General features: G+C 53.1%; 28 protein-coding genes and 4 pseudogenes. 19 read left to right on the forward strand and 13 right to left on the reverse strand.

The window, feature by feature from the left end; genetic code table 11:
- Positions 1-838: 838 nt before the first annotated feature.
- From MXE41_RS09120 to MXE41_RS09140, 5 genes are all read right to left on the reverse strand, one after another.
- On the reverse strand, positions 839-2,053 hold the full coding sequence (locus MXE41_RS09120; protein WP_247100275.1) for a pyridoxal phosphate-dependent aminotransferase: 1,215 nt from the start codon (positions 2,051-2,053) through the stop codon (positions 839-841).
- Positions 2,054-2,826: 773 nt separating this feature from the next.
- Positions 2,827-6,972, reverse strand: coding sequence for a S6 family peptidase (locus MXE41_RS09125; RefSeq protein WP_247100276.1), 4,146 nt, complete (start codon positions 6,970-6,972; stop codon positions 2,827-2,829).
- A 1,008-nt stretch (positions 6,973-7,980) separates the two neighbouring features.
- Entirely contained in the window at positions 7,981-10,665 is a 2,685-nt protein-coding gene (locus MXE41_RS09130; RefSeq protein WP_247100277.1) for an autotransporter domain-containing protein, read from the reverse strand.
- Between the two features lie 1,453 nt (positions 10,666-12,118).
- Positions 12,119-13,624, reverse strand: coding sequence for a D-alanyl-D-alanine carboxypeptidase/D-alanyl-D-alanine-endopeptidase (dacB, locus tag MXE41_RS09135; RefSeq protein ID WP_247100278.1), 1,506 nt, complete (start codon positions 13,622-13,624; stop codon positions 12,119-12,121).
- A gap of 440 nt (positions 13,625-14,064) precedes the next feature.
- A complete protein-coding gene (locus MXE41_RS09140; protein WP_247100279.1) occupies positions 14,065-14,325 on the reverse strand; it encodes a hypothetical protein in 261 nt (86 codons plus the stop codon).
- Between the two features lie 692 nt (positions 14,326-15,017).
- On the opposite strand from MXE41_RS09140, the gene fabV reads away from it, so the two are divergent.
- The 3 genes from fabV to MXE41_RS09155 all read left to right on the forward strand — a co-directional run bounded on the left by fabV (position 15,018) and on the right by MXE41_RS09155 (position 21,684).
- On the forward strand, positions 15,018-16,217 hold the full coding sequence (gene fabV, locus MXE41_RS09145) for an enoyl-ACP reductase FabV (RefSeq protein WP_246977552.1): 1,200 nt from the start codon (positions 15,018-15,020) through the stop codon (positions 16,215-16,217).
- Between the two features lie 356 nt (positions 16,218-16,573).
- Positions 16,574-17,431, forward strand: coding sequence for a bifunctional methylenetetrahydrofolate dehydrogenase/methenyltetrahydrofolate cyclohydrolase FolD (gene folD, locus MXE41_RS09150; RefSeq protein WP_247100280.1), 858 nt, complete (start codon positions 16,574-16,576; stop codon positions 17,429-17,431).
- 2,012 nt (positions 17,432-19,443) lie between these two features.
- Entirely contained in the window at positions 19,444-21,684 is a 2,241-nt protein-coding gene (locus MXE41_RS09155) for a hypothetical protein (protein ID WP_247100281.1), read from the forward strand.
- Positions 21,685-22,845: 1,161 nt separating this feature from the next.
- Here MXE41_RS09155 and accC read toward each other — a convergent pair.
- The 3 genes and pseudogenes from accC to aroQ all read right to left on the reverse strand — a co-directional run.
- Positions 22,846-24,180, reverse strand: a pseudogene (gene accC, locus MXE41_RS09160) (acetyl-CoA carboxylase biotin carboxylase subunit); the annotation flags it as partial.
- Positions 24,181-24,649: 469 nt separating this feature from the next.
- Positions 24,650-25,132 (reverse strand): acetyl-CoA carboxylase biotin carboxyl carrier protein, encoded by a 483-nt coding sequence (gene accB / locus MXE41_RS09165; protein WP_246977591.1) that lies wholly within the window; start codon positions 25,130-25,132, stop codon positions 24,650-24,652.
- A 1,216-nt stretch (positions 25,133-26,348) separates the two neighbouring features.
- Entirely contained in the window at positions 26,349-26,801 is a 453-nt protein-coding gene (gene aroQ, locus MXE41_RS09170; protein ID WP_247100282.1) for a type II 3-dehydroquinate dehydratase, read from the reverse strand.
- Between the two features lie 1,449 nt (positions 26,802-28,250).
- On the opposite strand from aroQ, the gene glyA reads away from it, so the two are divergent.
- From glyA to MXE41_RS09205, 7 genes are all read left to right on the forward strand, one after another.
- On the forward strand, positions 28,251-29,507 hold the full coding sequence (gene glyA / locus MXE41_RS09175; RefSeq protein ID WP_247100291.1) for a serine hydroxymethyltransferase: 1,257 nt from the start codon (positions 28,251-28,253) through the stop codon (positions 29,505-29,507).
- Between the two features lie 292 nt (positions 29,508-29,799).
- Positions 29,800-31,701: a bifunctional diaminohydroxyphosphoribosylaminopyrimidine deaminase/5-amino-6-(5-phosphoribosylamino)uracil reductase RibD gene (gene ribD / locus MXE41_RS09180; protein WP_247100283.1), complete on the forward strand. Its 1,902-nt coding sequence runs from the start codon at positions 29,800-29,802 to the stop codon at positions 31,699-31,701.
- Between the two features lie 257 nt (positions 31,702-31,958).
- Positions 31,959-32,618 (forward strand): riboflavin synthase, encoded by a 660-nt coding sequence (locus tag MXE41_RS09185; protein WP_246977547.1) that lies wholly within the window; start codon positions 31,959-31,961, stop codon positions 32,616-32,618.
- Positions 32,619-33,045: 427 nt separating this feature from the next.
- On the forward strand, positions 33,046-33,522 hold the full coding sequence (gene ribE, locus MXE41_RS09190; protein ID WP_247100284.1) for a 6,7-dimethyl-8-ribityllumazine synthase: 477 nt from the start codon (positions 33,046-33,048) through the stop codon (positions 33,520-33,522).
- A 421-nt stretch (positions 33,523-33,943) separates the two neighbouring features.
- Entirely contained in the window at positions 33,944-34,381 is a 438-nt protein-coding gene (nusB, locus tag MXE41_RS09195; RefSeq protein ID WP_246977545.1) for a transcription antitermination factor NusB, read from the forward strand.
- 581 nt (positions 34,382-34,962) lie between these two features.
- Positions 34,963-36,075 (forward strand): thiamine-phosphate kinase, encoded by a 1,113-nt coding sequence (gene thiL / locus MXE41_RS09200; RefSeq protein ID WP_246977544.1) that lies wholly within the window; start codon positions 34,963-34,965, stop codon positions 36,073-36,075.
- A 664-nt stretch (positions 36,076-36,739) separates the two neighbouring features.
- Positions 36,740-37,498: an FKBP-type peptidyl-prolyl cis-trans isomerase gene (locus MXE41_RS09205; protein ID WP_246977543.1), complete on the forward strand. Its 759-nt coding sequence runs from the start codon at positions 36,740-36,742 to the stop codon at positions 37,496-37,498.
- Between the two features lie 788 nt (positions 37,499-38,286).
- Here the strand turns inward: MXE41_RS09205 and pseI are convergent.
- Positions 38,287-39,333: a pseudaminic acid synthase gene (gene pseI / locus MXE41_RS09210; protein ID WP_247100285.1), complete on the reverse strand. Its 1,047-nt coding sequence runs from the start codon at positions 39,331-39,333 to the stop codon at positions 38,287-38,289.
- Positions 39,334-39,657: 324 nt separating this feature from the next.
- Complete coding sequence (locus MXE41_RS09215) at positions 39,658-41,850, reverse strand: cytochrome c biogenesis protein CcdA (RefSeq protein WP_247100286.1); 2,193 nt, start codon at positions 41,848-41,850, stop codon at positions 39,658-39,660.
- Positions 41,851-43,069: 1,219 nt separating this feature from the next.
- On the opposite strand from MXE41_RS09215, the gene MXE41_RS09220 reads away from it, so the two are divergent.
- Both MXE41_RS09220 and MXE41_RS09225 read left to right on the forward strand, forming a co-directional pair.
- On the forward strand, positions 43,070-43,756 hold the full coding sequence (locus tag MXE41_RS09220) for an FxsA family protein (RefSeq protein ID WP_247100287.1): 687 nt from the start codon (positions 43,070-43,072) through the stop codon (positions 43,754-43,756).
- A 538-nt stretch (positions 43,757-44,294) separates the two neighbouring features.
- Complete coding sequence (locus MXE41_RS09225) at positions 44,295-45,548, forward strand: DMT family transporter (RefSeq protein WP_247100288.1); 1,254 nt, start codon at positions 44,295-44,297, stop codon at positions 45,546-45,548.
- Between the two features lies 1 nt (position 45,549).
- Here MXE41_RS09225 and MXE41_RS09230 read toward each other — a convergent pair whose 3' ends face one another.
- Positions 45,550-46,023, reverse strand: a complete 474-nt coding sequence (locus MXE41_RS09230) for a hypothetical protein (RefSeq protein ID WP_247100289.1) — start codon at positions 46,021-46,023, stop codon at positions 45,550-45,552.
- A gap of 241 nt (positions 46,024-46,264) precedes the next feature.
- Here MXE41_RS09230 and MXE41_RS09235 point away from each other — a divergent pair, with 241 nt between their 5' ends.
- The 4 genes and pseudogenes from MXE41_RS09235 to MXE41_RS09250 all read left to right on the forward strand — a co-directional run.
- Positions 46,265-46,555, forward strand: coding sequence for a co-chaperone GroES (locus MXE41_RS09235; protein WP_246977538.1), 291 nt, complete (start codon positions 46,265-46,267; stop codon positions 46,553-46,555).
- A gap of 28 nt (positions 46,556-46,583) precedes the next feature.
- Positions 46,584-48,236, forward strand: coding sequence for a chaperonin GroEL (gene groL / locus MXE41_RS09240; protein WP_246977537.1), 1,653 nt, complete (start codon positions 46,584-46,586; stop codon positions 48,234-48,236).
- Positions 48,237-48,750: 514 nt separating this feature from the next.
- The gene (locus tag MXE41_RS09245; RefSeq protein WP_000018326.1) at positions 48,751-49,566 is read left to right on the forward strand and encodes an aminoglycoside O-phosphotransferase APH(3')-Ia; all 816 of its coding nucleotides are present in this window, start codon (positions 48,751-48,753) and stop codon (positions 49,564-49,566) included.
- Between the two features lie 316 nt (positions 49,567-49,882).
- Positions 49,883-50,200: pseudogene (locus MXE41_RS09250) on the forward strand (IS6-like element IS26 family transposase); the annotation flags it as partial.
- 11 nt (positions 50,201-50,211) lie between these two features.
- Here the strand turns inward: MXE41_RS09250 and MXE41_RS09255 are convergent.
- Positions 50,212-50,916: an IS6-like element IS26 family transposase gene (locus tag MXE41_RS09255; RefSeq protein WP_001067855.1), complete on the reverse strand. Its 705-nt coding sequence runs from the start codon at positions 50,914-50,916 to the stop codon at positions 50,212-50,214.
- Positions 50,917-51,022: 106 nt separating this feature from the next.
- Between MXE41_RS09255 and aac(3)-IIe the strand changes: the two genes are divergently transcribed.
- From aac(3)-IIe to MXE41_RS09270, 3 genes and pseudogenes are all read left to right on the forward strand, one after another.
- Positions 51,023-51,883, forward strand: a complete 861-nt coding sequence (aac(3)-IIe, locus tag MXE41_RS09260) for an aminoglycoside N-acetyltransferase AAC(3)-IIe (RefSeq protein ID WP_000557452.1) — start codon at positions 51,023-51,025, stop codon at positions 51,881-51,883.
- Between the two features lie 12 nt (positions 51,884-51,895).
- Positions 51,896-52,438 carry an AAA family ATPase gene (locus MXE41_RS09265; RefSeq protein WP_247100290.1) on the forward strand — a complete coding sequence of 181 codons (543 nt, stop codon included), beginning with the start codon at positions 51,896-51,898 and terminating at the stop codon, positions 52,436-52,438.
- 91 nt (positions 52,439-52,529) lie between these two features.
- Positions 52,530-53,578 (forward strand): annotated as a pseudogene (locus tag MXE41_RS09270) (IS3 family transposase); the annotation flags it as partial.
- A 53-nt stretch (positions 53,579-53,631) separates the two neighbouring features.
- Here MXE41_RS09270 and MXE41_RS09275 read toward each other — a convergent pair.
- Positions 53,632-53,796, reverse strand: a pseudogene (locus MXE41_RS09275) (IS6 family transposase); the annotation flags it as partial.

Here is a 53,796-nt window from a genome sequence, read left to right on the forward strand (position 1 = left end):
CTCCCACCCTCCCTGTCCATGTCTCAATTGCAGATTAGCCCGATGTTCTGCACAGTCAGAGTAAATTGCAGCAATGGGCCTGTCAGCCTGGACATCTCTGGGCCTGCCAATTTTCATACTAATGCGGAGGTGCCAGTGCAGCGCCTGTGGCAGCGCCTGCGCAAGAGCTTGCGCCTGCTCATGCTCCATTGTCAGAGCCGCCGGCTTCATCTGCTCCAGTGCCTGTGACTTCACATGGGTCGCTGTTGTACCGACACCTGCGTCTGCGCTGCGCCGGGAGCGGCTCCTGTTTGTGCAGCTGAGCCTGGGGCTGTGCCCGTGCTGGTGTCAGTTGCTGTTCAAATGCTACTTTCAGTAGTTGTGAGCTTATACATAAGCAAAGGGCTGATGTTGTCAGAGCGGAGGACTGCAGCCGAGGATTGGGGGGATGGTCAGATTACGGCAGCGAGGGATGGGGCGATGGTCAGATGCGTTGTTGATGGCAGGTTCTGGATGTGAAAAAGCCCTGCTGGGGCAGGGCTTTTTAAATGACTGTAAGCTTTGCTCTGCCCGTGAAGCTCAAAAGCATGGGATTTGGGGTAAAGCAATGCACTTATTTAGTGAAATTAATAGGAAATGACTACTTGTATGACTGGTTTTTGATCATTCAGTGATCGCTGTCTATTGGAACACATAAGTAAATGCTTTCAACACCCCCTGAGTGACAGAGCCAACATAACCAGTGCCTGGCAGGGCAGCTCAATGCCATAGCATGCATAGAGCCAGTGCTTTTACAGACTGTTGCATGTGCTGACTCGGAGTTTCTGGCTGGGTGAAAGCTGGGTTTTGCTTACTGTGCTTACTGGTGGTAGGTCTTGAGGAAGTGCTCCAGACGGTTGCAGGCATCATCAATGATGTCTACGTCCGGCAGGAAGACCACACGGAAATGATCGGGGGCTATCCAGTTAAAGCCAGTGCCCTGGACCACGAGCAGCTTTTCCTGACGCAGCAGGTCAAGGCAGAACTTCTGATCGTCCTTGATGTTGTAGCGCTTGATGTCAATCTTAGGGAACATGTACAGAGCGCCATAAGGCTTTTTGACTGAAATGCCCGGAATGGCACTCAGGCGCTCATACATGGCCTCGCGTTGCCGGTGCAGTCGGCCGCCTGGCACAATGAGCTCATTAATACTCTGATAGCCGCCCAGAGAGGTCTGAATGGCATGCTGCAGAGGGACATTGGCGCACAGACGCATGGCCATCATCATGCGAATGCCTTCGATATAGCCACGCATCTTGGCCTTGGGACCGGTGAGGATCATCCAGCCCTGACGAAAGCCGCAGGCACGGTAGGTCTTAGACAGTCCATTGTAGGTAACGACAGGCACATCATCACACAGGGTACAGATACTGCGATGAGCATAGTCATCGTAGAGAATCTTGTCGTAGATCTCGTCTGAGAAAATCATGAGCTCATGCTCACGGCACAGCTCAATAAGAGCCTGCAGGAACTCAGTTGAGTAGACAGAGCCGGTAGGATTGTTAGGGTTGATGATTACAATGCCACGGGTACGTGGGGTAATCTTGCGGCGGATGTCATCAAGGTCAGGGAACCAGTCAGACTCTTCATCGCACACATAGTGCACGGCATGACCGCCGGCCAGGGTAATGGCGGCAGTCCACAGCGGGTAGTCAGGGGCCGGGACAAGAATCTCGTCGCCATTGTTGAGCAGAGCGTTCATTGAGGTGGTAATAAGCTCAGAAACGCCATTGCCAATATAGACGTCCTCAACGTCGGCGTTCTTCAGACCCTTTTGCTGATAGTACTGAGCAATGGCCTTTCTTGCCGAGAAAATACCGTTGGACTCACAGTATCCCTGAGAGTTGGACAGGTTGCGGACCACGTCGCGTACCACCTCTTCAGGCGCCTCAAAGCCAAAGGTGGCCAGATTGCCTATATTGAGTTTGAGTATGCGTACGCCTTCCTCTTCCATCTGGCAGGCTTCCTGATGGATACGGCCTCGTATGTCGTAGCACACATGGTCCAGTTTGTGTGATTTTTCAATCGGTTTCATTGAATTTCCCAGCTGCTGCCCTGATGCTGCCAGCACGTGCTCCTGGTGCTGTTGCTGCAGCCTGCAGGCTGGCACAGTGCACAGGCGGTGAACTGACAGATACAGGCAGGCTCTCTCGGGCCTCCCGTTAAAGGTAAAAACACGAAGTCTCAGATTCTGTCCTGTACAGGTACCGGGCATTGTGCCTCAGGCTGCCTGAAATGCCGTGAAACATCACTTTCAGAATCACTGACAGCAGCGGCGTCCGTAAGCTGCGGGCGCCATCAGCAAAACAAAATTACTGCGGCTCCAGTCACGGTGATTGTAGCACGCACAGATCATGTCAAATCAGATAAATCCCTTAAGTGTCAGCACATGCCAATTTTGTCCTTAATCGATGCACCTCAGTCTGAGCACATTGCCGCATGAGGAGTTGCAGCTCCTCGTAGACCGCCTTTCATCACAGATGGAAGCTGATTTCAACATTTGGTGCCTGTGATTACGGGAGGAGGCTGCTTTCCACATTCGGAGGCATGTGATTACAGGTGGAGGCTGCTTTCCACTGTCATGAGCTAACTTGTCAGGAGATCGCTTCAGGTGGGAATCTTTCATCACAGCAGGGGCATACCAACTTCAGGTGGGGGACTTTATCAAGAAATAAACTTAAAGGTTTTAGAAAGTAAAAAAAAGCCTGCAGGCACAGACCGGCAGGCTTTAGTCGGAGTATTTAGGGACAGGAGCTTATGCTTTTGCTTGAGCTTGTGCCCCTGTCCTTAAATTCTTAAGTCAGGCAATTAGAAGTGCCAGCGCAGACGGACATTACCGTTGACGCCCATGGCACCGCTGGTGTTGGCTGAGGCACCCAGACCCAGATCAAGAGTCATATCTGGTCTGATGCGCTTGCTCAGATTGCCGTTGAGGTTGAAGGTAGTGTCGTCATTCTCAGGAATGTCGTAGGTGATGTAACCGTCGGCATTTCTCAGGTTCACGCCTACAGTCTCATCAGAGGTGTAGACATTGTGACGGGCAGTAGCCTGAATGAGGTAGCCAAAGGACTCGTGGTAACCCTCAAACTCGACACCCACACCGAGATCTACAGTGGTCTGATTGAGGCCGTCACGCTTGAGGTAATCAGACTCGGAGCTGCCTACGTGGTTCCAGCCGAAGTCAGCCAGAATCATAGGACGGATGCTGTATTCACCGCTCTTGATGTGGTACTTGAAGTAGTTGGAGCTCATCAGCATGAAGCTGTCTTCGTTGAACTTCTGCTCACCAAGATTAATCTCAGGGATGTAGCTGCGGTCATTATCAAGGAAACCGGCAGTCAGGTAGCTCTGCATCTCAAAGCCTTCCTTCTGCTCATAGGAGAAGTAGCCGGTAAGAGAGTACATAAGACCGTCATCCTTGGCGCCGGTGTCGGTGTTATCCACCTTAGTAAGGCTCATGGCACCACCCAGAACATAGCGGCTCTGATCCTGACGGAATACGCGGTCATAACCAAGGTTGGTGCTGATGGTCTGGTCCTTACGGGTGCCATCCTTCTGATAGCTGCCGCTTACGTCAACAAAGACGCTGTTGTTGAGAACCTGATCCTGGCTGGCACGGGCCATCTCCTGCAGGGAGCTTGCAGCGCCAATGGCAGCTACTGGAGTGTATGAGGCAGTAGCGGCACGGGCAGAGCGGCGCAGGGAGGCCAGACGTGAGTCAATGGCGGTACGGACTGGAGCTACCAGAGTGCTCTGAGACAGAGTACGGGCAGTAGCGCTCTTCATGTCCTCGGTACGCTCAACAATGGACTCAAGTGCTGCAGCACCCTGATCGGCATCTTCCATGCTCAGTGCGTCGACAATAGCAACTTCCTGGAAGCTCTTACCACCGGACTCATTGTGAGAGATGATGGACTTGATCTCCTCAGCAGCCTCAGGGTCTTTGGTGGTCTCCATGAAGCGGGCCATTACCGGGCTGTCAGCCATACGGAATGAGCTCATGGTTGGCGCGCCAGGACCTGCCATACGGAAGGCAAAGCCTCTGTAGGTGCGAGCCTGTGGCTGGCTGGCAGCCTGAGCCTGATCAGCACGGGCAAAGGAGAAAGTAATCCTGTTGTCGCCAACATTGCTGCTGACGCTTACACCCTTACCCTGAGTGTTGAACTCAATGTTCTTGTTGTTACGCTGGTCAACCAGGTGGGTGGATCTGACCAGAGTGTTCTCCTTGTCAAACTTGATGTTGTTCAGGGAGAGGTAGTCGTTGGAGAAGTCAGCCTTAATGGTTGCAGTCTTCTGCAGGGTCAGGCCGCCTACATCAAGACCAATCCACTCGCTGGCACCGGCACCAAGACGGTTAGGGTTGAGGTCAGTCATGTTTAACTCATTGGCGATGGAAATATTGGCAGCTGCCTTTTGAGTGCCGGATGAGTTAAGGTTCTTGATGGTAATAAGACTTGAGTTGTCGGTTACCAGATTGTTATTAAGATTCCAGTTGTCGACATAAATGAAGCCATGTCTGGCTGCAGTCAGGGTGCCTTTTGCTACGTCATCAGGAAGGTACAGAAGACCTTCAGCTACATTTACGTTCTGAACAGAAAGCTTTGAGTCGCTGCTAACCTGAATGAGGTCTTTACGGTCATTACCCTCAACAACAATGTCTCCAAGAATAAGAGAAGAGTTGTTCTTCAGGTTAATGCCCTTGTCGAGCAGAACAGTTGTGCTCTTTAAGTCCTTGCTCTCGAAGGTAGAGTTGTTAAAGTCAAAGCTGGCAGAGAAGTTCTTCATGTAGCTGGTGAAATGGGAGTTCTCAGCCTTTATGTTACCCTCGAAGTGAATGGTCTCATCAGCAACTGAGCTGCCGCCTACCAGACTTTGCTGGAAATCAAAGTTGTTACCGCCTGTAGTAACGTTATTGCCGGAGTGCTCATCTCTGAAAACAGTTAATGGGCCACCGAACTGTACATTTGAGCCTTTGGCGTCAATATCGCCGACTACCCAGCTGTTTCTACCTACACCTACAGAAGCGTTGTCAAGCTTGAGAGTTGCAAACTTGTAGGTACGTGTAGCCCAGTCATTCTGTGCCAGATCACTAACCTGATTGTTATTGCGGTACTGGGTACCAAACTTTTCGTTAGCAGCTTTTTCACTTTCCTGGATATATGGAATCCAGTAAGGGTCACACAGGTTTCCTGGGAATGGACAGGACTTACGTCCCAGCACAGCGTGGTTCTCAGGCATGCCCTGCATGGTCAGCTGAGCGTTCTTAACTGATACATCGCCCTTGATGTCCATACCACCGTCGAGAACGAGGTGACGCTTGTTGAACTTGTCATCATCGCTGGCAGCAGTGTCATACTCAACCTTGACATTGAGATTGTCCTTGAACTGGCCATGGTAAGCGTACTTCCACTCAGGGAGGGCAAAGGAAAGACTGGCTCGATTTGAAGCCCTGTTGCTTACTACAGCACCAAAATCAGAGGCAGCAATACGCTGGAAAGTCTGATCATTACCGTTAATGTCCAGTTCGCCACCACGGCTGGTAAAGTAGACGCCATTGAACCTGTCGTCTTTGTTGAGGCCGTCTTTGTTGCTAAGTTTTACCTTAGAGGCGCCACTTGCCAGATATATCTGGTTAAAGGCTTTAGGTGTGTTGAGTTCTACAGTACCGTTGCCGGTCTTGAGGTTATTGCCCTGAGCTACATTAACACGCAGGGTACCCTCACCAATCTTGTGAAGGACATCATCTGGATGTCCCTTAATATTCCAGTCAACAACAGAGCCCTTGCCAATATCGACACCTGCCCCACGGAACTTGAACTCTTCACCAGTTACCTTGTAGTTGTGGTTTTCATCGAAAATCAGGCCGGCAATACCCATATTAAGATCACTGGTAAGGGTAACTGTACCGCCGTTCTTAAATGAGAGGTCCTTCTTTTCGCCAAACTCCACTGTATTGCCATTAAGGCTGTATGCCTTGTTGGAGGTAAGGCTGAGGTTTCCCTGACTAAGGTCTACAGAGTGGGTGAACTTCTCTTTAATAGCATTGACCTTGTCCTGATTCCACTTGCTGTAGATAAAGTAAGTTCTGCCACTGGAACCGCCACCGATTCCTAAAAGAGTGCCCAGCGCAACCCACTTTTTATCATAGTTATCCCAGACAAGTGCTACCGATCCACTGTCACCAGCAGTGGTCTCGTTATGAAAACTCATAAGGTTAGTGAACATTGTACGGTTGTTGCCTGGTGCCCAGTCATACAGGGTGTAGATTGAGCCGCCTCGGAGTTCTGGCTTGTATGCAACGTCCTTGAATGACTTCTTTCCTTTGCCATCGGTGATCTCAAGGTAGCCTGAACCTGTGCGGTATACCAGAACCTGCTTCTTGCCGTTGTAATTGATGCCGTAGCGATCCAGGAACTGCTGATTGTTCAGACTGGTATCAACACCTGAGCTTACGCCCTGGGTTTCAACAACAAACTTGTTGAGACGGGTTACGGCAAAGTCATCATGGGACATGTAGTCCTGAAGATAATACTTGCTCTTTCCCCACTCAGGCTCCAGCGCATTCTTCTGCCAGTGACCGTTTTTTCTGTTGTGAGCAGCTGTAATCATGTACGCACCGCCAATAGAAGTGGCAGATCCGTGATTGGTCACAACATCAAAATCAGGAAATGGAACATAAGGTAAAGGTGTCTGGTTACCTTCCTTGTCTGTAAGAGTAAGGCCTAAAGCGCCAGGAGCAAAGATACCTTTGTTCTGACCAAAATCGAGGTAGTCACGGAACCAGTGCTTTGAGGTGTTGACGTGCATGGCCATTGCATCGCCGGCAAGGCACATTAACAGTGGAGGAAGAACTGCGGGAAGCAGGGAAGGCAGGAGGGACTTTCGGCTGGATCTATTGAACTTGTTACTGTTACTTAAACGGGCATCGCCGCTGGTGTTTTTTGTCGATTTCATTGTGTATTTTTTTCCTGTGGTGTATTGGTTTGGCCACAGCAATCAAAGGCCCGCAAATCGATATAAGCATGTGAGACTGATTTGCGCCTGGCCTAAGGCCATACTGTATAAATTTAAACTATTGTAGCGTAAATTTTTTATGCTTTGTTTATGCGGGAATAGTAATTAAGTCAAACGGTAAAATAAATCATAGATACTACTAATATCTAGAATGCACGGTTTTATGTGCGTTGTAGCAATGAATGGCACATGTAAATAATGTGTAAATAATTCCCTTGAAAATGCTGTTCTTGCCAGGCACTCATCACTTCTCATGGCGGTGTGCACACACGACTAAATATTGAGCTAGATGATGTCTTCAAAAATATCAAAAAATTTTGAACTTTTTTGGTGCATAACTTTGGCATGGATACATCAGTCAGGTGAAGTTCAGTTGATGTGAGAAGGCCGCTCTTTGATAAACAAGCAGTGCAGCATGAGCAGGTCGTGCCTTGAGAGCGTGATCCTGGGGATGTGAAATAAAGTGGCAGGCGGGCGCCGCAAGTGACGGAGTATGTGGGGTGGGCGCCGCAAGTGATGGAGTATGTGAGACGGGCGCCGTAAGTGACAGAGTATGTGGGGCGGGCGCCGCAAGTGACAGAGTATGTGGGGCGGGCGCCGCAAGTGATGGAGTGTGTGGGGCGGGCGCCGCAAGTGATGGGGTATGTGGGTCGGGCGCCGCAAGTGATGGAGTATGTGGGGCGGGCGCCGCAAGTGATGGAGTGTGTGGGGCTGGCGCCGCAAGTGATGGAGTATGTAGGGCGGGCACCGCAAGTTATGCAGTGATTTGTTGCGTGCGTATCTGACGATGCGATGTTATAAGAGGTGCTTGCGCCGTCCGGGACTGTGGTATTCGCTTGTGTGCGCGGGGGAGGGTAGTGCGTGAGGCGGGGTGCAGCGGCAGCTGCAAAGCGCAAGCCCCGCAGGGGCGGGGCTTGTGGCGGCTGCGCCCAGGTGGCGCAGGCGGGGTTAAAAGTGCCAGCGGATGCGGCCGTTGCCGTGGACGCCAAGGGCGCCCTCAGAGGTGATGGAGCCACCAATGCCCAGGTCGAGGGTGACATCAGGCAGCAGGCGCTTGCTCAGCGCACCGTTGACGGAGAAGATGGCGTCATGATCCTCTGGAATGTCATATGACATGTAGCCGTTGGCGTTAATGAGATTAATGCCTACGGTGTTATCTGAGGTCCAGACGTTGGTCTTGGCAGTTGCCTGGAGCATATAGCCTACAGATTCGTAGCTGCCCTCCAGTTCAATACCCACACCAAGATCCAGTACAGCCTGAGAGAGGCTGTCTCTTTTAAGCCAGGTGGACTCGCTCTTGCCTATACGGTGCCATCCTAAATCAGCAAGCAGCATAGGGCGGATGCTGTATTTGCCCTTTTGGAAATGATATTTGAGGTAGTTACTGCTCATAAACAGTACGCTGCGTTCATCAAACCTCTGTTCACCAATAGCCACTTTTGGGGTAAAACTGCGATCGTTGAACAGGTAGCCTGCAGTCAGATAAGTCTGATACTCAAAGCCACGGTTCTGTTCAAGTGACAGGTATCCGGTGATGCCATACATCATGGCGTCATCAGAAGACAGTTCCTCGGAATTGTCGATTTTGGTTAAGTTAACTGCAGCACCTGTAACCACACGTCCGCCATCGACCTTCCAGACGCGGTCATAACCGATATTGGAGCTGAAAGTCTGTTCCTTGCGATCATCATCCTTGAGCAGACTGCCGCTGACATCAACAAAGATACTCTGATTGAGGATGTTATCAGTGCTGACACGGGACAGTTCAGTGACAGCCTCGCCACGTCCCGAAGCTGCAACTGGTGTATAGGAGGCTGTTGAGGAGCGGGCGCTGCGACGCAGGGAAGCAAGTCTGGTATCGATAGCACGACGTACCGGCGCAACTATTTTGCTCTGATTGAGAGTACGGGCTGCTTCAAGCTTTATCTGCTCAGTACGCTGGGCGATTGCGTGCAGAGCCTCAGCACCGGCATGAGAGTCATTCATGGTCAGGGCGTCCTGAATGGCCACCTCCTGGAATAACAGATCGCCGTTCTTGTTATGCTCAATGACGGACTGCAGCTCATTGCGGTCAGCAGTAGCATTGCCCTGTTCAAAGAAGTCCTCAATTACATCTTCCTTATTCTCCTGAATTTCCTGCTGTGTAGGCACATCATCAGGGCCGCTGTCAGGGTGGTCTGGGGTACCGGCATCAGGGCTGTCAGGCGTGCCGCTGTCAGGGGGAGTGACGCCGCTGTCAGGGGGAGTGATGCCGCTGTCAGGGGGAGTGACGCCACCGTCAGGCTGATCCGGAGCTGGATCAGGCTTTGGAGGCGGAGCAGGCATGACCATGTTGGTAAAGGTCAGAATAACTCTGTTGTCTTTAATCTCAGTTTCAATGTCGACGGCGATGCCGTGAGTGTCGTACTCCACGTCCTTGATGGCGCGCTTGTCAATGAGCTTTCCGGCACGAATGAGAGTGCCTGGTCTGTTGAATTTGACATTGTTTACTGACAGGAAGTCATTGGAGAAGTGCGCCTTTACATGTACGTCTTTTTCCAGGGTCAAAGTGCCGGTGACATCAAGACCTACCCACTTGCCGGCGATAGGGACAATGGTATTGGGGTCCAGGTCATTCATGGAAAGCGAGTTATTGACTGTGATATTGCCAATAGCGCGCTGAGCTCCCGAGGTGGTCAGGTTATTAACTATGATGTTGCCGTTGCTGGCAGTGACCAGGTTGGTGTTCTTGAGATTCCAGTTGTTTACAGTGATAGTACTCCAGCGATCGGCATGCAGGGTACCATGGGCCACATTATCAGGCACATGAAGACGGCCAAAGACCACATGAACGTCCTGAACGCTCAGGCGGGAGTCATTGCTGATGCTGATAAGTCCCGGATCCCGGTTGCCAACTACTTTGATATTGCCCAGCTTAGCATTGGAGTGGTCTTTGAGCTTGATACCCTCTTGCAGAACAACGGTCCAACCTGTCTTGTCATGATTGATAAAAATGGAGTTTTTCAGGTCAAAACTGGCCTGAAAGGAGCTCATATAGCTTTCGACAGTGGAGTCTTCTGCCTTGATATGGCCCTTGAAGTGAACTTCCTCGTCAAAGCGTGAATTGCCCTGAACCAGATGCTGCTTACGGTCAGGATGAGGCTTGTCGTGAAAAACAGGCACATCACCGCCAAATCTGACGTGAGAGTTTTTGATATCGAGTGTGCCCTCAAGCCATGCATTACGTCCCACGCTGAGATTTGCATTGCGCAGGGTCATCTTTTCAAAGCGAAAGCCACGCTCGGTCCACAGAGCATCGTCAAAGTCGCCATTGAAATGATCTGCCCAGCCCTGCATGGTTACCTGGGCATTCTTAACGAAGATCTCACCCTCGGCAGCATGCATGCCGCCGTCCATGATGAGATGACGGTTGTTGAATTTCTCTAAGTCTGTCGCCTCAGTGTCATACTCAAGTCTGAAGCCGGTTTTGCCTGTGTAGTCATCATGAATCATTAACTTCGAGTCAATATGACTGAAGTTGTACTCAGGCTTACCATTGGGACTGGTAGAGAAGGAAGGGCCGGCAGGGGCACTGAAACGGTATGAGGACAGAGCTGTTGCTTCTGATGTTACAGCCATAGCTTCGCCAGCCATGCACATAAACAGAGGCGCAAGGGCGGCTGAAAGGAGTGTCGGCACAGGTGAGCAGGATGCTCTGTGTTTATTATCGCGCCGGTCCGACTGGGCAGTTTGCTTTTTAGAATTCGTTTGCATGGCTGTGTCCTTATGGTTGCGGCAATAAGGGCACGACTGACAAAGGCAGATATTATTTGTGCAGTCGGTATATTGCAGATCGCAATGCACGGATTCTGCGGTCAGAAGTTACTTTAATACATTGTATCTAACTAACGGAATATTTCCGCATATATTTAGGAAAAACTGAGTAAGATCAGGGCGATGCGGATGCACTTTTGCGGTATCTAGTGTGCTTAAAGTTTCAGTTGCAAAGTTACAGCGCAAAGCACTAAGTGCACGGATGCACATGCGATTATTACAGTAAGGAACCCGGTAACATGTGCCATGGCACAAAAGTTCAGTCCACCAGGGACTTATTGAGCTATGTGCACAATTTTATGTATGAGAAAAAATTGCACTGTTTATGGTTAAGGCTTGATTTGATCCCATATAAATCAGTCTTGCATAGTGATTAAATTTACATATTTGAGTGTATAAAGATTGTTGTAAGTGAATCTGGGATTCTGAAAAACACTGACACCATCACTTTTGCACATTACAGGCCAGATCATCAATGTAATAAATGCAGTAGATAAATTTGTGGCGCTAATGCACGCGGGAACCGCACCTGGTGCAGCCTTTTGATTATTTTGGTGCAAGGGAAATTACGCAAATAACGCGGTTTTTTGACAAAAAACAGCGAATTTTCAGCGATTTTTGTACTTTTGCACCCTTTTTCGACATTTTTCCGGAAAAGACAAAACTTTTGACAGGTCGGCGCAATGCTATTGGAGCATAGTGTGAGCAGCCGGGTGAGGCATAAAAGTACTGTGGTCAGCTGACAGGGCTATGAGCTGTGTGAAGCACATGCTATGGGACATGAATTTATCTGAGTGCATGGAGCATGATGCTCATGACAACAATGACAGGACGTATCAGGAGCTGCCATGCACGTGACGACAGACAGGCACAGTGTTTTGCCTGGTTTGGCCAGGTGGTGATGGCTGGTGCTCTTTGCAGAAGGATTAAGGTGAGTTGCCCGGGACAGGTATTTGCTCAATAGAGACTATTGGGCTGGAGTAACGGGCGGGACGTCAGCCGGGTTCAGTAGCTTGCAGCCTTGCTCTGAGACATGCAGCCTTGCAGCTGATGAGGAGGGATATGCAGGGAGGCAGAAATGAAAAAGCTCCCTGCAGTGAGGGAGCCTGGAGAATACTTCACATCGTGGTCATGAAACTTTGATGTGGATTAAGGTGAATATATAGAAGTTGAGGTTAACTGGTGTAAGAGCGGCTGGCCAGGCCCGGTGGCCTGCGGCACAGGCCTGGCTGGCGCGGGGCTGCGCTGGCGCTGGGGCGCATTGCGCCTTGCGTCAGCGGAAGTCGCGGCCCATCACGTCCTCATCGTAAATGTGCTCAATGATGTAGCGCTCGTATGAGTAGTGAGGTGAAGGACTGCGGCGGTATTTAACCAGGTCGCGGGTACGCTCTGAATAGGTGATGGAATTGGTGAACATCACGAAAGGTACACGGTTACCGCTCTTGGTAATTACGAAGCCTGCCAGGTTGGATACATTCTGCAGGGTGCCGGTCTTGGCTATTACATGGCCCTTTAACGGAGCGTTAAAGGTTGAGGCACGCCACTGCAGTGTTCCTGACTTGCCTGAAACAGGCATCAGCTCGATGATACCGAGCTTGTCATTGTGCTTGTTGATGTAATCGAGGATCTCAAGCATGGTGGCCGGGCTCATCAGATTGTGAGGAGACAGACCGGAGCCGTCAACGATGTAGGAGTGGCCCAGATCGATTTTGGCGTACTGATTGAGAATGGAGCGCATGGCGCGATTGGCGCGGTAGTAGGTAGCAGGCAGATTGAAGTATTCGGCAGCTACATTCTTGGCAATGGTATCAGCGTACAGATTGTTGGACTTCTGCAGCATGTACTCAACCAGCTCACGCATCTTTGGCGAGTTGCGCTGAGCAATGGTCACCATGTTGGCAACAGGGGTACGGGTAATCTCAATACCGTCACGCACCTTGATATTCAGGCGGCGCATGATGGTGGCAGTCCAGTCCTTGCCCCAGCGCTCGGCATCGGAAATGGCCAGAGAAAGAGGCCATGGTCTGAGCTTGCGTGGATCGGAGCTGGCCGGAATACAGCCGGTCAGATGGTACTTGTTGTCGATAAAGAGATTGGCCTCAAGAATACAGTCGCCGCCGTAATGCCCCTCTTCTACTGCTACTACATCAGATTGCAGCTCAATAGGGACGCCTGATGGTACCAGTGGTGAGGCATGGGTGCCAGGACCATCGGACTTGAGCTGAGCGAAGGTACAGTTGCGGTTGATGATAATAGGGGCTGATGGGGCGGTAAAACATGAAGGCAGGTCGTCCCAGGACCAGCCATTGGCACGCGATGGACCACCAAAGCGGCTGACATCAAGCAGTACCTTGCCATTGATACGGCGTACGCCATGCTTTTGCAAAATGGAGAGCAGGCTCTGGTAGTGATCAACGCGCATGGTCGGATCGCCGGTAAAGCGTACAACCACGTCGGAATTAAGGGTGCCTGAGCTGTCTACGACCAGCTTGTCATTGTTCATGACATTGCGGTTGACCTCAAGACGGGTAATCAGCTCGTAATCACCGCCCAGAAAAATCATGGCTGCCAGAGCTGTGACCATTTTCTGGGTAGAGGCAGGATGGAAGAAGAGTTCCTGATTTATGCCGTGGATCTTGCCTTGAGGGCTAAAGCGGTAGGCAATTCCAATCTGGGATCCTTCAAGCGGGGTTGATGTGGCCGGGATGGCCTGGGCTGTCTGAGTGCCGACTGAAAGGGTAAGGGCACAGAGGCATGAAATCAAAAACTTGCGCAACATAAGAATCTCTTCAGCATAAAAGCAGGAGGGGCCATAAATGATATGGAAAAACCATGAACTGGCAGGGGCAGGCAGCTGGATAATCTGTCTGACAAAATCTCAATTATAGCGGTAAAAACGGCACTGTTAGCTTTTGCTCACTAAAAACACCGTAATGAAACCGGGTGGGAAAAACTCATTGCTGACCGGTTAAATACACGCTGCCTGAGGGCAGATTCAGGGGGACACACAGCATACCATTTGCACCACATAAGCAGATAAATACTCCGTAACTGATACTCCATCAGTTCTGTTTACGCACTGCCTGAAAAAGGGTCAGAGCACGTAATCCATGCCCATACTTATGCCCTGATCCTGGCGTGAGGTCAATAGCTGACCAGCCAGACTGAACAAATTATCCGTAAACAGCAAGGTTATGACCCGGCAATGCCCTGCAAAGTTCACTGCCAGGGCAGACTTTGTACTTTTATTTTCACCATGGTGCAAAACCCCGGCTCCAGCACATTCATACTCCCATCAAACGTCAGTAAATTTTTCATCCACCAGTCAGGGGCTGCTGGCCAGGTCTCCACAGCAGCCTTGCTGCCTTGCTGCTTTGCAGCCATGGCAGCCAGGAGAGCGAGGACAGCCAGGGAAGCAAGGAGAGCGAGGACAGCCATGGCTGCATGGACAGCCAAGGTCACCATGATGACGCCGGTCATCCTGGTGCGTCCCGGCATGACCTGGCATGGTGGCCATGCATGACATGGCCCGAACCATGACTGTCAGCAAGGTGCTTAGTCATGCCTGAGGGGCATGATTCGCCATGATGTGGCGAGCCATGCCATGGCAAGCAGTGTCTTGCCTGGTCATATCACAGGCCATCACGTAAGGGCTTCAGGCTCAGCCAGTGGGGTGAGGTGCATTCACAGGGGGCCGATTGCAGATGTCTGATTGCAGGTGCCTGATTGCAGATGTCTGATTGCAGTTGCCTGACTGCAGATGTCTGATTGCAGTTGCCTGACTGCAGATGTCAGATTGCAGATGCCTGATATATGCGCTTTGGTGGCGGTGAGGGAGCAAAAATATTCTTTATCGTCAGTGGTGCTTGTCTTATAATTGATCGTTTCAGGGTTTCGGCGTAGACATTTGTCTTCGCTCTGACGGGACAGCGGCCGTTGCGGTCGTATCAGTCCTGAAAGGTACCGGTGCTGACAATTGTGCGACCTTTTGATGTCTGCCTTTTCTTTCAGCCACTGATGCGGTCATCAGACCGTGGAGAGTACCTGGGCCCGCCGTGCCTTAGGGCACCAGAATTTTGTGATCAGCAACAGTATGGCCTGCTTTTGATATTGGAAAGCGACTCAGACCGGCATGATGGCTGGCGGCCCTGCTGAAAAGCTTTGAGGTATTTATGGTTATTGAGCCAAAAGTTCGTGGTTTTATTTGTGTAACTACTCATCCTGAGGGCTGTAAGGCCAACGTCAAGCAGCAGATTGACTACGTCAAGTCCCAGCCTAAGGTAGAGAACGGCCCTAAGAAGGTACTGGTTATCGGTGCTTCCACCGGTTACGGTCTGGCTTCACGTATTAATGCCGCTTTTGGCTCCGGTGCCGCTACCATCGGCGTTTTCTTTGAAAAGCCTGGTACCGAAAAGCGCCCAGGCAGCGCCGGCTGGTACAACTCCGCCGCCTTCACCGAGTTTGCCAAGGCCGAAGGTCTGTATGCCCGCAACATCAATGGCGACGCTTTCTCTGATGAGTGCCGTGCCAAGGCCATCGAGATGATTAAGGCTGACCTTGGTCAGGTTGACCTCGTGGTCTACTCCCTGGCCTCCCCAGTACGCAAGCTGCCATCTACCGGTGAAGTAGTACGCTCCTGCCTCAAGCCAATTGGCAAGCCATACGTTTCTACCGCTATCGACACCAACAAGGACACCATCATCGAGGCCACTGTTGAGCCTGCTACCGAAGAGGAAGTTCAGAACACTGTTACCGTAATGGGCGGTCAGGACTGGGAACTTTGGATGAAGGCTCTGAGCGAGGCTGGTGTTCTGGCCCAGGGCTGCAAGACCGTAGCCTACAGCTATATCGGTACTGAGATCACCTGGCCAATCTACTGGCACGGCGCTCTGGGCAAGGCCAAGGAAGACCTTGACCGTGCTGCCAGCGCTATTCGCAGCTCACTTGAGTCTGTAGGTGGCGATGCCCGCGTAGCAGTTCTCAAGTCTGTAGTTACTCAGGCCTCTGCTGCTATCCCTGTAATGCCTTTATACATTGCCCTTTCTTTCCGCGTAATGCGTGAGCAGGGCATCCATGAGAGTGTTATTGAGCACATCACCCGCATGTTCAACAGCGCTCTGTACGGCATGCAGGCTCCTGAGCTCGACGCTGAGGGCCGTATCCGTATGGACAGCTGGGAGCTGCGTGACAGTGTTCAGCTCAAGTGCAAGGATCTGTGGGCCAAGGTTACTACCGAGAATCTCAAGGAAATCACCGATTACGAAGAGTACAAGCACGAGTTCCTGCAGCTGTTCGGCTTTGAGGTTGATGGCGTAGATTACAAGGCTGACGTAAACCCTGTTGCTGACTTCGACTGCGTCAACCTTTGCTAATTAATCAAGAGTGCCGGGGCTGGCATCGCCGCCCTGGCCACATGGCTGCAGCGGCGCCAGCATGAGCTGACGCAGCTGCACCCGCATTAACGGGGCCTGTTCTCATAACCGAGGACGGGCCCCTGTTCTTTTCCGGGACCGCCTGGCCAGCCTGGCAGGCAAGGACGACTGGGCCAGGCCCGGCCTGCCAGTCGGGCAAGGCCAGACAGGCCGGAGCATGCCTGCTGGCAGGCTCAGGCCTGTTGGCTGGAGCTTAATTGCTGGCTGATCTTTTGGTGAAAGGCTGGTTTATGGAAGCTGGTGGACTATAATGTTGCTTTGTTTGACCTGCCCATGCGAAAGGGGACGAATTTTTCATGACAGCACAGATTATTGATGGCAAGGCAGTTGCCGCTCAGTTACGTTCAGGCCTGAAGGATCAGGTAGCCGCCCAGGTATCCGCCGGTAAGCGTGCTCCTGGTCTGGCTGTAATTCTGGTGGGCGCTGATCCTGCTTCACAGGTTTATGTACGCAATAAGCGCAAGGCCTGTGATGAGGTAGGTATTAAGAGCTTCTCCTATGACCTGCCAGCCACCACTACTCAGGCTGAGCTTGAGGCTCTGATTGATGAGTGCAATAAAAATGAGGAAATTGACGGTATCCTGGTACAGTTCCCACTGCCAGAGGGCCTTGATGAGCGTCGTGTAATCGAGAAGATCAGCTCCACCAAGGACGTTGACGGCTTCCACCCATACAATGTGGGCCGCCTTGCTCAGCGCATTCCTCAGCTGCGTGCCTGCACCCCTAAGGGCGTTATGACTCTGTTAAAGAGCATCAATGCCGACCTGCTGGGTATCAACGTCGTCATCGTAGGCGCCTCCAACCTGGTAGGCCGCCCTATGGCTCTGGAGCTGCTGCTTGAGGGTGCTACCGTAACCGTAACCCACCGCTTCACCAAAAATCTTGAGAGCTTTGTCCGTCAGGCCGACCTGCTGATCGTTGCCTGTGGCAAGCCAAAGCTCGTTCCTGGTGAGTGGGTCAAGGAAGGCGCCATTGTTATCGACGTTGGTATTAACCGCCTTGATGACGGCTCCTTATGCGGTGACGTAGGTTACGAAGAGGCTGCAAAGCGCGCCGGCTTCATTACCCCTGTTCCAGGCGGTGTAGGCCCAATGACCGTAGCTACCCTTATGGAAAACACCATCCAGGCCTACCTCGAGCACCTCAAGGCCTGACAGCCACTGCCGCCACAGCCACTGGCATGATCAGTGGCCGGCCGGCAAGCCGGCCAGCATGGCTGCCCGGGCTGGCTTGCTTGCGCAGTGCCCAAAAGAAAACCCCGTTTCAGTTATCTGGTGCGGGGTTTTCTTTTGCCTGCAAGGCAAGGGGCAGGGCGTCAGGCAGCCGCCCTTCAGCCCTGGCAAGAAGCCGTCAGCTGTGCCGGAACCAGAGTGTCAGGCCGTGCATGCAGGCTGCAGCAGGCCCTGTGCTGTCGGCATGGACCGGTAATTTGATAAGGGACTATATAAATGCGTATTTTGGTATATTTCAATGCGAGAAAATGGCCTTATGAGATAACATGCATCGTAACGTGACAGTGGTCTTTTGCAGCCTGTTTCCAGAGCTCCTGCAGGCTGTTTGTATCGCAGTTACTGCAGGGCAGCTGGTATGCTGCAGCCCCGGATACAGGGGCTTTGAGGCAGAGGCCATGGCTTTAGCCGCAGGTCCCTGCACATGAGCGCTGCCTGAGCGAAAAACGTACTCATATGCCAGGTGCTTATGTAGCCATATGTGCAAAAATGGAGCAGCGATTTGGCCTGTTCAGGCCATGTATCCCTATTTTGGGCTTTTGTACTTATCCAGGTCCTGTCCTTAATTTATAATGGTTGAATTTGTCAGCAGTTTTGGTGCAGCTCGTATCTTGCATTTGCAGGACTAAGCCATGAGGATTCAGACCTCATACTTCACACCGCAGGCTTGATGGCTAAGCCTAAGCCTGAACCTTCAGACCTCAGATCTCATACTTGAGACTTAAGTATGGTCGCGGGCTGAGAGGCTCCTGAGGGCAGGCGGTGATTTTATTTGCTTATGCCCGCCATACGGTCTGTTATTTGCGTGTTTCACAGTATAACCGCTTTTGACGCAGCTGGATTAAACGGCCGCTGCAGGCTCAAAGGGCCCTTTGATGAACGGGCTTAAAGCTGTCATTGCCACGCTGTTATGCAGCTGACGATTGAGCTGCAGGCAGACCATATCAGGACATCCAAAGGCAGATAAGATTTACAGTTTTATTAAAAAGCATAGTACTTCGGGCATCATGGTCTTTCCAGTTGGAAGGGCATGGTGCCCGCTGTCCTGTACTTAACCCTTACCTGTGTATGCGAGGAACACATGCACTGAATTTCAGGCCCAAAATTTAATAAACAGCTTCCAGCTGCTGCTCGATAGGCGCTGCCCTGTCAGAATTTAAGCAAGGGCAATTGACGCACTCATAGCCGTGCACCAGAGGGACGAACACACTCAAATGAACTTCTGTGCCGGAGATACTGCTCTGAGGCCTGACTCTGCTGCAACAGAGCCTGTCGGGCAGTGAGCTGTATGCTGACACGGCTGCCTGGGCTACACTGGCCGTACTGGCCGCCTGTCATCCTGATGGTGGCGGACTGGTTTGTCTTTTGTATCAGTTTTATCAGTCATCGACCTCTGACCACGTGCTTGATAACTATGGCAGTGCATGACACAAGTGATAATCAGTGTTTCAGTATTTAGCATTGTCTGTCGTACTGGCTTTTATGCTTTACCCATAAATCGGACGCTGGCCATACAGTAATTACTGTAAGAACAGACTGCAGTGCCAGTGGTAAGTTGCCGATAACTCTTATATTCAGCAGCTCAGATGCCCACGGCATGCCCGGTCGTCAGGACTGCGCAATGCTCAGGCAGTGACTGCATGCGGCGCTGAGCGGCGCGCAGGCACTGCCTGCATGAGGCGCTGCGCTCAGGCATGTAAGTCCAGTCAGCGCCTGCAGGGCGCTGTCGGCATGAGCTGACTGCTGTTTTCCCTGAATTCATTTTCCCGTCTTTGAGCATCCTGCCGCTGGCGGCGCCGTGAGGGCGCGCAGCGGCTGTGATGCTGATGACAGCAGTGCCCGCCGGGCACGACTACATTGTCTGATGTCTGATGACCCTGGTGTGGTCACGGGCATGGCTCCATCCTGTTTCAGAGTGCATTCTAGAAGGCATATAGATGATCTTACTTTTCCTTAGTGTATGGGCAATTGTCATTGCTCTAAATGAGGTGCTCTTTGCCGCTCAGCCTTTCTCGCTGACCAGCATTGCTGCTGCCATGCCTCATACACTGATGTTTTCTGTTGTGCTCTCAGCGGCCGTATTCATAGCCAAAAAGCGCATTATCGATGCCGTGCACAAAGGACGGCCCATAGACAAACGCTTTGTTGCCGAGCTGACACCTCAGGTGGGGCATGAGCTCAATAACATGCGGCGCAAGCTCGAAGCCATGGATGATAAGGCCGGTGGCGGACACGGTAAAAAGCTCAAGGGCAAAACCAAGGGGCGAAACTTCCCCAATGACAGTGAAATGGCCCGGGCCAGTAAAGAGCAGCTGGCAAAGGATAAAAAACAGTTTGAGCGCATGGTAGAAAACGCTCAGGCCAAGGAGCTTAAAGAGCAGAAAGACAAAGCCAAAGCTCAGGCTCAGGCAGAGACTGTAAAGAAGAATCAGGAAATACAGGCAGCCAGGAATGCCCAGAATGCTGCTCAGGAGCAGCAGGGCAATTCAGTAGTAGGCGATCCTAACGATTTCGTAAAAGAAGCCCATGCTCAAATGATGGAGCAGGCCCAGACCCGTGCGGAGGCTGAACAGCGCCGCCGTAAGGGAGACGGGGCCGACGCAAACTCTTCCCGTCGTGGCGGCGACATGGCGCAGCGCCGTGCTCAGCTGGCCCGCGAAAAGGAAATGCAAAAGACCCGTCGTGAGGCTCAGATTAAGGCCCTGGGAGCTATCTCTCAGGAGGAAAAGGCCGCTGTCGATGCCCGCAGAGCCCGTGCCGAGGCCCGTGCTCAGGCTGAAGCGACTGCCAGAGCCGAGGCCGCTGCCCGTGCCGAGCAGGCCCGTATGGAGGCAGCCCGTGCCGAGGCTGCAGCGCGTGCTGAAGCTGAGGCCAAGGCCCGTGCTCAGGCTCAGGCCCAGGCCCGCGCCGAAGCTGAAGCCCGTGAAAAGGCTGAGGCTGAAAAGCGTGCCATGGCCAAGGTCAGGGAGCTGGCTGCCGCCAAGGAAAAGGCTGCTGCCGCTGCCCGTGCCAAGGTCGAAGAGGAAAACCGCGCCAAGGCTGCCGCTGCTGCCCGGGCCCAGAAAATGGCTGCTTCCAGCCGCTTTGGCGGTCGCAGTCAAAGTCCAGGTGCTGCCGCTGCTTATGCCTATGGTAATAGCCAGCGTAACAATATGGATCTGGAGATCCTGCAGGCTCAGGCCCGCAAGCATGTCCAGATTGATCCTCATGCCAGCGTACGCGGACCAAAAAATGAGGGCGGCATCGATTATCTCGATCCAATTGATCTGCCAAAGGGCGGGCTGGATACCTCTTCGCTTAAGACTCATCAGATGCCTAAGCGCGGGGCAGGGCTCGATACTTCGGCTCTCAAGAAAGCCCGTTTGTCAGCGCAGAAGGAGGGCAAGGTTCAGGCCGGCGGTGCCGGTGGGCGCATGCTCAGTTCACATGCCGACTCAGCTACGGTAAACCCTGGTCGTGGCGGTTCTGCTGGTGCTGCCATGTCAGCCCAGTCTGCAGCTGACGCCATGAACACCACCTTAAACAATGACAGCTCCATGCAAAGAGGCAAAGCCCATACGCAGGAGTTTTCCAGCTATCAGGCAAATACCCGTGCCCGCGCTCTGGCCCGTGCCCAGGCTCCAAAGTCACAGGGCGGCCCTCAGGGGTCTCATGGCGGACATGGTGGTCAGGGAGCAGCTCAGAGCCAGCCTCAGTCTGCCATGCAGCAGGGTAAGGCTCAGAGCTCCCGTAACGCTCTGGGAGCAAGAGGACCAATCGGTCTTGGTACAGCCATGCCGGCTCCGCCATCTCAGATGGGTGGAGGCACCATGGTAAGTCCGGGCATGGGCGGTCCACGCAAGGTAGTTACTACCGGCAGCAATGTGATGGCTACCCCGTCACGTGACACCATGCCTAAGGTGCACAGCCAGGACCCAATGGCCAACATTCAGACCGCTCCAGTAATGAAGTCACGTCAGAATGTATCCGCCCAGAAGCGTGATAACCTGCTTAAGCCTGAAGTGCAGTTTGTAAACAACGGAGCACCCGGCATGCAGGGCAATCAGGTATCTGCAACCACAGACCTGATTCACGCCAAGGCCAATGCCAATACCTATATGAAGATGCAGAGCCAGATGGGCGGTCGTCGTGCCAGAACCCGTCCGAGCGACATGCTCAAATCTAACGAGGTGGTCTAACCACCAGCGCAGAGCCCGTCACATGACGGGCTTTGCTGTTTCTGGCCCCCACATTTTCAACTGCACTGCCTGTGGCAGTCGCCCCGCCTGCGTCAGTGCAGTTGCGCTGCAGCGCAGTGGCAAATGCGTCCCGGTCAGCAACAAGGGCCGCATAGGCTCTCCAGAGCGCGCTGCAGCCCTTTAGCGGCTTTTTATGCTCACAGACATGTCCCAGTCGTTTGAGGCGCTGTATGTGCAGCTGCAGGGCCATTACGTGCGCTGAATTCAGGCATGGCCATAGCTGGTATTAAGGACAGGCAGTCCACTGCCATGGGCATGGACGTTCACTGCTCAGCGCGCTGTATGTATGTATGTATGACGGGGACGCTGTCTTTGCCGTTGCTGATGGATGGCAAGTTGAAGTGGATTGCAGGGCGGCAGGCCAGGTATTGGCAGTTTGCCCGGATGGATGGATGGATGGTTGGATGGTTGGATGAATTGGATGGGATTTGAGCGCCAGGGAGGTAGGGGGATGTGATTGGCTGGACGTGATTTTTAGATAAAGAAATACGTGTTACTCGGTCAAGGGGCCAGTAAAAAAGCGCCCGGAGGCGCTTTTTTGTGGTTCGGCAGGCTGCCTGATATGTTAGGCAGCCTGCTGGTCTCTGTTGTGGTCAGAGCTTATTTTTTAGCACGGGTCTTTTTAGCCTCTGGCTTGGCAGCAGATGCGGCCTTGGTGCGGCAGCATCTTTTGCTTGCTGGCTTGTCAGCTGGTGCTTCGGCCTTTGGGGAGGCCTTGGCGTTGCTCTTTACAGCAGCCTTGGCCGGGGTGGCCTTTGCTGGAGCAGCCTTGGCAGCAGTTTTGGCTGGAGCCTTTGTGCTCTTCTTTGCAGAGCTGGTTGCAGCCCTGGCTGGGGCCTTGTCAGCAGCAGCGGCTTTGGTAGCAGCTGACTTTGCTGTGGAGGCAGTGGCCTTGCTGGCAGTGGCCTTGCCTGATGCAGTCTTTTCAGCTGGCTTGGCTGCAGCTTTGGCTGCGGCAGGCTTTGCAGTCTTCGCTGTTGTTTTGGAGTCAGCCCTGGCTGGGGCCTTGGCAGGAGCCCTTGCAGGGGTGGTACGGGCCAGAGAGCGGGCAGGCTCTGCCGGATCCTTACCTGGAGCTGCAGGGCTTGGGCTGTTACCTTCAAGCTTTTCCTCGAGGTAGTGAATGGATACACCACCACGGATCTCGTTCTCGTCGGTGAGCAGATCCATGTGCAGAGGAATGTTGGTCTTGATGCCTTCGATGATCATTTCATCAAGGGCTTCACAGGCACGGGCCATGGCCAGTTCACGGGTGTCATCGTGAACAATGAGCTTGCCAATCAGGGAGTCGTAGTGAGGTGGTACTACATAGGACTCGTAAATGTGGGAGTCCCAGCGTACGCCTGGACCGCCAGGGATGTGCAGACGCTTGATAAGGCCTGGGCTTGGAATAAAGGTCTTAGGATCCTCAGCGTTGATACGGCACTCAAAGGCGTGGCCTCTGAGCTTGATATCAGACTGCTGGAAGGACAGCGGTTCACCTGCGCATACGGAAATCATCTCACGTACCAGATCGATACCGGTGATCATTTCAGTAATTGGGTGCTCTACCTGAATACGGGTGTTAACTTCGATGAAGAAGAACTGACCGTTTTCATAGAGGAACTCGAAGGTGCCGGCGCCACGGTAGCCAATGTCAATACAGGCCTTGACGCAGGACATACCAATGGTCTCACGCTCCTTCTGGGTAATGAATGGAGCTGGAGCCTCTTCAAGAACCTTCTGGTTGCGGCGCTGCATGGAGCAGTCACGCTCACCCAGGTAGCAGGCATGGCCACGTCCGTCGGAGATAACCTGAATCTCGATGTGACGAGGGTTCTCAAGGAACTTCTCCATGTAAACGGCAGGGTTGTTGAAGAACATGTCAGCTTCACGGCGGGTGAGGCTGATGGCCTCGGCCAGTTCCTCTTCACGGCGTACTACACGCATGCCACGGCCACCACCGCCACCGGCGGCCTTGATGATAATTGGGTAGCCAATCTTGCGGGCAATCTTCTTGTTATCCTCAAGATTCTCGCCCAGAGCGCCCTCTGAACCTGGTACGCAAGGTACGCCGGCCTTGATCATTGCTCGCTTGGCGGAAACCTTGTCGCCCAGAAGGCGGATAGTATCGGCATTAGGGCCGATGAAAATGAAACCTGACTTTTCCACCATCTCGGCAAAGTCGGCATTCTCTGACAGGAAGCCGTAGCCTGGGTGAATGGCTGAAGCACCGGTGGCCTCAGCAGCAGCAATAATGCGAGGGATGTTCAGGTAGGAGTCTTTGGCGGAGGCCGGACCGATACAGATAGACTCATCGGCCAGCTTAACATGCATGAGATCGCGGTCTGCGCTGGAGTGTACGGCAACAGTCTTCAGACCGAGCTGACGACAGGCGCGAAGTACACGTAAGGCAATTTCGCCACGGTTGGCAATAAGCACCTTTTCAATTTGCATATTAACTGATATTCCCGAAAAAAGTGGTAACCAGGCAGTTGTAAGGCCGGCGGAGCCTTGATTTTCCCTTATTTCCCGTATTATTTCTTCACACTGTGCCTGAAACAGACTTTGCTGTACTGGCACCATATGCTCTGTGAGCGTCGCGCCATATGGCGCTGCAGACTCTGTGGGTACCGTGTGCCGCCGGGGCACCGTGGGTGAAGCGTATGGAAACTCAGGAGGGGATGTGGCCTGGCAGGGACCTGCTTTGCTTACTGCCTCAGCATGGGCTTAGAGATTGAGCTTAAGTCAGAAGGGCAGTGCAGGACTTATGATCTGCTCAGGCCCGGCTGCAGGTCTGGGCCTGAGCCGGGCCTGTCTGCAGGCGACCGGTACTGTTACCTGGGCCGCTGCAGGCTGCCTCAGTCATGGTAAACAGGGCAGCGTAAGTGCAGTAGCCTGCGTAAGCGCATTTGCAGCAGGTAGTTTATTCAAATTCAAAGATTGGCTGATCGAACTCAACTGTGGTGCCGTTTTCGACCAGAATCTTCTTGATGGTGCCGGAACGGTCAGCTGGGATCTGATTGATCATCTTCATGGCTTCCACGATGCACAGGGTATCACCCTCCTTGACTGTGGAGCCAACATCAACAAATGGGGCGCTGGTAGGGCTGGCAGCACGGTAGAAGGTGCCAACCATGGTAGAACGCATGATCTTGGAATCATCAACGGCTGGTGCGGCGGCAGGAGCGGCTGCTGGGGCAGCGGCAACTGGAGCTGGAGCAGCATGTGCGGCAGCGGCGACCGGAGCTGCAGGAGCAGCGGCGGCAACGACTGTCTGTACGGCAGGTGCAACCACAGTAGACTGGCGGGAGATACGGAGCTCTTCCTCACCCTGCTTTAAATTGATTTCAGCGACATCGGAATTGGATACGAGGTCAATCAATTTAGCGATCTTGTGAATGTCAATTTGCATTTAGATTCCCAAATAAAACACGCAAGGATATATGAATGGAGCGGGCTTTCATTGAGGGTACCTGTCCCTGATGAATCTGTGCCCGGCATCATATAGCTCGCTTTTAAAATGTAGCCACTGCCTTCCATGAATCCGGTGAATGATGTCTCTCACCGTACTTTCACTTTCTCCACATGGGCTCATCTGTCAACACATCAGGCATTGGCCTGATGCGGCATGTCCGGCGCACAGGCGAAGGGGGATCGCCCTTCTTTGCAGTCATACACGGCTCTGTCATGCTGAGCGGCCTTAGTGGCCGTCAAAACTGTCGGGCTGTTCCTGACTGGAGCAGGCCGTGGCATATCTGACATGGACATTGAACATGCTGTGAGCATCTTCGGTGGCTGGCATGGAGAAAGATGGCATTTTAATCCCAAATTTTTCCCTTGCAAGCCTGAAGTTAACATTTTTCAGACAAAATGACTGCAGCCCCGGCTGATATGCAGGGCGCAGAGGCATCTGGCCTGAAATGCAAATGGAGGAAGAAACAGCAACTATGTTTGTTCTCATGACCGGGGCAGGCAAAGCCTCACAGGCTCTGCATTCAGTTTGCTGCCGCACTGCAGTCATGGACGTCTGCAGATCTGGTCAGAGAGTAAAGCATCATGTGCTTTGGGTGCCGCATACCAGTGAGCTAAAACCCGTCAGGCTGCGGTGTTGATGAAATGCAGACAGCGCCATGGAAAGTCCCGGTGGCGGCGACTGCGCAAAAAAGTACTGAAAGCTGCTGCTCAGCATTACGCTGACACAGCGCATAAGCAGCATCACGACCAAAGGGACATTGCCCCTTCATGCGCACACAGCCTGGCTTTGACAGGCTCTTTCATGCGGTACGGCACTGTCGTGCGGTACGGCACCACGTACCGTCAGGCAGTTTTTGCTGCATGCATCAGGGCCTGTTTCCGTAACAGGTGCTGATGCTCGAAATCTTGTTAAGAGAGGATAGAGGTGTTTTTTGCTGCCGCTGTCAGTGAATGCTGCCGTCAGATAAATTGAGGACAGCCTGTTTTTCAGGCATCACGATGATGGAGTCACTGATATCGTCAGAACTGTGTCATCGGCGATGCTGATGCAGTTGCGGTGCTGCCGTACCAGCATCTGCATCGGCAGTGCTGTCACAGCTGCATTGCAGTTGTATCTGCATCTGCAGTCGCAGCTGCAGTTATGCTTGTTATTTGCTCTGAGTCTTGAGCCAGGAAACGGCCTTTTGCAGGGCAAAGTCATAACCGTCAAGACCAAATCCCACGATCACACCCATGGCTTTGGCCGACAGGTAAGAATGATGGCGGAACTGCTCTCTTGCATGGACATTGGAAATATGAATCTCGATAAATGGTATGGCCACAGAGCTCAGTGCATCGAGAAGCGCAACACTGGTGTGGGTATAGGCACCGGCATTAATCAGGATAAAGTCGGTATTGCCATATGCCTGCTGAATCCTGTCTACCAGGGCGCCTTCGCTGTTGGACTGAAAGTGCTCCAGATCCACATCAAGTGAGCCGGCGCGCTCGGCAAGACGGTCAACGACAGTCTCAAGAGTATCGCTGCCATAAATGCCTGGTTCACGAATACCAAGAAAGTTCAGATTTGGTCCGTTTACGACCAGGATTTTTGGGCGTGCCACAAAACTTCTCCAGCTGACAAAATTTCGCTAATTTTACCAATAAAAGCCCCATAATTCTCAAAAATTATCAGTTTTGAGCGATTTTTCACCCAATTCGAGGCCGAAATTTTTGATCTTTATCACTTATGTCCGCCAGATTGTGGTTATCTAGGGACAGTCAGGAGCAGTACCCTGGGTAAGATATGCTCAAAATCAGTCCTGAAAAGCCCTGTCATAGACAGATTCAGGGCCAAAATGCATGCCTTGCATGCCATTTTTGTTCTGATGCCCCGCTGATGGCGCTCAGTGCGCTCCTGACAGGCATGCTCAGGAAGCTGTAGGCTAGCGGGCTCATGCAAGTGCATGGGGGCCTGGTCCACGGATTGGTGCCTGGTCCATGGATTGGGGGCTGGGCCATGAATTGGGCGCTCGCGCCATGAATGGGCCGGAATGCATACAGACCAGGTGCCGCCCGTTGAGGCTGTGGCTGATTGTTTAGCCTGTGATGGTGGCGGGGGCTGGATAGGTTTTTGACGGGGGACGGGACAAAAAGTGCGCTGCATATAGCAGATAGTGTGAACCTCAACACGTTTCTGGACAAAGTATGTGCCTGTTGTGCTTTGGAGCTCACAGTACTGAGTGTGCGCTCTTGCATTTTGTGCTGATTCAATATTGTTCACTGGTCAATGGAGGGGCATTTGAAGGCCGGGGCTGTACCGATGGCATGCTCTGTCCATTTAAAAGAGATAAAAAGTAGCCATCAGACGGGCTTTTTTGGCCCTGTTTGTCTGGTAATTTGGGACTTTGTGCTAAAATATGTGTCCCTGAATTGTTCAAGATTTATCAGCAGCTTCATGCGGCTGCCTTATTCTTTTGCAGGTACAGAGTTACCCTGTGCAATGCCTGCACCTCCGGTCATCCTGACCTTAGTCTTTTTCTCGTTTTTTCAGCCTTTTCTCCAGCTTTTCACTGTATGATTGCCACTTTTTTCATTATTCGGCACAAAAATCATCCAGCGCAGAGGCTATGGCTGTTTGATTATTATCACCAGGGGCCCGACTGGGCCGCCGCCCCGCACAGCGCACAGGCGTTATGTACACAGCGCAAGGCGTGGTGCACACTGCGCGCAGCGCGGCTCTGCCAGGAGCAGCCCGCAGTGGCGCACGCAGTGCAGCAGCGCAGCTGATGCTGCGATGCCGGGTGGCTGATAACAGATTACTTTTGCCCGCAGGATCACTTGCGGGTGTTACTGGACGGCTGATGACCACGGTCATCGTTCATTCACAGTTATGCCTCAGTCCGGGGCGAAGTCGCACTGTAGGGGCGGCGTACGGTCAGGGCTGGTCATGACGCTCAATCAGGAGATGTCCTGTACGGCTGTATTCAAGCTGCAAGAGGGGCAGCCCATTTTTCCGGGCGGCCCGGATTTTTGCAGCGCGGTGCCCGGTCAGGCAAATTAACCGCTTTATGATGATTAACTCTTCCAAGTCCATTGCTCAATACGATCCAGAACTCTTCCGTGCCATGTCTGCCGAAGACGCACGTCAGGAAGATCATATCGAGCTTATCGCTTCTGAGAATTATGCCAGCCTCTGTGTCATGGAGGCTCAGGGATCCCAGCTGACCAACAAGTACGCTGAGGGCTACCCAGGCAAGCGTTACTATGGTGGTTGTGAGTACGTTGATGAGGTTGAGCGTCTGGCCATTGAGCGCGCCTGCAAGCTCTTCAAGTGCGAATACGCCAATGTTCAGCCACACGCCGGTTCTCAGGCCAACTGTGCCGCCTACATGGCTCTGTGCAATCCAGGTGACACCATTTTAGGTCTGTCTCTGGCTGCCGGTGGTCACCTGACCCACGGTGCTTCCGTATCCTTCTCCGGTAAGGTTTACAACGCTGTTCAGTACGGTGTAAACGAGGCCGGTGAGCTCGACTACGAAGCTATCCGTGCTCAGGCCCTCGAGGTTAAGCCAAAGGTTATCGTTTCCGGCTTCTCTGCCTACTCCGGCATTGTTGACTGGAAGAAGATGCGTGAGATCGCCGACGAGGTTGGCGCCTATCTCATCGCTGACATGGCCCACGTTGCCGGTCTGGTTGCTGCAGGTCTGTACCCAAGCCCAATTGACTATGCTCACGTAGTAACCTCCACCACCCACAAGACCCTGGGCGGTCCACGTTCAGGTCTGATCCTGTCCAACTGCCACGACGAGAATATCTACAAGAAGCTCAACTCCGCTATCTTCCCAGGCTCCCAGGGCGGTCCTTTAATGCACGTTATCGCTGCCAAGGCCGTAGTATTCAAGGAGGCCATGGAGCCATGGTTCGTTGAGTCCCAGAAGCAGGTTCTGACCAACGCCAGAATCATGTGCGACATCATCAAGAGCCGTGGCTACAAGATTGTTTCCGGCGGTACTCAGAATCACCTCTTCCTGCTCGACTTCATCGGCCTTGAGATGACCGGTAAGGACGCTGAGGCTGCTCTGGGCAAGGCTAACATCACCGTAAACAAGAACTCCGTTCCAGGTGACCCACGCAGCCCGTTCATCACCTCCGGTCTGCGTATCGGTACTCCAGCTGTTACCCGTCGTGGCTTCAAGGATGAGGAAGTACGCGAGCTGGCCAACATCATCTGTGACGTTCTGGACAACTGGCAGGATGAGTCTGTAATCGAGAGCTGCCGTGCCCGCGTCAAGGCCTTATGTGACCGTTTCCCTGTTTACAAGGACTAAGTCACACCAGCAGGCAGGTCATCACTTGTCAGTGGCTGCCTGATGCAGCCTGGGCGGGCATGATGCCTGCCTCAGGCTGCCGCATGCGACTGCAGGCAGGACTTAGGACTGCTGCAGGGCGCAACAGAATACATAAGGCAGTCTCAAGCGAAACTGCCTGTGCCCTGGCACAGTGCCCGGGGGCATATTTTTGATGAGCTGTCTCAAAAGCATCAGAGCAATTTGGGGCAGCTCATTGTTTTTTGGGATAAGATAGCCTTTTATATGTTTGTTCTTCAGTGAGGTAGCGGTTATGGCCAGGGAAAAACACAGCGATTATTACTATTTGAAAATGGCACTGGCAGAGGCCAAGAAGGGTCGTTATACCACTTCGCCTAATCCGGCCGTAGGCTGTGTTATTGTCCGCAACAACAAAATTCTGGGTATGGGCTTTCACCATTGTGCAGGTCAGCCTCATGCTGAGGTCATGGCTCTGCGTGCCGCCGGTTTTGATGTTGAGGGTGCCACCTGCTACGTAACCCTGGAGCCGTGCTCTCACCATGGGCGCACTCCACCATGTGCTCAGGCCCTTATCGATGCCCGTGTCAAAAAGGTGGTCATAGGTTCTACCGATCCTGATCCGCGTGTGAGCGGTAAGGGCATACGTATGCTGCTGGATGCCAATATTCAGGTAGTGGTGGCCACAGGCAGGCTCAACAAGGAATGCATCAAGCTCAACCGCGCATTCTTCAAGTCCATTACCACCGGACGACCATTTACCATTCTCAAGTACGGCATGAGCCTTGATGGCCGTGTGGCTCTGTCTACCAATGAGTCCAAGTGGATTACCAATGACAGGTGCCGTGCTGATGTCCAGCGTCTGCGTCTGTGGTCTGATGCCGTTATTACCTCATACAAGACCGTGCTTACCGATAACCCTAAGCTCAATGTGCGTCTTGAGGATCTGCCTATCAAGCTGCTGACCGGTCTTGATACCACTTTAATCAGACAGCCGGTCAAGGTCATTATCGACAGCAAGGGCACGCTCATGCCAAACAGACAGCTGTACGATCTTGATCCTTATGCCATTTTCTCCACAGGTGAGAATTTCATTGTGGTGGGCAGCACCGAGCTTACTGTCGCAGCCATCAGTGATAAGAACAAGGCCAAACCTGAGCGCAAAAAGTCCTCTGATAAGAAGAGCGACAAGGAAGCTGCAAAGGAGGCAGCCGCAGCTGCAGCTGCCGCACCGGCAGCCCGCTCAGCCGGACGTGCTGCAGGACATGCTGCTACCCGTGGTGCCATAACCACAGCCGACCAGGGTAATGCCAGTCAGACCGCCGCCGCCTTTGCTGTTGAGGCCGGTTCCCGCGACCTCAAGGATTTGAGCAGGGCCGGTACCTCACTGGGCGCAGGCATACTGGAAAGGGATGATGATGAGACCATGCCTGGTCATGACAGTCCTATAGGATGCTTTACCATGGCTGAGCTGCGTGAGCTTAACTCCCGCAGCAAGTCAGGCAGGGGATCAGGCCGTGGCCGCAAGGGATCTGATGATCAGAAGGTAAGCGTCTCCTGCCTCAAGGGCCGCACTCTGTCCATCATTCCTGAGCGTCCTGACCATTCAGCCATAGCAAAGGCCGCAGATGCAGCCAGGACCGCCGACGCCGCCAGAGCCGCCGACGCTGCCATGAAGGCTGACGGAGCCGCCACCGGATCAGTTGACAGCGCTGCAGGCACCGGCAGGCTGCCAGCCTCAAGGGATGAGGCTCAGGCTGAAGTCTTAAAGCTGATCACAAACAGCTGGCAGATCAACAGAGACAAAGTAGTGGCCCAGGGCAGCAACTTCGTGGTAGAAAAGTGGTCTGACCGCGTCTACGTGGTAGCTGTTCCATTTGATCTGGGTACTGATGGCAAGGCTCACGCTTCAGTAAGTGCCGTGCTTGATTTCCTTGGCAGCCGTGACATTCGTGTAGCCATGGTTGAGGCCGGCTCAACCCTGGGCTCTGCTTTCCTGGAGCACGGTCTTATCGATGAATGCTACTGCTACATGAGCCCTATGATTCTCGGTCTTGAGGCCAAGAGTGCCTTTGCCATTCACGAGCCGTCACGCCTTGCCGAAGCTCTGCGCTTCAAGAAGTGCAAGGTCAAGACCTTCAAGAGCAACATTGGTCTGGTGCTGAGCAAGCCTGTAACCCGCGCCCATCGCGTCTGATTACAGGCCCGGCCCCGCCGCCTGCCAGACCGCCCTGCCCTTGAGGCAGCCCGGTTGGCCGGGGCGGCCGACCCATGAAGCAGCCCGGTTAGCCATGCGGACGGCCTATTATGAAGTCCGGTTGGATGGGGCAGCCGGCATATGCGGGCAGGCAGTCCGGACTGAGCAGCAGGCTGCTCCGGCAGCGGCCGCTGGCTATGATGCCGGGGGCAGGGCGGTCAGCAGGAATATTTTAAGAAAGACTAAAGGTACAGTTCATGTTTACAGGTATTGTCGAAAGCAAGGGTGTACTGCGCAGCATTGAGCGCAATGGCAAGGGCTCTCACATTGTGGTGGGCACTGATCCGGCCTTTTTAAAGGACAGAGTACGTCTTGGTGACTCCATTGCCACTAATGGTGTCTGTCTAACTGCTACAGCTTTGCATGAGGATGCCTACGAGGCTGATCTGTCATTTGAGAGTGTCAATCTTACCTGCTTTGGTTTTTATACCCCGGGCACTGAGCTTAATCTGGAGCTGGCCTGTACTCCTCATACCCGTCTGGGCGGTCACATCATGCAGGGCCATGTTGACGGAATTGGTACTGTGCTGGAAAACTACCGTGTTGATGAGGCCATCAATGTCTGGATTCAGGCCCCGGCAAGCCTTAAACATTACATTGCCATGAAAGGCTCCATTGCAGTCGATGGCATTTCCCTGACCGTAAATGAGGTCAGAGACACTGACTTCCGTCTGACCCTCATTCCTCACACCCAGCATGAGGTGGCTACCTCCTTCCGTCCAGGCTCAAAGGTCAACCTGGAAGTTGACGTGCTGGCCCGTTATCTGGAGCGTCTGCTGCTTATCAACAATGGTGGTGAAAAGAAAGCCGATGGCGGTGTGACCCTCGAAAGCCTGCAGAAAAACGGATTCTTCTAAGAGCAAGGCTGCGACCACGCTGCATCAGCTGCAGTAGCAGTCTGGCTGCAGCCTGCAGTAGCAGCCCGGCTGCAACCTGCAGCCAGGCAGCCTCCAGCCTGCGCCTTGCCTGGCCAGGCAAGGACTGCGCGGCGTCACGACAGTGGCGCGGCTTATGCGCATTGGGTGATGCGGGCAATTTTTGCTATACTATCTGGCTAAATTTGGCGGCTTTATGCGCTTTTCCGCCGTTTTTAAGGCTTTGCAGCATGCAATGCTTAAAAGTGCATTAATTTATGGACGCTGTGCGTCTGCGTATTTTCAAGTTGCTCATTCACACTTAAGGCCTGCCCGGTCAGGCAGCCACGGCCATCAGCTGGTGATTTTCTGTTTACTGAATGCCGTGGCTGATAATCACGGTGAGAAATGAGACAGTGGAGTTTTTTAGATGTCTGTTAATTTCATTGAAGGCATTAAGCCTTGCCAGGACGCCCGCTTTGGCATCGTGGTTTCACGTTTCAACAGCTTTATCTGTGAAAGACTGGTTGAGGGTGCTATCGACTCTTTAAAGAGAGACGGTCTGGTTCCTGAGGAGAACATCACTGTAGTACGTGTTCCAGGTGCCATTGAGATTCCTCTGGCTCTGGATGCCATGGCCGCCAGCGGCAAGTACGATGCCCTCATCGCCCTGGGCTGTGTAATCCGTGGTGCCACCTACCACTTTGAGGTAGTAGCTAACGAGTGTGCCAAGGGCATTACCCAGGTTACTCTGAACCGTCAGGTCATTATTTCCAATGGCGTTCTGACCACCAACACTCTGGACGAGGCTGTTCAGCGTGCCGGTTCCAAGGCCGGTAATAAGGGCAGTGAGGCCGCCGCCGCCGCCCTGGAGATGGTCAACGTAATGCGTCAGTTAAAGAACTGATTGTAAAGACAGCAATCAGGTGGCCAAGGGCCACCGCCGCATGCTGCAGCCATATGCTGCAGCCGGAGCTGACAGAGTCAGTCTGACTGTGTCGTTCTGACGGCGTCAGGCTGACGGCCTGACGCCGTAAGCTCCACCTGCCTTTGTGCCCCTCAAGCTCAGGCCTGAGCCTGAGGCCCCGGGCCTGCAACAGCTTGCCTGGGCTGCAAATTAAACACGGCGGGGCACAGGGCCGCATGATTTGTACTGCGGCCGTATTTGAGCAACTTTTCCTTTCCATTTCATGACCATGTGAGCGCAACAGCTCCATCAAGGCAGGACCGGTCAGACTGACCTGGTCCACGGGCTGCCACGCCTTATCTGCTGTGGGCAGCTTCAGGGCATTCTATCTGTTGCGTATCAGTCATACTTTGAGGTTTATATGGATCAGACTGAGGGTGCAGTAACCCCGGCAATGCGCCACAAGGCTCGTCACTTTGCCCTGCAGGCAATTTATCAGTGGCAGCTGACCGGCTTATCAGCCCACACCATTGAGCAGCAGTTTCTGGAAGACCAGCCAGTACAGGGCGCTGATCTCGATTACATGCACGATTTAATTCAGGGTATTATCGCCAACTGCGATTACCTTGACTCAGTATTTGAGCCTTTCCTGTCCCGTCCTTTAAAGGATCTGGACCAGGTGGACAAGGCAATTCTGCGTTTAGGCACTTTTGAGCTCAAATACCGTCAGGAAGTACCTTTCAAGGTGGTAATCAATGAGGCCATCATGCTGGCCAAGTCCTTTGCCGAGCAGGACAGCCACAAGTTCGTCAACGGCGTACTGGACAAGGTAGTCAAGTCTATCCGTCAGACCGACTGACCGGCCCGCCATGCCCGCAGGTCCTGCTGAACTGACCTGTATACAGTGCAACCATCAAAGATTAGGCCCATTTACTGGGTCTAATTTTTTTCCGGCTCCGGCCATTGCCATCAACCTGGCGGTGCCCAGCATAGCTGCGCAAGGCGCGGAGCGGCGCCATGCCAGGTCATGGCCGGGCAGGGCCCAGGCTGTGCACAGCCTTGCGGCGGCGGGCCGCAGGTATGAGGAGCAAGCGTCTGGCTGGGTGCGTCCGGAGCCGACTCTGGCGGGCCTGATACGGCTTTAGGAACAGGTCGTACTGGAGGGCAGCGCGGCCATGGCATTGAAGTACTGGGGCGGCTAAAGTAAGATAGCCATGAGCAGCTGTGTTATGGAGAGAAGCACGCTGCAGGTCTACTGAGCTTTGTGCAGGGTCGGGATGGCCTGAAATGAACGAAAAATATTGGTTCTGAGACTGTCTGTATTGATGCAGCCAGGGCTCAGCTGTGGACTGAAATTCCGGAGCAGATCCTGCAGCCGGTCAGGCATGAGGGGAGTATCCGTGCCTGGATACCTTAACAGTGTTCTAAAGGGTAGAAACAATGGCTAATGATGAGTTTTCTTTTATTCACCAGTATTTTTCCCGCCTTAATCCAGGTTTTGCCCGTGAGGCAGAAAAGATGGGGCTGGTGCTGGGCATTGGTGATGATGCTGCACTCATTAAGATGGACGGCACCTATGCCATTACTACTGATACCCTGGTAGAAAACGTTCACTTCTTTACCAATTTCAATCCACGCCTGCTCGGTGCCCGTACCCTTGAGGTTAATTTCTCCGACCTCTATGCCATGGGTGCTCAGCCACAGTTTGTTACCCTTTCCCTTGATATCCCTGACCGCTACGTGGACTTTGACGAGTTCTGGGGGCCTTTCTCCGAGGGCCTTGAGGCCTGTCTGGCAAGCCACAATACCGTGCTGGTTGGCGGCAATGTTACCCACGTAACTCAGCGTAATGCCCCTCTGACCATTTCCGTGACCGCCTTTGGCAAAAGCTTTGAAGAAGGCCGCAGCCTGCGCCGCAACACTGCAAAGCCAGGCGACATCATTGCTGTTACTGGCACTCTGGGCTCCAACGGTCTGTACGTCAAGGCAATGTATAACAATTCAGTGCGCAACATGGACACTGATGCCCGCCGCCGTTTTGAAGAGCATGCCTTTGGCTACGACCCACGCATGTCTCTTTTTGTCAGGGAGCTCATCAAATTCTCCAACTGCGCTATCGACGTTTCCGATGGCCTGCTTGGGGACATGAGTCATGTACTGGTTCAGTCACGTGCCCGTGCGCTGCTTAATTATGAAAGCCTGCCCCTTGACCCTGTAGCCTCATCACTGCTCAGTGACTTCAAGATGTCAGCCAAGGCGCTGCTCAAACTGGCTTTAAGCAGCGGCGGCGATTACAACATTCTCTTTACCTGCTCACCAAAAGATTTTGAAGCTCTGACAAAGCACTGTGCCCAGATCCCTGAGCTCAAGGGCTTCAGAGTAACCGCCATTGGCGAGGTGGTAGAGCTGCGTGATGACGATGTCTATAACGACAACTCCCTGGCCACTGACGGCGGCCTGATTACTATCGTCAATAACAAGTGTCAGGAAGTGGCCCTGAAGCTGGGCACCGGCTCCTTCAACCACTTCATCGCCAACTCAGGACTGTCCTGACCCGTCCTTTGCCCGGCTCAGTCTGTCTTACGGCATGGCTGGCCGGCCGGCCAGGGCCTTACCGTGGCCTGCGCCTGGGCGCAGACCCGGCATCCCCACCGGCCCGATTCTGCATTGCAAGTCACTGCAGGTCGGGCCGGTGGCTTTTTTGGGGACTGGCATTGCTGCCATATTCACCTGTTAGACAGGCTGACTTCTCCACATGTTGGACAGGCTGAGCTGTCCAACAGGCAATGGAATAATGAATATTATTCGTATTTGTTTCTGGACGGGGGCCAGGTGCATATCTTGTGATCCAGTTGGGCGTCAGGGCCCGTAAGTCCCGGCATTGCCCTTGATAAAGTTACGTACTTGCTAAGATAAATCTAAGATCTGACTGCTAAGATTATGTCCACTTAGCGGATATTATTGGTCTTATTTATGGCCTATATGCAGTGATTTGGCGTATAATCATCGATTTTGTCCTGAGCAATTATGCCGGACACGCAGATTTATGCGGTTATAACCGTAATTTTTCAGTTATTGCTCACCGCTTTTGAAGGTGTTTTGCTGGAATAAGAAACTGCCGTTCTGACAGGGGAGTAAGGCCCTGATCAGGCCTTGAGGGGCCTGCAGCTGCTCCGCTTTTCAGAAAACACTTAACGACGTGGATATTTTTAAGAATATGAAGAAGAATTATTTAGCTCTGTCATTATTAGCTGCTGCCACCATTCTGGTAACCGCCTGTGGCGGCGACGACAAGGCACAGGGCGCCGCATCTGTCACCATCACCAAGGACAGCCCATTTGAGCAGAAGGCCTCCTATGCTGTAGGCGCTTCCGTAGGCAAGTACATCTCCACCATCGAGAAGGATCAGTCCGAAATCGTTGGCAAGTTTGACCACGACCTCGTAATAAAGGGTTTCATGGATGCTCTGAGCAACCAGATCACCCTCGAGGAAAAGGACATGGCTGATACTCTGATGGCCCTGGACGAGAAGCTGCGTACCGGTATCGAGAACCGTCAGAAGGCTGAGGCTGAGGAAAACTTAAAGGCCGGCACTGCTTTCCTGGCTGAGAATGCCAAGAAAGAGGGCGTAAAGACCACTGAGTCCGGTCTGCAGTACAAGATCCTCACTGCCGGTAACGGTAAGGTTCCTACCCTGCAGGACACTGTAATGGTCCGCTATAAGGGCACCACCATTGACGGTCAGGTATTTGATGAGCAGAAGGAGCCTATTGCTCTGCCTCTGGCCAACATCATCCCAGGCTGGACCGAGGGTCTTCAGTTAATGAAGGAAGGCACCAAGGCCATGCTGTACATCCCATCTGACCTTGCTTACGGTGACATGGGTGCTGGCGACAAGATCAAGCCAAACTCCACTCTCGTATTCGAGATCGAGCTGGTCGAGGTAGTTGACGACAAGAAAGCTGACAAGAAGTAATTTTTCTTCTGTCATACTTAAAGGAAGGCAGCCGCATGGCTGCCTTTCCTTTTTTCAGCACCCGCAACCCCGTCCGGGCTAAAAGCGAAGCCCGCCAGCCCTCATCGCAAAGCCCGGCCGCAATCGCCGCAGAACCGGCTGCAGAGGTACGCACTGAGCACCTGCACAGGCAGCCGCAACCAAGTACGGGAGTCATGAACAATCACGCTCTGCAATCGCCCTGGGCCGCCGACAAAAAACTCCCTGTAATAGCCTCATTGCCCGCTGCTAAAGCACCTCCCGAGCCACTGCCAAAGCACCGCCTGGAATCTTTTCCAGGCAAATGTCTGAGGATAGTCAAAGGCTGATTCGTTAAGGCTCAAAAGTGACTAATGGCTTTGACAGGTCGCATTCTGGTCGTATGACCTGCAGCATCATGTTCATCCTGCAATCTGTCAGGCTAAAAAGTATTTCTGGCCGGTGAATATGCTGTCGGGTAAAGTTGCTTAACTAAAAGATTTTGAAGAGTATCATGTGATGTCGTGTGGCCAGGGCAGGCACATCAGGCCCGGCAGGCACATCAGGCTATGGCTGGTACGTCAGGCCAGGGCAGGCACATATGGCCGGGCTGGCTCTGGCCGTGGTCGTGGCAGTGATGCACAAATGTATAAGGCAGCCCTGAGGGCTGCCTTACACATTTGTGGCTTATCATGCCAGTGCCCAGGTCTGCTGCCTTGAGGGCAGCAGAGAGCTTGGGGCTGATCGGGCCGCTCTGCTGCGCTGCGCAGCCTGCTGCTGCGGGGCGCGGGTTAGAGGATGAGGTCGGCTGCGTTCAGTGGCATTGGGGCCTTGAGGTCGCGCCCGGCCTTGTGGCCAAGGACGTCGTTGAGGCGGGCAGGTTCAAGGCCGAGGGCCGGACGGATAATCTTGACGTGATCCTTTGTAAGCTCCTCACCCTGAGCAAGGTCCTTGACGAGGTATACGGAGCGGCGCTGGGAGCGCTTTTGCATGTCGATTTCAGCAAGGCGCACGCCTTTGATGCCCAGGGACTGGGCTACGGTGCTGGTATCGTACTTGAGCTGGCGCAGCTCGTCCGGGGTCATGGAGAAGGCTGCATCAATGCCGCTCTGGCGATCTCGGGCAAAGTGCTTTTCAATCATGTCAGCACCCAGGACGGTAGCGGCAATATCAAGGGCATCACCAATGGCGTGATTGGACAGTCCGGCCTTGCAGCCATAGCGCTCCTTGAAGAAAGGAATTGAGTTGAGATTGAAGGTGGACGGATCGGCCGGGTAGTGGCTTTCACAGTGCAGCACAGTCAGATCCTTGCAGCCGTTGGAGCGGGCAGTATCCACGGCAAAGTCAATCTCATCGAGGGTAGCAAGGCCGGTGGACATGACCACAGGCTTGCCTGTCTGAGCGCAGGCGGCAATGAGCTGAGGGAAGTTGAGCTCAAAAGAGGCAATTTTGTAGACTGGACAGTCAGCAGCCTCAAGCACCTCAACATCAGGCAGGGAGAAAGGGGAGCTGAACAGCTTTATGTTCAGATCACGGGCAAAATCAAACAGGGGCTTCATCCATTCACGAGGAGTTTTGGCCTCCTTGTAGAGATCGTAGTAGGTATAGCCCTTCCACAGACCGTCCTTGAGCAGGAACTCATCGCGGCTTGAGTCAATGGTCAGAGAATCCTCGGTATAGGTCTGAATCTTGACCATGTCGGCGCCGCAGTTGTGGGCCAGCTCAATAAGCTCCATGGCCTGAGCCATGCTGCCCTGATGGTTGCCGGAAATTTCAGCAACGATAACAGGGGCATTTACCTTTGCACTTTCAGCATTCTGTTCTGGTGATGTGCTCATGTCAAACATCCTTTGGCAGGTGCCACAACGCAGCGGCCGGGCATTTTTCAGGCCCTGGCTGTGCGGTGCGACACTCCCTCAATTATTAATCTCTTGTACTTATGTATAACGGCTGGCTTCAAGGACCGGCGGCATGCAGTGAGCAGCAGACTGCGGCATGCAGAGGGGCAGCAAGCTGCGGCATGCAGTGGAGCAGCTGCCGGCGGCGGCAGCGCCGCGCCGCTCAGGCGCTGCGCTTCTGGTGGCCTCAGCTGTACTCTGATCCTGTCTTTATGGGCTGTATGCAAACAGCCCCGGTCCGTGGGGGAGCCGGGGCTGCTGCGGTCACTTGTCAGACTTTGATTGCAGGCGATGTACGGCCTCAAATACCGTTGCTGGCGGGGCCAGACCAAGGTGGCTGTCTACAATATTACCTTTGTTGTCCACAGTTATAAAGTAAGGCACGCCAATAACATTATAGTGTTTGATGATGCCGGCAATCTCCGTATTGTCAGTGTCGGTGATATTGACCACCACGCGGAGGATATCGGAGCTGATGTCCAGGAAGTGAGCTGATGAGTAGATCTGTCTTTCCATGCTCTTGCAGTTGGCGCACCACTCGGCGGTGAAGACAATCATGGAGTAATTGCCCTCAGTAATGTGACTTAACGAGTGCATGTCTGAGGCGCTGTAGAAGTCACGGTAGGCATGATGCTGAGTGCTCTGCTCAAAGTATCCCATGGACCAGTAGGTAGGGGCCAGAGCAAAGACGGCAATCATGGTGGCTGTAATCATAGGCAGAGCGCGTCTTCTGATAAAGAATACGGCACTTACCATGGTGTAGACACAGATAATGTAGACAGTAAGGGCACCGATAAGAACTTCAGCACGACCCAGGGTATGGCGGACAATGATATAGGCTGTGACAAGCAGGGCAACCACCATCAGGCGCTTGATAATGTCGCCAATGATGCCGGACTTATGCAGGAAGCGTGAGCCGAACATGCCTATGATGAACAGTGGGGTGGCCATACCCATACCAATGGTAAAGAACACCAGGGAACCCATGAGGGTGTCACCGTTTTTCATCACATACAGCAGGGCACCGGCCAGTGGAGCTGAGGTGCATGGGCTGGCAATCAGCGCAGCGATGGCGCCAAGAATAAAGGCTCCCGGGAAGCTTGAGGTATTGAGTCGTGAGGCACGTGACTGCAGACGGCTGGTGATAAAGGCCGGCATCTTGAGCTCAAAGACATCAGCACAGGCCAGAGCACAGATAATCATCAGAATGGCCAGGGTATAGTTCATGGCCGTACTTTGCAGGAAGCTGTGCATGTGGGCACCGGCCATGGAAAAGAGCAGACCGAGCAGGGTGTAAGTAAGCGCAAGACCAAGGGCAAAACCCAGATTCTGGAAGAACACGTAATTCATGCGGCGTACGCGGGAGCTGCCACTCTGGCTCTGGGCTGCTACGGCAATATCAATCACGTCAGTACTCTTGACTGTACTCTTGCGTGATCCTATCACCATGGTGGAGAAAATAGGCAGCATTGGCAGCACGCATGGGGTCAGATCAAGGCCGATACCCAGAATAAAGAGAATGAGCAGACCAAGGAGCAGATTGTCAGAGAGCAGCTGGCTGATGGCATCGCCATTACCGGCATTGCTGCTGGAGACAAATTCAAACAGGCTGCTGCTCTTTTGCCCTTCACCGCTGGCACGCTCATGCTCGCTGAGCAGATTGACTCCTGAACCAGGGGCAGGGTTGTAGGTACTGTCAACGCCAGCTGCAGCGGCAGATGCAGAGCCTGCTGCGCCCTCGGCGCTGGTGGTATCAGCCTTGTCGCTGGCTGGCGCCGAGCCTGACAGTGTTTCAATCAGGCTTTCAGGCAGGGAGATATTGTAGGTCTGTGGGGGATAGCAGATACCGCTTTCATCGCAGCCCTGGTATTTGATGGTAATGGCGGCACCTGGAACGGCCTTGCGTACCGGAAAGGTAAACTTCAGTCCGCTGAAATAGACCTCAGATGGTCCAAGGGCATCTTCATGTGGGGTAGCCGGAGGCAAAGCAGGCTTTTTCAGGGTGACTTCGTCAGGGTCGTAAATAAGCTCAATGGAATGCTTGTAGATATAGGACTGACCCAGAATGGTAAAGGAGACAATGACTATATTGCCATCGGTATCAAAGGCAGGGATAAAAGGCATGTTGTGATTCATGCCATTAAAGCCGGCACGTGAGACGCTCAGGTCTGAAGCGCCTGGTATCATGCCCGATCCTGAGCTCATGGCACCAGCAATGCTCTCAAGAGCTCCGCTGCCGCTGCCGGTGCTGTCGCTACCGGCAGCTGTACCGGCTTTGCCTGCAGCTGGGGCTGCTGATTCAGTGGAGGCTGTAAATGAGCTCAGTAGATTGGAGGTGCCGGCTGCACTGCTGCTGTCAGCGGGGGCGGCCACTGACTGAGAACAAATCATCAGTGTGGCTAGAAAGGAAATCAGGTACAGGCATAAAGAGCTGCGCTCAAGCAGTTTCTTTTGCATAATCAGGCCCCCAGAAGGAAATGCATAGAAGCAGTGGCATGGCACTGCAGGGTGCAGAGCGGACTTTCCGCATTAAGCCGTAATTATAATGCCCAATGGGATATTTGTGCTGTGTGGCAGTTGCCATAAAGTAACTGCAGGGCGAATCATGAAAAAGAGACAGTTGAGCTATGCCGCGATCAAAAGTGTATTTTCACCGGCGGTAGTCAATATAGTGTGCTGAAAATGGCATGATTTTATGAATTTTGCGTCACAGTCCGCAAAGGATGCCTGCAGGGCCTGCCGGTGCCGCTTCGTCCCGTATGGCCGCGCAGCTGCAAACTTTTATCCCCCAGGCATGAGAGCTCGCCTTCTTGAGCACAATAAGGGCAAAAGCGCTGTGCAGCTGCATTTTTTTAGTGCGCTGAGCACCCGGACCCAGGCAAAACAGTGATCTGCGTTGTAAAGGCACAACAGAGCCGCCCGTGGCGCCAGCTCCGGCTATATATTCTGAGCTTAATACAGCTGAGCCAAATCATAAGACAGACAACAACCCACCTCGCACCGCTGCCAACGACGCCTGCGGCTGCACGCAGCTCATGGCGCCGACTGACATTACAGCTGCAGCCAGTCAGGCCGCTGCCCTGCATTGCAGCTGCAGAGCCGGCATGCCGCGCAAGTCGGGACCTGCACGGTCCAATGCTGACAACGAAGGAGCTCCTGTTCCACAGCCACCAGGCCGATCTGTACTCAGACAGCAGCTGAGCAGCAGAGGCCTGGGCTGGCACAGCCTGCAGGGCTGACTTTGCCAGATGAAGAGCTGAGTAGCTCTGCTGGTAATGTGCTGCGGCCTCAGGGAAAGCCTGCCGGTGAGCAGTGACAGGCAGCCTGCCTTTGATGGGGCCATGCTGGCTCTTAGTATCTTCACACTGCAGTGTTCATCGATTTAACAAAGGGCGGGCATCATAGTTGGCCGTACTGGCATGAGAAGACCTTTTTCTGAGCTCCCCATGACCGCGAGCTGGTACGTTCTTGCGCGTCATGGCGTGCCCATGCATACTCTTTTGAGGGAGTGATGTCCATGCCCTGCTGGGGCTTTCATGGAGGTCAGCCCTATATTGAGCATAAGGCGCAGGCTTTATGATCTGTCAGGAAAGAAAGTCTGTACAATAGGTCAACTGCTTTATGGCGGTAGCAGCCGTCAGACTGTGGTATCAAGGTTTTCTATGCTGAGGTATTAATGGGTCGATTTTCGCTTTTCTTCCTGCTGTGGTTTGCCCTTGAGATTTATCTCTTTGTGCTGCTTGGCCAGACCATTGGTTTTCTGCTGACCATTTTCCTGCTGTTCTTCATCAGCTTTGCAGGTATGTCTGTAGCCAAGTCCATGATGACCTCCGATCTGCGCAAGATGCAAAGATTTACTGAAGTTATCTTGAAGAGTATGGAGGGCGCCCCGGTTGACCTAAATGAGGATGGTGAAAAGATCCTGTCCATGGAACCTCATGAGCGTGAGAACTACATGATGTCGCTCAAAAAGCGCATCATGTTCTCTCAGATTATGATGCTCATGTACCTCATTCCTGGTTTTGCAACCGATGCTGTGGCCATTGTGCTGATGCTGGTTAACATCAAGGGCAGCCTGTTTCAGAAGGATCTCTTTTCCTCGCCTGTGTTTGACAAGGCTAATATCTTCAAGAGCCGCAACCAGGAGTACGAAGACTTCATCAAAAAGTACGGCAAAAGTACCCGTGATCTGGAAAAAGAGGCTCAGGAGCGTGCCCGTGCTGAGCAGGGCAATATTCCAAGAGAAAATCCTGATGCCGGCAAGGCCACCATCAGTGAAATGAAAGCCCGTTTTCAGGCTGAAAAAGAGATTAAGGACGCCAAGTTTGAGGAAATTGTCGAAGACGACAGCCCCAGCAAATAGCAGTCCGCTCTCAGGGCCGTTATAAGGCCCGGCAACAACAACCAGAAGGCGCTTACTACCCTTATGGGCAGTAGGCGTCTTCATTTTGGGCACGACTCAAACTGCAGGGCAGCTCAAACTGCAGGGCAGCTCACATGCCTGCCTGCAGCCCTCCCCGGCAGCTGTCCCGAGTTATCCCTGATTTGCCTGTACCTGAACGGGCACTCAGGGAAACTGGCCTTGTCTTTGCCATCTGGCCCAGAGTCGGACCCAACCAGTCCATTTGGAGCCTGCACGAGCTTCTTAATGGTCATACTGCCCCTGCAGTGCCGGGCATTGAGCTGCAATGCCGCTGCAGCAGGAGCGCAAGTCAGGTTTCGTACAGTTAATTAGACACTAAAGGTTCAGGGTACAGCTGACAGCTTTTCCTTGAGACAGGCTGAAAGCGGCCCGATACGTGGTCCTGCCCAGTGCAGGGTTCGCCCTGAGCATGGGGTACGTTATGCAGCCAGACAGTGCTGACGTCCCATGCCGGGTTCTTTTCTTTGAGGTTATTTTCATGTCCCAGGCTAAGTACTACATTCTGCTTCTGGTTGTATGCCTGATTTGGGGCGCAACACCGGCCTTTGGCAAGTTTGCCGTAGAGTCTTTCTCGCCATTGATGATCACAGGAACCCGCTTCCTGCTGATGGCCATTCCTCTTTTTGCTGTCATGCTGATTTTGCGTGATACCAAGGGCCTCAAACCGGGAAAAGAAGTGCTTATGATTACCTTTGCGCTGGGCTTTATGGGCGTACTCGTCCATAACGGTCTGCTCTTTCTGGGTCTAAAGCACACCACTGCAACCAATACCGCACTTATCGAAAGTATCGGTCCTACCGCTACTACACTGCTGGCTTTCTTCTTCCTTGGTGAGCGCCTCAACCGTTATGGCTGGCTGGGCATTATGGTATCCTGCTTTGGCGCCATGTGCATTATCTCCAAGGGTTCGATAGACGTTATCCTCAACCTGTCATTTAACATTGGCGATATCTACATTGTTATCTGCGAGGTAGCCTGGTCTGCCTACTGTGTAATGGGCCGCAATATCTCCAACAAGGTAAGTAGCATTGCCATTACTGCATGGTCAGGTCTGTTTGGCTCAATGCTGTGCTATCTGACCGGTCTGATTACCTGCACCCTTGAGGTCTATACCGTTACCTCCGAGGCTATCTGGGGCTTTGCCTATCTGGTTATTTTCTCCGGTCTGCTGGCCTTTATCGGCTGGAATTACGCCGTGGGCAAGGTAGGCGCTTCCAAGGCAGGTGTATTTATTTACCTGGTGCCTCTTACTGGTGGCATCCTGGGCGTTACCATCCTGGGTGAGGAGATTCTGCCAGCTCAGATTCTCGGTGCTGCTTTCATCATTGGCGGCGTAGTAGTTACCGTCAAATCCAAGATGGTAATGCGTGTACAGGAGAAGACTCCTGAGCAGATTGAGCTTGAGTCCGAGGTCAACCTGTTAAAGCGCTTCCCAGAGCTTGCCGAAGAGCACAACAACGCCCTCGTCGAAAAGGGCGTCATCACCCACGAACAGAACACTTTCCGCCGCAACGAAGACGGCAGCTCCAAGGCTGACACTGCTTCAGCAGCGCCAGCCGACGCAGCCCCGGCCGCAAACCAAGTCGCTGCAGCTGACAGCGCCGCAGCAGCCCAAGCACCAGCCGCCGCTCCTGCTCCAGCCAATGCGGCTGCGCAGACAGCAGCTGAGCCGGCCACTGCCACAGCGACTGACGGCGCAGATGCCACGCCACATCAGCCGCTCAAGAGCTGAGTTAAGTGACAGCGGCATAAACTCGTGCCTTACACCAAAAGAAAAAGCACCCCGGCGGGTGCTTTTTCTTTTTGTAGACTTGAAGCTTGAGCTCCAGGAGAGAGAGGCTGAGCGCTGTCCAAAAGATCAGGAGCAGCAGGGAACCAGAGCCATTGAGCGACCTGCGGGACTTTCCAGGGAGTGAAAATGGCAGAAAAAAAATATCAGCTTGAATATTTGCAGTCTCTGGCACCTTTGTAAAGCACTTACGGGTACTTTCAGTCTGTACTGAGCAATGGCCTGAAACAGAGCTTTTGACCGCATTACGTGAACTTTGCAAACCTGTAATGCATGGTCCAGCGGTCAGCCACATATTGTTCAAATCACCACATTGCCTGGTATTTACTTGCGGCACAAATGGCATTTTTATGCGGCGCAGTGAATTTTGTTCAAAAAAGATGTGACCTGACCTTGAAAAGCGTTTTTGCGGCCCCATTTTAGTAAATGTTCAAGAATACAGATTGATTTGCCTGAGGGGCCGTTTGAGCCGGTCCTTAACAATATGTACTCCGTGAAGGCGCAACAGAGAGCTGCAAAAGCAGCTTTCTTACCGGACAGAGTCGAATTGCTCCTCACAAGTCAGTCTGGATTTGGCCGGCACAGAAGCCGGCAGACAAGTTTGGATTTGCGTAACTCTGCAAAAGCAGAATGGGACGCGCATTATTGAAGGCAAAAAAATGAAGTTAGTTCCTTTATACGACCGTGTAATCGTCAAGCCTTTCGAGGTTGAGACCAAGTCTGAAGGCGGCATCTTATTAGGCTCCGCCGCTGTGAAGTCCACTCGTGGCAAGGTACTTGCCGTTGGCAATGGCCGCATCCTGGACAATGGCCAGACCGCTCCTTTAAGCGTTAAGGTTGGTGATGTAGTTGTTTACAACGAAGGCTACGGCACCAAGAAAGAGCGCCTGGACGGTGAAGAGGTATTCATCCTCTCCGAGAGCGACATTTTAGCTATTGTTAACGAATAAGATTTGATTACATACAGGATTTAAGAAAATGGCTGCTAAAGACGTATTTTTTGGCAATGATGCTCGTTCCCAGATGTTAGAGGGTGTTAACACCCTGGCCAACGCTGTTAAGGTTACCCTCGGTCCTAAGGGCCGTAACGTAGTTCTGGACAAGGCCTATGGCGCTCCATTAATCACCAAGGACGGTGTTACCGTTGCCAAGGAGATTGAGCTCGAGGGCAAATTCCAGAACATGGGTGCTCAGATGGTTAAGGAAGTTGCTTCCAAGGCCAATGACGCTGCCGGTGACGGTACCACCACTGCTACCGTTTTAGCTCAGGCTATCGTTACTGAGGGCTTAAAGGCCGTTGCTGCCGGTATGAATCCAATGGATTTAAAGCGCGGTATCGACAAGGCTGTTACTGCTGCTGTTGAAGAGTTAAAGACCTTATCCACCGAGTGCAAGGACAGCAAGTCCATCGCTCAGGTAGGTACCATCTCCGCCAACTCCGACACCACCGTAGGCAACCTGATTGCTGAGGCCATGGAGAAGGTAGGCCGTGACGGCGTTATCACCGTTGAAGATGGTCAGGGTCTTGAGGATCAGTTAGACCTCGTAGAGGGCATGCAGTTTGACCGTGGCTACCTCTCCCCATACTTCATCAATAAGGCTGATACCGGCACTGTTGAGCTGGAGAACCCATACATCCTGCTGTGTGACAAGAAGATCTCCAACATTCGTGACATCCTCCCAATCCTCGAGGGTGTTGCCAAGGCTGGCAAGTCCCTGCTGTTAATCGCTGAGGACGTAGAGTCTGAGGCTCTGGCTACCCTGGTAGTAAACAACATGCGCGGTATCGTTAAGGTAGCCGCCGTCAAGTCCCCAGGCTTCGGTGACCGTCGTAAGGCCATGTTACAGGATATCGCTATCTTAACCGGCGGTACCGTAATCTCTGCCGATCTGGGCATGGAGCTCGAGAAGGCCACATTAAATGACCTGGGTGTTGCCAAGCGCGTTGTTATCACCAAGGATGACACCACCATCATCGACGGTTCTGGCAAGGCTGAGGACATCTCTGACCGCGTTGAGCAGATCCGCAAGCAGATCGCTGAGTCTTCCTCCGAGTACGATCGTGAGAAGCTTCAGGAGCGTGTTGCCAAGCTCGCTGGCGGCGTAGCCGTTATCAAGGTTGGTGCTGCTACCGAAGTTGAGATGAAGGAGAAGAAGGCCCGCGTTGAGGACGCCATGCACGCTACCCGCGCTGCCGTTGAGGAAGGTGTTGTTCCTGGCGGTGGTGTTGCTCTGGTTCGTGTTGCTGCTGCCATTGCTGACAAGGTTGCCGGTGACAACGAGGATCAGAAGGTTGGTATCAAGGTTGCCCTGCGCGCCATGGAAGCCCCATTACGTCAGATCGTTGCCAACGCTGGTGAAGAGCCATCTGTTGTTGCCAACAACGTACGTACCGGCTCCGGCAACTACGGCTACAACGCTGCTACCGATGTATACGGCGACATGATCGAGATGGGTATTCTTGACCCAGCCAAGGTAACCCGTTCTGCTCTGCAGTACGCTGCCTCCATCGCCGGCTTAATGATCACCACCGAGTGCATGATTGCCGACACCCCTAAGAAGGATGACGCTCCAATGGCCGGTGGCATGGGCGGCATGGGTGGTATGGGCGGCATGGGCGGCATGATGTAATTTGCCCCACGCTCAACACCTTGAGTCCCGGTCAGAGCCCCGTGCTCTGACCTGAAAAAGGGCCAGATTCTGAGACAAACTCAGAGTCTGGCCTTTTTGTTTGTCGGATAACCGTACGATACACAATTACGAGTATATGCCAGCAGGGACACAGTCAAATAAACCTGACAAATGCCGCATAAACAATTTACAAAATATTTAGTAATGAATACAGCCAGATTCATGAATGATGCTGAACATTAGCAAACCAGCGCATAGTAATGAAAACAAACATATTTACATCATGTAATATGTATTTACATTCTGTTTATATTGCTGAGCTATGCAGTGTATCTATAGTGGCTTGATAATTTCATATAAAGCGCCTTTTAATGCGGGCTCCAGAGGGGATGGACAAGATAGGGTGCAAGACGTTTCTGATAAGGGTAATCACAGGCATTGTCATTCAATCCTGTTAGATAAATGATTTTATAAAGTGTGATGATCGTCAACTGATCTCACTAAGGATACTGTTATGAGCCATATTCAACGGGAAACGTCTTGCTCGAGGCCGCGATTAAATTCCAACCTGGATGCTGATTTATATGGGTATAGATGGGCTCGCGATAATGTCGGGCAATCAGGTGCGACAATCTATCGATTGTATGGGAAGCCCAATGCGCCAGAGTTGTTTCTGAAACATGGCAAAGGTAGCGTTGCCAATGATGTTACAGATGAGATGGTCAGACTAAACTGGCTGACGGCATTTATGCCTCTTCCGACCATCAAGCATTTTATCCGTACTCCTGATGATGCATGGTTACTCACCACTGCGATCCCCGGGAAAACAGCATTCCAGGTATTAGAAGAATATCCTGATTCAGGTGAAAATATTGTTGATGCGCTGGCAGTGTTCCTGCGCCGGTTGCATTCGATTCCTGTTTGTAATTGTCCTTTTAACAGCGATCGCGTATTTCGTCTCGCTCAGGCGCAATCACGAATGAATAACGGTTTGGTTGATGCTAGTGATTTTGATGACGAGCGTAATGGCTGGCCTGTTGAACAAGTCTGGAAAGAAATGCATAAGCTTTTGCCATTCTCACCGGATTCAGTCGTCACTCATGGTGATTTCTCACTTGATAACCTTATTTTTGACGAGGGGAAATTAATAGGTTGTATTGATGTTGGACGAGTCGGAATCGCAGACCGATACCAGGATCTTGCCATCCTATGGAACTGCCTCGGTGAGTTTTCTCCTTCATTACAGAAACGGCTTTTTCAAAAATATGGTATTGATAATCCTGATATGAATAAATTGCAGTTTCATTTGATGCTCGATGAGTTTTTCTGATAGTTAGTCTTTGTAGAGACACAAACCTGAAATTCCGGACACCGCGCTTCAGGACATCTCCCTGGACGCCGATATCTGGCAGTATCCGGACGGTACTATCGAACGCCGGGCCAACGGTACTACCCTGCCCTTTATGACTGACGACCGGCTATCTCACCCACGCACTTCTCCCTGAAATTTAGCATCGTCGCGGTTAATGTCGAAAATTTGCCACCTGACGTGGTTGGCATCGAGGGTGAAAACTGCCGTGGCGGGCACTGTTGCAAATAGTCGGTGGTGATAAACTTATCATCCCCTTTTGCTGATGGAGCTGCACATGAACCCATTCAAAGGCCGGCATTTTCAGCGTGACATCATTCTGTGGGCCGTACGCTGGTACTGCAAATACGGCATCAGTTACCGTGAGCTGCAGGAGATGCTGGCTGAACGCGGAGTGAATGTCGATCACTCCACGATTTACCGCTGGGTTCAGCGTTATGCGCCTGAAATGGAAAAACGGCTGCGCTGGTACTGGCGTAACCCTTCCGATCTTTGCCCGTGGCACATGGATGAAACCTACGTGAAGGTCAATGGCCGCTGGGCGTATCTGTACCGGGCCGTCGACAGCCGGGGCCGCACTGTCGATTTTTATCTCTTTCAAAGGCCTTACATTTCAAAAACTCTGCTTACCAGGCGCATTTCGCCCAGGGGATCACCATAATAAAATGCTGAGGCCTGGCCTTTGCGTAGTGCACGCATCACCTCAATACCTTTGATGGTGGCGTAAGCCGTCTTCATGGATTTAAATCCCAGCGTGGCGCCGATTATCCGTTTCAGTTTGCCATGATCGCATTCAATCACGTTGTTCCGGTACTTAATCTGTCGGTGTTCAACGTCAGACGGGCACCGGCCTTCGCGTTTGAGCAGAGCAAGCGCGCGACCATAGGCGGGCGCTTTATCCGTGTTGATGAATCGCGGGATCTGCCACTTCTTCACGTTGTTGAGGATTTTACCCAGAAACCGGTATGCAGCTTTGCTGTTACGACGGGAGGAGAGATAAAAATCGACAGTGCGGCCCCGGCTGTCGACGGCCCGGTACAGATACGCCCAGCGGCCATTGACCTTCACGTAGGTTTCATCCATGTGCCACGGGCAAAGATCGGAAGGGTTACGCCAGTACCAGCGCAGCCGTTTTTCCATTTCAGGCGCATAACGCTGAACCCAGCGGTAAATCGTGGAGTGATCGACATTCACTCCGCGTTCAGCCAGCATCTCCTGCAGCTCACGGTAACTGATGCCGTATTTGCAGTACCAGCGTACGGCCCACAGAATGATGTCACGCTGAAAATGCCGGCCTTTGAATGGGTTCATGTGCAGCTCCATCAGCAAAAGGGGATGATAAGTTTATCACCACCGACTATTTGCAACAGTGCCTCTCGATAGGTATAGTGTTTTGCAGTTTAGAGGAGATATCGCGATGCATACGCGGAAGGCAATAACGGAGGCAATTCGAAAATTAGGAGTCCAAACCGGTGACCTGTTGATGGTGCATGCCTCACTTAAAGCGATTGGTCCGGTCGAAGGAGGAGCGGAGACGGTCGTTGCCGCGTTACGCTCCGCGGTTGGGCCGACTGGCACTGTGATGGGATACGCGTCGTGGGACCGATCACCCTACGAGGAGACTCTGAATGGCGCTCGGTTGGATGACAAAGCCCGCCGTACCTGGCCGCCGTTCGATCCCGCAACGGCCGGGACTTACCGTGGGTTCGGCCTGCTGAATCAATTTCTGGTTCAAGCCCCCGGCGCGCGGCGCAGCGCGCACCCCGATGCATCGATGGTCGCGGTTGGTCCGCTAGCTGAAACGCTGACGGAGCCTCACGAACTCGGTCACGCCTTGGGGGAAGGGTCGCCCGTCGAGCGGTTCGTCCGCCTTGGCGGGAAGGCCCTGCTGTTGGGTGCGCCGCTAAACTCCGTTACCGCATTGCACTACGCCGAGGCGGTTGCGGATATCCCCAACAAACGATGGGTGACGTATGAGATGCCGATGCTTGGAAGAAACGGTGAAGTCGCCTGGAAAACGGCATCAGAATACGATTCAAACGGCATTCTCGATTGCTTTGCTATCGAAGGAAAGCCGGATGCGGTCGAAACTATAGCAAATGCTTACGTGAAGCTCGGTCGCCATCGAGAAGGTGTCGTGGGCTTTGCTCAGTGCTACCTGTTCGACGCGCAGGACATCGTGACGTTCGGCGTCACCTATCTTGAGAAGCACTTCGGAGCCACTCCGATCGTGCCAGCACACGAAGCCGCCCAGCGCTCTTGCGAGCCTTCCGGTTAGAGGCCGTCGACAATGATAATCTGGATCAACGGACCTTTCGGCGCCGGAAAGACGACTCTCGCTGAGCGGCTGGGCGATCGGCGTCCGAAATCGCTGATCTTTGACCCTGAGGAAATCGGGTTCGTGGTGAAAGAAACGGTCCCCATACCAGCGAGCGGAGACTATCAGGATCTCCCCTTGTGGAGGGGACTTACGATCGCTGCGGTCAGCGAGATTCGCAGGAATTACTCGCAGGACATCATCATCCCAATGACGCTCGTGCACCCGGACTATCTGACTGAGATACTCGACGGGTTAAGGCAGATCGACGATCAGCTGCTGCACATCTTTCTGATGCTTAACGAGGACCTATTGCGTCACCGGATCTCGAACCAGACCATGCATCCTGACCCGAATCGGAATGCGGAGATTCGAGAGTGGCGATTAGCGAATGTCGCCCGATGCTTGGCCGCAAGGGAACGGCTTCCGTCCACAACCCGTGTTCTCGATAGTGGTGCACACACCAGCGATGAACTTGCAGCGATGGTGCTCGACAGACTCGATCAGCGCACCTGATCGCCTTAGAGCTGGCTCGGGAAATCTGCACAGCGGGGATAAGTGGAGTTTCTGCCTGACTTCGGCTTAGATGCCGGGAACAGGAGAGACCATGACGAGACGACCGCGCCGGAACCATAGCCCGGCTTTCAAGGCGAAGGTGGCACTTGCCGCCATCCGAGGTGAGCAGACGCTGGTGGAGTTGTCCCAGCAGTTCGATGTGCACGCCAACCAGATCAAGCAATGGAAAGACCAGCTCCTTGAGGGGGCGACAGGTGTGTTCGGCGATGAAACGAAAGCGGAGCCGTCGGGTCCGACCATCGATGTCAAAACGCTGCACGCGAAAATCGGCGAACTGACACTGGAGAACGATTTTTTATCCGGTGCGCTCGGCAAGGCGGGATTGCTGGGCGGAAAGAAATGATCGACCGCGAGCACAAGCTATCCGTCGTGCGCCAGGCGAAGCTTCTCGGCTTCAGCCGTGGCAGCGTCTACTATCTGCCTCGTCCGGTGTCTGACGGCGATCTGGCCCTTATGCGCCGGATTGACGAATTGCATCTCGACTACCCCTTTGCCGGAAGTCGGATGTTGCAAGGGCTCTTGAGAGGAGAAGGTCTGGAGACCGGGCGGCGACACGTCGCCACGCTGATGAAGAAGATGGGCATCAAGGCGATCTACCGCCGCCCGAACACCTCGAAACCAGCGCCAGGGCACATACGAAAGCTGGCAGTCACCCGGCCCAATCAGGTGTGGGCAATGGACCTGACCTACATCCCCATGGCGCGAGGATTTGTCTATCTGTGCGCCGTCGTGGACTGGTTCAGCCGGAAGGTCTTGTCATGGCGGTTGTCGATCACGATGGAAGCAGCCTTCTGCATCGAGGCGGTGGAGGAGGCACTTGCCCGTCATGGCAGGCCGGAAATCTTCAATACCGACCAGGGATCGCAGTTCACCTCCATCGACTTCACCGCCGTGCTGAAGAGGTCACAGATTGCCATCTCGATGGATGGCAAGGGTGCGTGGCGAGACAATGTCTTCGTCGAGCGGCTCTGGCGTTCGATCAAATACGAGGAAGTCTACCTCCATGCCTACAAGACTGTGTCCGAGGCACGCGCTGGCATCGCCCGATATCTGAACTTCTACAACACCAGACGCCCACATTGGCACTGTTGCAAAGTTAGCGATGAGGCAGCCTTTTGTCTTATTCAAAGGCCTTACATTTCAAAAACTCTGCTTACCAGGCGCATTTCGTCCAGGGGATCACCATAATAAAATGCTGAGGCCTGGCCTTTGCGTAGTGCACGCATCACCTCAATACCTTTGATGGTGGCGTAAGCCGTCTTCATGGATTTAAATCCCAGCGTGGCGCCGATTATCCG

Origin of the sequence: Anaerobiospirillum sp. NML120449, from assembly GCF_023051105.1 — a bacterium.
Lineage (GTDB): Bacteria > Pseudomonadota > Gammaproteobacteria > Enterobacterales > Succinivibrionaceae > Anaerobiospirillum.

Bases quoted from the DNA above. Each gene is read 5' to 3' on its own strand.
- MXE41_RS09120 (WP_247100275.1), bottom strand. From the start codon at position 2,053: ATGAAACCGATTGAAAAATCACACAAACTGGACCATGTGTGCTACGAC.
- MXE41_RS09125 (WP_247100276.1), bottom strand. From the start codon at position 6,972: ATGAAATCGACAAAAAACACCAGCGGCGATGCCCGTTTAAGTAACAGT.
- MXE41_RS09130 (WP_247100277.1), bottom strand. From the start codon at position 10,665: ATGGCTGGCGAAGCTATGGCTGTAACATCAGAAGCAACAGCTCTGTCC.
- dacB (WP_247100278.1), bottom strand. From the start codon at position 13,624: ATGTTGCGCAAGTTTTTGATTTCATGCCTCTGTGCCCTTACCCTTTCA.
- MXE41_RS09140 (WP_247100279.1), bottom strand. From the start codon at position 14,325: ATGACCGGCGTCATCATGGTGACCTTGGCTGTCCATGCAGCCATGGCT.
- fabV (WP_246977552.1), top strand. From the start codon at position 15,018: ATGGTTATTGAGCCAAAAGTTCGTGGTTTTATTTGTGTAACTACTCAT.
- folD (WP_247100280.1), top strand. From the start codon at position 16,574: ATGACAGCACAGATTATTGATGGCAAGGCAGTTGCCGCTCAGTTACGT.
- MXE41_RS09155 (WP_247100281.1), top strand. From the start codon at position 19,444: ATGATCTTACTTTTCCTTAGTGTATGGGCAATTGTCATTGCTCTAAAT.
- glyA (WP_247100291.1), top strand. From the start codon at position 28,251: ATGATTAACTCTTCCAAGTCCATTGCTCAATACGATCCAGAACTCTTC.
- ribD (WP_247100283.1), top strand. From the start codon at position 29,800: ATGGCCAGGGAAAAACACAGCGATTATTACTATTTGAAAATGGCACTG.
- MXE41_RS09185 (WP_246977547.1), top strand. From the start codon at position 31,959: ATGTTTACAGGTATTGTCGAAAGCAAGGGTGTACTGCGCAGCATTGAG.
- ribE (WP_247100284.1), top strand. From the start codon at position 33,046: ATGTCTGTTAATTTCATTGAAGGCATTAAGCCTTGCCAGGACGCCCGC.
- nusB (WP_246977545.1), top strand. From the start codon at position 33,944: ATGGATCAGACTGAGGGTGCAGTAACCCCGGCAATGCGCCACAAGGCT.
- thiL (WP_246977544.1), top strand. From the start codon at position 34,963: ATGGCTAATGATGAGTTTTCTTTTATTCACCAGTATTTTTCCCGCCTT.
- MXE41_RS09205 (WP_246977543.1), top strand. From the start codon at position 36,740: ATGAAGAAGAATTATTTAGCTCTGTCATTATTAGCTGCTGCCACCATT.
- pseI (WP_247100285.1), bottom strand. From the start codon at position 39,333: ATGAGCACATCACCAGAACAGAATGCTGAAAGTGCAAAGGTAAATGCC.
- MXE41_RS09215 (WP_247100286.1), bottom strand. From the start codon at position 41,850: ATGCAAAAGAAACTGCTTGAGCGCAGCTCTTTATGCCTGTACCTGATT.
- MXE41_RS09220 (WP_247100287.1), top strand. From the start codon at position 43,070: ATGGGTCGATTTTCGCTTTTCTTCCTGCTGTGGTTTGCCCTTGAGATT.
- MXE41_RS09225 (WP_247100288.1), top strand. From the start codon at position 44,295: ATGTCCCAGGCTAAGTACTACATTCTGCTTCTGGTTGTATGCCTGATT.
- MXE41_RS09230 (WP_247100289.1), bottom strand. From the start codon at position 46,023: ATGGGGCCGCAAAAACGCTTTTCAAGGTCAGGTCACATCTTTTTTGAA.
- MXE41_RS09235 (WP_246977538.1), top strand. From the start codon at position 46,265: ATGAAGTTAGTTCCTTTATACGACCGTGTAATCGTCAAGCCTTTCGAG.
- groL (WP_246977537.1), top strand. From the start codon at position 46,584: ATGGCTGCTAAAGACGTATTTTTTGGCAATGATGCTCGTTCCCAGATG.
- MXE41_RS09245 (WP_000018326.1), top strand. From the start codon at position 48,751: ATGAGCCATATTCAACGGGAAACGTCTTGCTCGAGGCCGCGATTAAAT.
- MXE41_RS09255 (WP_001067855.1), bottom strand. From the start codon at position 50,916: ATGAACCCATTCAAAGGCCGGCATTTTCAGCGTGACATCATTCTGTGG.
- MXE41_RS09265 (WP_247100290.1), top strand. From the start codon at position 51,896: ATGATAATCTGGATCAACGGACCTTTCGGCGCCGGAAAGACGACTCTC.